General features: G+C 69.0%; 55 protein-coding genes and 1 tRNA gene (1 of these 56 running past the window's edge). 8 read left to right on the top strand and 48 right to left on the bottom strand.

Features of this window, described 5'->3' with window-relative positions; translation table 11 throughout:
* From rplO to DA075_RS13830, 39 genes are all read right to left on the bottom strand, one after another.
* Positions 1–438 carry the 5' portion of a 50S ribosomal protein L15 gene (gene rplO, locus DA075_RS14020; protein WP_048450469.1) on the bottom strand. The gene continues 51 nt to the left of window position 1, outside the view, so the window shows 438 of its 489 coding nt (coding positions 1–438); the start codon lies at positions 436–438; its stop codon lies beyond the left edge, outside the window.
* 10 nt (positions 439–448) lie between these two features.
* Complete coding sequence (rpmD, locus tag DA075_RS14015) at positions 449–640, bottom strand: 50S ribosomal protein L30 (RefSeq protein WP_093569144.1); 192 nt, start codon at positions 638–640, stop codon at positions 449–451.
* A gap of 12 nt (positions 641–652) precedes the next feature.
* On the bottom strand, positions 653–1234 hold the full coding sequence (gene rpsE / locus DA075_RS14010) for a 30S ribosomal protein S5 (RefSeq protein ID WP_048425830.1): 582 nt from the start codon (positions 1232–1234) through the stop codon (positions 653–655).
* A 167-nt stretch (positions 1235–1401) separates the two neighbouring features.
* Entirely contained in the window at positions 1402–1764 is a 363-nt protein-coding gene (gene rplR, locus DA075_RS14005) for a 50S ribosomal protein L18 (protein ID WP_048444838.1), read from the bottom strand.
* Between the two features lie 12 nt (positions 1765–1776).
* On the bottom strand, positions 1777–2310 hold the full coding sequence (rplF, locus tag DA075_RS14000; RefSeq protein ID WP_099953754.1) for a 50S ribosomal protein L6: 534 nt from the start codon (positions 2308–2310) through the stop codon (positions 1777–1779).
* A gap of 36 nt (positions 2311–2346) precedes the next feature.
* Positions 2347–2742: a 30S ribosomal protein S8 gene (gene rpsH, locus DA075_RS13995; RefSeq protein WP_048431921.1), complete on the bottom strand. Its 396-nt coding sequence runs from the start codon at positions 2740–2742 to the stop codon at positions 2347–2349.
* Between the two features lie 16 nt (positions 2743–2758).
* Entirely contained in the window at positions 2759–3064 is a 306-nt protein-coding gene (gene rpsN / locus DA075_RS13990; protein ID WP_048431920.1) for a 30S ribosomal protein S14, read from the bottom strand.
* A gap of 41 nt (positions 3065–3105) precedes the next feature.
* A complete protein-coding gene (gene rplE, locus DA075_RS13985; RefSeq protein WP_099953753.1) occupies positions 3106–3672 on the bottom strand; it encodes a 50S ribosomal protein L5 in 567 nt (188 codons plus the stop codon).
* Positions 3665–3982 (bottom strand): 50S ribosomal protein L24, encoded by a 318-nt coding sequence (rplX, locus tag DA075_RS13980; RefSeq protein ID WP_048425824.1) that lies wholly within the window; start codon positions 3980–3982, stop codon positions 3665–3667. The genes rplE and rplX overlap by 8 nt, the downstream gene beginning before the upstream one ends.
* Positions 3982–4350 carry a 50S ribosomal protein L14 gene (gene rplN, locus DA075_RS13975; RefSeq protein WP_048425823.1) on the bottom strand — a complete coding sequence of 123 codons (369 nt, stop codon included), beginning with the start codon at positions 4348–4350 and terminating at the stop codon, positions 3982–3984. Before rplN ends, rplX begins: the two co-directional genes overlap by 1 nt.
* 323 nt (positions 4351–4673) lie before the next feature.
* Positions 4674–4928, bottom strand: a complete 255-nt coding sequence (gene rpsQ, locus DA075_RS13970) for a 30S ribosomal protein S17 (protein ID WP_048431918.1) — start codon at positions 4926–4928, stop codon at positions 4674–4676.
* 14 nt (positions 4929–4942) lie between these two features.
* Positions 4943–5158, bottom strand: coding sequence for a 50S ribosomal protein L29 (gene rpmC / locus DA075_RS13965; RefSeq protein WP_048425821.1), 216 nt, complete (start codon positions 5156–5158; stop codon positions 4943–4945).
* Between the two features lie 14 nt (positions 5159–5172).
* On the bottom strand, positions 5173–5586 hold the full coding sequence (rplP, locus tag DA075_RS13960; protein WP_048425820.1) for a 50S ribosomal protein L16: 414 nt from the start codon (positions 5584–5586) through the stop codon (positions 5173–5175).
* 40 nt (positions 5587–5626) lie between these two features.
* Positions 5627–6361, bottom strand: coding sequence for a 30S ribosomal protein S3 (rpsC, locus tag DA075_RS13955; RefSeq protein ID WP_048450464.1), 735 nt, complete (start codon positions 6359–6361; stop codon positions 5627–5629).
* Positions 6362–6371: 10 nt separating this feature from the next.
* Complete coding sequence (gene rplV / locus DA075_RS13950) at positions 6372–6755, bottom strand: 50S ribosomal protein L22 (RefSeq protein ID WP_099953752.1); 384 nt, start codon at positions 6753–6755, stop codon at positions 6372–6374.
* A gap of 1 nt (position 6756) precedes the next feature.
* A complete protein-coding gene (gene rpsS, locus DA075_RS13945) occupies positions 6757–7035 on the bottom strand; it encodes a 30S ribosomal protein S19 (RefSeq protein ID WP_048444829.1) in 279 nt (92 codons plus the stop codon).
* A gap of 12 nt (positions 7036–7047) precedes the next feature.
* Positions 7048–7884, bottom strand: coding sequence for a 50S ribosomal protein L2 (gene rplB / locus DA075_RS13940; protein WP_099953751.1), 837 nt, complete (start codon positions 7882–7884; stop codon positions 7048–7050).
* Between the two features lie 26 nt (positions 7885–7910).
* Positions 7911–8207 (bottom strand): 50S ribosomal protein L23, encoded by a 297-nt coding sequence (locus DA075_RS13935; protein WP_099953750.1) that lies wholly within the window; start codon positions 8205–8207, stop codon positions 7911–7913.
* Positions 8204–8824 (bottom strand): 50S ribosomal protein L4, encoded by a 621-nt coding sequence (gene rplD, locus DA075_RS13930; RefSeq protein ID WP_048465593.1) that lies wholly within the window; start codon positions 8822–8824, stop codon positions 8204–8206. The genes DA075_RS13935 and rplD overlap by 4 nt, the downstream gene beginning before the upstream one ends.
* On the bottom strand, positions 8824–9576 hold the full coding sequence (gene rplC, locus DA075_RS13925) for a 50S ribosomal protein L3 (RefSeq protein WP_099953749.1): 753 nt from the start codon (positions 9574–9576) through the stop codon (positions 8824–8826). The genes rplD and rplC overlap by 1 nt, the downstream gene beginning before the upstream one ends.
* A gap of 47 nt (positions 9577–9623) precedes the next feature.
* Entirely contained in the window at positions 9624–9932 is a 309-nt protein-coding gene (rpsJ, locus tag DA075_RS13920; protein WP_012330343.1) for a 30S ribosomal protein S10, read from the bottom strand.
* An 80-nt stretch (positions 9933–10012) separates the two neighbouring features.
* Positions 10013–11203: an elongation factor Tu gene (gene tuf, locus DA075_RS13915; RefSeq protein ID WP_099953741.1), complete on the bottom strand. Its 1191-nt coding sequence runs from the start codon at positions 11201–11203 to the stop codon at positions 10013–10015.
* 99 nt (positions 11204–11302) lie between these two features.
* Positions 11303–13378 (bottom strand): elongation factor G, encoded by a 2076-nt coding sequence (gene fusA / locus DA075_RS13910; protein WP_099953748.1) that lies wholly within the window; start codon positions 13376–13378, stop codon positions 11303–11305.
* Positions 13379–13435: 57 nt separating this feature from the next.
* On the bottom strand, positions 13436–13906 hold the full coding sequence (gene rpsG, locus DA075_RS13905) for a 30S ribosomal protein S7 (protein WP_093571353.1): 471 nt from the start codon (positions 13904–13906) through the stop codon (positions 13436–13438).
* 117 nt (positions 13907–14023) lie between these two features.
* The gene (gene rpsL / locus DA075_RS13900; RefSeq protein WP_048429408.1) at positions 14024–14395 is read right to left on the bottom strand and encodes a 30S ribosomal protein S12; all 372 of its coding nucleotides are present in this window, start codon (positions 14393–14395) and stop codon (positions 14024–14026) included.
* 438 nt (positions 14396–14833) lie between these two features.
* A complete protein-coding gene (rpoC, locus tag DA075_RS13895; protein ID WP_099953747.1) occupies positions 14834–19039 on the bottom strand; it encodes a DNA-directed RNA polymerase subunit beta' in 4206 nt (1401 codons plus the stop codon).
* Positions 19040–19171: 132 nt separating this feature from the next.
* A complete protein-coding gene (gene rpoB / locus DA075_RS13890; RefSeq protein WP_099953746.1) occupies positions 19172–23296 on the bottom strand; it encodes a DNA-directed RNA polymerase subunit beta in 4125 nt (1374 codons plus the stop codon).
* 275 nt (positions 23297–23571) lie between these two features.
* The gene (gene rplL, locus DA075_RS13885) at positions 23572–23949 is read right to left on the bottom strand and encodes a 50S ribosomal protein L7/L12 (protein ID WP_060849032.1); all 378 of its coding nucleotides are present in this window, start codon (positions 23947–23949) and stop codon (positions 23572–23574) included.
* A 51-nt stretch (positions 23950–24000) separates the two neighbouring features.
* The gene (gene rplJ / locus DA075_RS13880; RefSeq protein WP_099953745.1) at positions 24001–24534 is read right to left on the bottom strand and encodes a 50S ribosomal protein L10; all 534 of its coding nucleotides are present in this window, start codon (positions 24532–24534) and stop codon (positions 24001–24003) included.
* A gap of 506 nt (positions 24535–25040) precedes the next feature.
* Complete coding sequence (locus DA075_RS13875; RefSeq protein ID WP_099953744.1) at positions 25041–26654, bottom strand: B12-binding domain-containing radical SAM protein; 1614 nt, start codon at positions 26652–26654, stop codon at positions 25041–25043.
* A 210-nt stretch (positions 26655–26864) separates the two neighbouring features.
* On the bottom strand, positions 26865–27572 hold the full coding sequence (gene rplA, locus DA075_RS13870; RefSeq protein ID WP_099953743.1) for a 50S ribosomal protein L1: 708 nt from the start codon (positions 27570–27572) through the stop codon (positions 26865–26867).
* Positions 27573–27584: 12 nt separating this feature from the next.
* Positions 27585–28034, bottom strand: coding sequence for a 50S ribosomal protein L11 (gene rplK / locus DA075_RS13865; protein ID WP_048430287.1), 450 nt, complete (start codon positions 28032–28034; stop codon positions 27585–27587).
* A gap of 181 nt (positions 28035–28215) precedes the next feature.
* Entirely contained in the window at positions 28216–28749 is a 534-nt protein-coding gene (gene nusG, locus DA075_RS13860) for a transcription termination/antitermination protein NusG (protein WP_099903970.1), read from the bottom strand.
* A 67-nt stretch (positions 28750–28816) separates the two neighbouring features.
* On the bottom strand, positions 28817–29122 hold the full coding sequence (secE, locus tag DA075_RS13855; RefSeq protein ID WP_099953742.1) for a preprotein translocase subunit SecE: 306 nt from the start codon (positions 29120–29122) through the stop codon (positions 28817–28819).
* A 196-nt stretch (positions 29123–29318) separates the two neighbouring features.
* Positions 29319–29395 (bottom strand) — tRNA-Trp (locus DA075_RS13850).
* 277 nt (positions 29396–29672) lie between these two features.
* Positions 29673–30863 carry an elongation factor Tu gene (tuf, locus tag DA075_RS13845; RefSeq protein WP_099953741.1) on the bottom strand — a complete coding sequence of 397 codons (1191 nt, stop codon included), beginning with the start codon at positions 30861–30863 and terminating at the stop codon, positions 29673–29675.
* 143 nt (positions 30864–31006) lie between these two features.
* Positions 31007–31387, bottom strand: coding sequence for a hypothetical protein (locus tag DA075_RS13840; RefSeq protein ID WP_099953740.1), 381 nt, complete (start codon positions 31385–31387; stop codon positions 31007–31009).
* Positions 31388–31520: 133 nt separating this feature from the next.
* The gene (locus tag DA075_RS13835) at positions 31521–33221 is read right to left on the bottom strand and encodes a lysine--tRNA ligase (protein ID WP_099953739.1); all 1701 of its coding nucleotides are present in this window, start codon (positions 33219–33221) and stop codon (positions 31521–31523) included.
* A gap of 114 nt (positions 33222–33335) precedes the next feature.
* Positions 33336–34364 (bottom strand): LLM class flavin-dependent oxidoreductase, encoded by a 1029-nt coding sequence (locus DA075_RS13830; RefSeq protein ID WP_099953738.1) that lies wholly within the window; start codon positions 34362–34364, stop codon positions 33336–33338.
* 276 nt (positions 34365–34640) lie between these two features.
* Between DA075_RS13830 and DA075_RS13825 the strand changes: the two genes are divergently transcribed.
* Together DA075_RS13825 and DA075_RS13820 are read left to right on the top strand one after the other, a co-directional pair.
* Positions 34641–35423 carry an SDR family NAD(P)-dependent oxidoreductase gene (locus tag DA075_RS13825; protein ID WP_099953737.1) on the top strand — a complete coding sequence of 261 codons (783 nt, stop codon included), beginning with the start codon at positions 34641–34643 and terminating at the stop codon, positions 35421–35423.
* A gap of 27 nt (positions 35424–35450) precedes the next feature.
* A complete protein-coding gene (locus tag DA075_RS13820; protein WP_099953736.1) occupies positions 35451–36239 on the top strand; it encodes an SDR family NAD(P)-dependent oxidoreductase in 789 nt (262 codons plus the stop codon).
* A gap of 10 nt (positions 36240–36249) precedes the next feature.
* On the opposite strand, the gene DA075_RS13815 is transcribed toward DA075_RS13820, so the two are convergent.
* Complete coding sequence (locus DA075_RS13815) at positions 36250–37053, bottom strand: transporter substrate-binding domain-containing protein (protein WP_414468166.1); 804 nt, start codon at positions 37051–37053, stop codon at positions 36250–36252.
* Positions 37054–37214: 161 nt separating this feature from the next.
* On the opposite strand from DA075_RS13815, the gene DA075_RS13810 reads away from it, so the two are divergent.
* Positions 37215–39050 carry a glycosyltransferase family 2 protein gene (locus DA075_RS13810; protein ID WP_099953734.1) on the top strand — a complete coding sequence of 612 codons (1836 nt, stop codon included), beginning with the start codon at positions 37215–37217 and terminating at the stop codon, positions 39048–39050.
* 4 nt (positions 39051–39054) lie between these two features.
* Here the strand turns inward: DA075_RS13810 and DA075_RS13805 are convergent, their stop codons facing one another.
* Positions 39055–39648 carry an SCO family protein gene (locus tag DA075_RS13805; RefSeq protein ID WP_099953733.1) on the bottom strand — a complete coding sequence of 198 codons (594 nt, stop codon included), beginning with the start codon at positions 39646–39648 and terminating at the stop codon, positions 39055–39057.
* Positions 39649–40073: 425 nt separating this feature from the next.
* Between DA075_RS13805 and serA the strand changes: the two genes are divergently transcribed.
* Both serA and DA075_RS13795 read left to right on the top strand, forming a co-directional pair.
* Positions 40074–41321 (top strand): phosphoglycerate dehydrogenase, encoded by a 1248-nt coding sequence (serA, locus tag DA075_RS13800; protein WP_099953732.1) that lies wholly within the window; start codon positions 40074–40076, stop codon positions 41319–41321.
* Positions 41322–41456: 135 nt separating this feature from the next.
* Positions 41457–43547, top strand: coding sequence for a putative bifunctional diguanylate cyclase/phosphodiesterase (locus DA075_RS13795; RefSeq protein ID WP_210207038.1), 2091 nt, complete (start codon positions 41457–41459; stop codon positions 43545–43547).
* Positions 43548–43589: 42 nt separating this feature from the next.
* Here the strand turns inward: DA075_RS13795 and DA075_RS13790 are convergent, their stop codons facing one another.
* From DA075_RS13790 to DA075_RS13775, 4 genes are all read right to left on the bottom strand, one after another.
* Positions 43590–43877: a hypothetical protein gene (locus tag DA075_RS13790; protein WP_099953730.1), complete on the bottom strand. Its 288-nt coding sequence runs from the start codon at positions 43875–43877 to the stop codon at positions 43590–43592.
* An 8-nt stretch (positions 43878–43885) separates the two neighbouring features.
* Positions 43886–45736 carry an OmpA family protein gene (locus tag DA075_RS13785; RefSeq protein WP_232388595.1) on the bottom strand — a complete coding sequence of 617 codons (1851 nt, stop codon included), beginning with the start codon at positions 45734–45736 and terminating at the stop codon, positions 43886–43888.
* Between the two features lie 188 nt (positions 45737–45924).
* Positions 45925–47559 carry a porin gene (locus DA075_RS13780; protein ID WP_099953728.1) on the bottom strand — a complete coding sequence of 545 codons (1635 nt, stop codon included), beginning with the start codon at positions 47557–47559 and terminating at the stop codon, positions 45925–45927.
* A 376-nt stretch (positions 47560–47935) separates the two neighbouring features.
* On the bottom strand, positions 47936–49759 hold the full coding sequence (locus tag DA075_RS13775; RefSeq protein WP_099953727.1) for an ABC-F family ATP-binding cassette domain-containing protein: 1824 nt from the start codon (positions 49757–49759) through the stop codon (positions 47936–47938).
* A 170-nt stretch (positions 49760–49929) separates the two neighbouring features.
* Between DA075_RS13775 and DA075_RS13770 the strand changes: the two genes are divergently transcribed.
* The gene (locus tag DA075_RS13770) at positions 49930–51762 is read left to right on the top strand and encodes a gamma-glutamyltransferase family protein (RefSeq protein WP_099953726.1); all 1833 of its coding nucleotides are present in this window, start codon (positions 49930–49932) and stop codon (positions 51760–51762) included.
* Positions 51763–51768: 6 nt separating this feature from the next.
* On the opposite strand, the gene DA075_RS13765 is transcribed toward DA075_RS13770, so the two are convergent.
* Both DA075_RS13765 and DA075_RS13760 read right to left on the bottom strand, forming a co-directional pair.
* Entirely contained in the window at positions 51769–51975 is a 207-nt protein-coding gene (locus DA075_RS13765; protein ID WP_099953725.1) for a hypothetical protein, read from the bottom strand.
* A gap of 76 nt (positions 51976–52051) precedes the next feature.
* Positions 52052–52366 carry a polyhydroxyalkanoic acid system family protein gene (locus DA075_RS13760; protein WP_099956587.1) on the bottom strand — a complete coding sequence of 105 codons (315 nt, stop codon included), beginning with the start codon at positions 52364–52366 and terminating at the stop codon, positions 52052–52054.
* Positions 52367–52597: 231 nt separating this feature from the next.
* Between DA075_RS13760 and DA075_RS13755 the strand changes: the two genes are divergently transcribed.
* Both DA075_RS13755 and DA075_RS13750 read left to right on the top strand, forming a co-directional pair.
* On the top strand, positions 52598–54352 hold the full coding sequence (locus tag DA075_RS13755) for a M10 family metallopeptidase C-terminal domain-containing protein (protein ID WP_099953724.1): 1755 nt from the start codon (positions 52598–52600) through the stop codon (positions 54350–54352).
* An 11-nt stretch (positions 54353–54363) separates the two neighbouring features.
* Positions 54364–54597, top strand: a complete 234-nt coding sequence (locus tag DA075_RS13750) for a hypothetical protein (RefSeq protein WP_099953723.1) — start codon at positions 54364–54366, stop codon at positions 54595–54597.
* 77 nt (positions 54598–54674) lie between these two features.
* Here DA075_RS13750 and DA075_RS13745 read toward each other — a convergent pair whose 3' ends face one another.
* The gene (locus tag DA075_RS13745) at positions 54675–55058 is read right to left on the bottom strand and encodes a septal ring lytic transglycosylase RlpA family protein (protein WP_099953722.1); all 384 of its coding nucleotides are present in this window, start codon (positions 55056–55058) and stop codon (positions 54675–54677) included.
* Positions 55059–55717: the final 659 nt, after the last annotated feature.

Genomic DNA, 55717 nt, shown 5'->3' with positions numbered 1-55717 from the left:
GCCGCCGGCCTTCTCGATCGCCTCGACCGCCGACTTCGACGCCCGGGAGACCTGGAAAGTCAGCTTGGCGGTGAGTTCGCCGACGCCGAGGATCTTCACGCCATCGCGGGCCTTGGAGACCACGCCGGCGGCGATCAGCGCCTCGAGGGTCACCGGAGCCGAGGCGTCCAGCTTGCCGGCATCCACCGCCTGCTGGATGCGGCCGATATTGACCTCGTTGAGGTCGGTCGCCCCCGGGTTGTTGAAGCCGCGCTTGGGCAGGCGACGGTGGAGCGGCATCTGGCCGCCCTCGAAGCCCTTGATGGCGACGCCGGAGCGCGCCTTCTGGCCCTTCACGCCGCGGCCGGCGGTCTTGCCCTTGCCGGAGCCGATACCCCGGCCGACGCGCATCCGCTTCTTGGTTGCGCCTTCGTTGTCACGGATTTCGTTGAGCTTCATGGTGCCCTCCTCACGCCGCGTCGTCGAGAACGCGCACGAGGTGATGCACCTTCGCGATCATGCCGCGCACCGACGGGTTGTCGGGCAGGACGGCGATACGGTGCATCTTGTTCAGCTTCAGGCCGATCAGCGTCTGGCGCTGGCTGGCCTCGCGGCGGATCGGCGAGCCGATCTGCTGCACGCGGACGGTCTTCTCAGTCATCCCGAGCCTCCCTTACGCAGCGTCGGCGGAGTCGGCCGAGGCGGCCGAGTCAGCATCACGACGGCGGGCCTGGAGGGCCGAGACCTTCAGACCGCGGCGCGCCGCGACCGAACGGGGCGAATCCTCGTTCTTCAGCGCGTCGAAGGTGGCGCGCACGAGGTTGTAGGGGTTCGACGAGCCGAGCGACTTCGCCACCACGTCCTGCATGCCGAGCGTCTCGAAGACGGCGCGCATCGGGCCGCCCGCGATGATGCCGGTACCGGCCGGAGCCGCGCGCAGGATCACCTTGCCGGCGCCGTGACGGCCCTGCACGTCGTGGTGCAGGGTGCGGCCCTCGCGGAGCGCGACGCGGACGAGGCCGCGCTTGGCCGCCTCGGTGGCCTTGCGGATGGCCTCGGGAACCTCACGGGCCTTGCCGTGACCGAAACCGACGCGACCCTTCTGGTCGCCGACGACGACGAGGGCCGCGAAGCCGAAGCGACGGCCGCCCTTCACCACCTTGGCGACACGGTTGATGTGGACGAGCTTGTCCACGAACTCGCTGTCGCGCTCCTCGCGGTCGTCGCGGCGACGACCCTCACGCTCACGTGCCATGTGTGTTGTCCATCGACTGACGCGGGCGGCGGTCCCGCTCGCTGCTGTGTCATCCGCCGTAAAGAGAGAGGGAGCCGCATGGGCCCCCTCGCCTCCGGGACATCGTGCCGACCCGACCGGGGCGGCGCCAGGACGCGCCCTCCCCTCTCGGGATCAGAAGTCCAAGGTTAGAAGTCGAGGCCGCCCTCGCGGGCCGCATCGGCCAGGGCCTTGACCCGGCCGTGATAAAGGTAGCCCGAGCGGTCGAAGATGACCTGGGTCACCCCGGCGGCCTTGGCGCGCTCCGCCACCAGCTTGCCGACCTCGGTCGCGGCGGCCTTGTCGGCACCGGTCTTGAGGCGGGCGCGCAGGTCCTTGTCGAGGCTCGAGGCGGCGGCCAGCGTATGGCCGGTCGCGTCGTCGATGACCTGGACGTAGATCTGCTTGGAGGAGCGGAACACCGAGAGCCGCGGACGGCCGTTCGCCGCCTTGCGGATCGCCCGCCGGACGCGCGCGCGGCGCCGATCGAGCAGTTCGATTTTGCGAGACATCGTCGGCGGTCCTTACTTCTTCTTGCCTTCCTTGCGGAAGATGAACTCGCCGGCGTACTTCACGCCCTTGCCCTTGTAGGGCTCGGGGCCGCGATACTCGCGGATCTCCGCCGCGACCTGGCCGACGCGCTGCTTGTCGATGCCGGTGACGATGATCTCGACCGGCCGCGGAGTGGCGATCGTGATCCCGTCCGGAATCGGGTACTCGACGTCGTGGCTGTAGCCGAGCGACAGCTTCAGCACCTTGCCGGCGACCGCGGCGCGGTAACCGACGCCGTTGATCTCCAGCTTCTTCTCGTAGCCCTTGGTCACGCCCTCGACCAGGTTCGAGACCTGGGCGCGGGAGAGGCCCCACATCGCGCGGGCCTCCTTGGTCTGCGACCGGGGCTGGACCGAGATCGCGCCGTTCTCGTGGCTGACCGACACCTGGTCGGGGACACGGAACTGCAGCTCCCCCTTCTGGCCCTTGATCTTGACGTTCTGGCCGTCGACGGTGGCGGTCACGCCGGCCGGCACGGTCACGGGCTTCTTGCCTACGCGGGACATGCTCGTCTCTCCTTTTCGGCTGTCAGGGTCCGAAGGTCAGAAGACCTTGCAGAGCACCTCGCCGCCGACGTTGCGCTCGCGCGCCTCGTGGTCGGCCATGACGCCCTGAGGGGTGGAGACGATGGTGATGCCCAGGCCGTCGGCGACGCGCGGCAGGGTATCGACCGACGAGTAGACCCGGCGGCCCGGCTTGGAGACGCGCTCGATCGAGCGGATCACCGGCTGGCCGTCGAAGTACTTGAGTTCGATCGCGAACTCGGTGCGCCCGTTACCGTAATCGGTCGTGGCGTAGTCGCGGATGTAGCCCTCGGACTTCAGGACGTCGAGGACGCGGGCCCGCAGCTTGGAGCCGGGGGTCTGCACGACGTTGCGACGACGCTGCTGGCCGTTGCGGATGCGGGTGAGCATATCGCCCACGGGATCGTTGATCATCTGTGGCGCCCTCCCCTTACCAGCTGGACTTGACCAGGCCCGGGATCAGACCCCGAGATCCCAGATCGCGGAGCGCGACGCGGGAGATGCCGAGCTTGCGGTAGTAAGCCCGGGGACGGCCGGTCATCTCGCAGCGGTTGCGGATGCGGGTCGCGCTGGAGTTGCGGGGCAGCTCCGCCAGCTTGAGGCGCGCCTCGAAGCGCTCCTCCATCGACAGCGACTCGTCGTTGGCGGTGGCCAGCAGCGCTTCGCGCTTCGGCGCGAAACGCTTCACCAGCTCCCGCCGCTGCTTGTTCTTCTCGATCTTGCTCGTCTTAGCCATGTTCTAGCTCTCCGGTGTCCGCGTATGGGGGCGTAGAGCCCTCACTGCCGGAACGGGAAGTTGAAGTGCTTCAGGAGCGCCCGGGCCTCGGCATCGGTCTTGGCGGTGGTCGCCACGACGATGTCCATGCCCCAGGTGTTCTGGGCCTTGTCGTAGTTGATCTCGGGGAACACCAGGTGCTCCTTGATCCCGAGGGCGTAGTTGCCGCGGCCGTCGAACGACTTCGGGTTCAGGCCGCGGAAGTCACGCACGCGCGGCAGCGCGATGGTGATCAGGCGATCCATGAACTCGTACATCCGCTGCTTGCGCAGCGTGACCTTGCAGCCGATCGGCATGTTCTCGCGGACCTTGAAGGTCGCGATCGCCTTGCGGGCCCGGGTGACCACCGGCTTCTGGCCGACGATCAGGCCGAGATCCTCGGCCGCCACGGTGGCCTTCTTGGAGTCCTGGGTCGACTCGCCGACGCCCATGTTGACGACGATCTTCTCGATCGCCGGCACCTGCATCGGGTTGGTGTAGCCGAACTCCTCGATCAGCTTCGGACGCACCACTTCCTCGTAGTGCTTCTTCAGCCGCGGCGTGTAGCCGTCCTTCAGCGCCTCAGCCATCGATCAGATCTCCCGAGCGCTTCGCGAAGCGAACCTTGCGCCCGTCTTCCAGAATGCGAAAACCGACCCGGGTGGGCTTGCCGTCCTTGGGGTCGGCGACCGCCAGGTTCGACAGGTGGATCGCCGCCTCCTTGGAGATGATCCCGCCCTCGGAGGTCTGGGTCTGGCGCGTGTGGCGCTTCACCAGGTTGATCCCCCGCACCAGGGCCCGATCTTCCTTCGGCATCACCTGGATGACCTCGCCGGTGCGACCCTTGTCGCGGCCGGTCAGGACGACGACCTTGTCGCCCTTCTTCACCTTCGCAGCCATTACAGCACCTCCGGCGCCAGCGAGATGATCTTCATGTGGTTGCGAGCGCGCAGCTCGCGCGGCACGGGCCCGAAGATACGGGTGCCGATCGGCTCCTTCTGGTTGTTGATCAGCACGGCCGCGTTGCGGTCGAAGCGGATCACCGAACCGTCGGCCCGACGGACGTCCTTGGCAGTGCGCACGACGACCGCCTTCATGACGTCGCCCTTCTTCACGCGGCCCCGCGGAATCGCCTCCTTCACCGACACCACGATGATGTCGCCGACGCCGGCATACTTGCGCTTGGAACCACCGAGTACCTTGATGCACATCACGCGACGTGCGCCGGAATTGTCGGCGACGTCCAGATTCGTCTGCATCTGGATCACGGCCTAACGCCCTTTCCTTGTTTCAGGCAGGTCTCCACAGGGCAGGATTGCCCGGCGGACGGCAGCCTGATGGGGATCTCGCGTCCCCGTCCATTAAAAGACCGCGCAGCAGCGCGATGTCACGCTGGCGCGGTCAACGAACGCGATGAGGAGCGCGTCACACGCCCTTCATGTTTCGGTGGAGGCCGGCCATCTACACCGGATCGGCCTCGTTGACAAGGAGCCGGAGCGCCAAAAGGCACTCCGTTCCGATAAGGCGAAAGGGGCGCCGCGGGGCGCCCCGTTCCCGCGAGGCAAATGGGGCGCCGAAGCGGCGCCCCGTCTTACGCCTCGGCGGTCGCGACCGCCTCGCCCTCGACCAGCTTCCAGGTCTTGAGCTTGGAATAGGGCCGCGACTCCTCGATGAACACCGTCTGGCCGACCTTGGCCACGTTGTTCTCGTCGTGGGCGTGGTAGTTCTTCGACCGGCGAATGGTCTTCTTCATCACCGGGTGGGTGAAGCGACGCTCCACCTTCACGACGACGGTCTTGTCCTGCTTGTCGCTGACGACAACGCCCTGCAGCACGCGCTTCGGCATGGTCTTGAACTCCCTTAGCCCTGCGCCGCCTGCAGCGTCTTCTGGCGCTGCAAGGTGCGGACGCGGGCGATGTCGCGGCGCACTTCGCGCACCCGGGCGACGTTCTCGAGCTGACCCGTGGCCCGCTGGAAGCGCAGGTTGAACTGCTCCTTCTTCAGGTTCAGGAGCTCTTCGCCGAGCTGATCCGGCGACAGCGCGCTCAGGTCAGACAGCCTCTGGCTCGACTTCATCTCGAATATTCTCCTCAGTCGGCGATGCGCTGGATGAAGCGCGTGCGGACCGGCAGCTTGGCGGCACCCAGGCGCAGCGCCTCACGGGCGATGTCCTCGGCCACTCCGTCGATCTCGAACATGATGCGGCCCGGATGCACGCGGGCCGCCCAATATTCGGGCGCGCCCTTGCCGGAGCCCATGCGGACTTCGGTCGGCTTCGCGGTCACGGGAACGTCGGGGAAGATCCGGATCCAGACCCGGCCCTGACGCTTCATCTCGCGGGTGATCGCGCGGCGGGCCGCCTCGATCTGACGCGCGGTGATCCGCTCCGGCTCCATGGCCTTGAGGCCGTAGGAGCCGAAGTTCAGATCGGTTCCGCCCTTCGCGGCGCCGTGGATGCGGCCCTTGAACTGCTTGCGGAACTTCGTCTTCTTGGGTTGCAGCATGGCAGCCTCTCAAAACTGAAGGGCGGGGAACGGGCGGCCCTTAGGCCGCCGCGTCCCGTCCGCCGCGCTCGCCGCGCTCGCGGTCACGACGCCCGCCGGAACGGCCGCCCTCCTCGTGCGCGCGCTTGTCCTGCGCCATCGGGTCGTGCTCGAGGATCTCGCCCTTGAACACCCACACCTTGATGCCGCAGGTGCCGTAGGTGGTGAACGCCGTGGCCGTGCCGTAATCCACGTCGGCGCGCAGGGTATGCAGGGGCACGCGGCCCTCGCGGTACCACTCGAGCCGGGCGATTTCGGCGCCGCCGAGGCGGCCGGAGCAGTTGATGCGGATGCCCTCGGCGCCGAGGCGCATCGCCGACTGCACGGCGCGCTTCATGGCGCGACGAAAGGCAACGCGACGCTCGAGCTGCTGGGCGATCGAGTCGGCCACCAGGGTGGCGTCGATCTCCGGCTTGCGCACCTCGACGATGTTGATCGTCACGTCGGCCTTGGTCATCGAGTTGACCAGCTTGCGCAGCTTCTCGATGTCCGCGCCCTTCTTGCCGATCACCACGCCCGGACGGCCCGAGTGGATGGTGACGCGGCACTTCTTGTGCGGGCGCTCGATGACGATCTTGGAGACGGCGGCCTGCTTGAGCTGCTTGAGCAGCGCTTTGCGGATCGCGACGTCCTCGTGCATCAGGCGAGCGTACTCGCCCTTGTTGGCGTACCAGCGCGAGTCCCAGGTCCGGTTGATGCCGAGCCGGAGACCGATCGGGTTGACTTTCTGGCCCATCGATTCCTCCTCAGGCGGCTTCGGCCGGGACTTCCCGCACCACGATGGTGAGGTTCGCGAACGGCTTCAGAATGCGGGCGCCACGGCCGCGGGCGCGGGCGTGGAAGCGCTTGAGAACCAGCGCCTTGCCGACATAGGCCTCCTTCACGACGAGATCGTCCACGTCGAGGTCGTGGTTGTTCTCGGCGTTCGCGATGGCGCTCTCGAGGCACTTCTTGACGTCGACCGCGATCCGCTTGCGCGAGAACTGCAGGTCGGCCAGAGCGGTCGAGACCTTCTTGCCGCGGATCAGCTGCGCCACCAGGTTCAGCTTCTGCGGGCTGACGCGCAGCATGCGCGCGACGGCCTTCGCCTCGTTCCGGGGGAGCGCGCGGGGTGCTGCTGCCTTGCCCATATCAGCGCCTCTTCGCCTTCTTGTCGGCCGCGTGACCGTGGAAGGTACGGGTCGGCGAGAACTCGCCGAACTTGTGCCCGACCATCTCCTCGGAGACGTAGACCGGAATGTGCTTCTGCCCGTTGTAGACCCCGAAGGTCAGACCAACGAAATGCGGAAGGATCGTGGAGCGACGGCTCCAGATCTTGATCACCTCGTTGCGGCTCGCGCCGCGCGCGGCGTCCGCCTTCTTGAGGAGGTAGCCGTCGACGAACGGCCCCTTCCAGATTGAACGTGCCATGGGACGAAGCCCTTACTTCTTGCGGTTGTGGCGGCTCGACACGATGAACGTGTCGGTGCGCTTGTTCGAGCGGGTCTTCTTGCCCTTGGTGGGGATACCCCACGGCGTGACCGGATGACGACCGCCCGAGGTGCGACCCTCGCCGCCGCCGTGCGGGTGGTCGATCGGGTTCATGGCGACGCCGCGGTTGTGCGGACGCTTGCCGAGCCAGCGGTTACGCCCCGCCTTGCCGAGCGAGATGTTCATGTGGTCGGGGTTCGAGACCGCGCCCACCGTGGCGTAGCACTGGCCGTGCACCAGGCGCTGCTCGCCCGAGTTCAGGCGCAGCGTGACGTAGCCCTGGTCGCGGCCGACGATCTGGGCGTAGTTGCCCGCGGACCGGGCGATCGCCCCGCCCTTGCCGATCTTCAGCTCGACGTTGTGCACGATCGTGCCGACCGGCATGTTGCCGAGCGGCATGGCGTTGCCGGGCTTGATGTCGACCGACTCGCCCGACACCACCTTGTCGCCGGCCTTAACGCGCTGCGGCGCCAGGATGTAGCTCTGCGCCCCACCCTCGTAGGTCACCAGCGCGATGAACGCCGTGCGGTTCGGATCGTACTCGATCCGCTCGACGGTGCCGACCTTGCCGGCGTGCTCACGCCGCTTGAAGTCGACGTTGCGCAGCGTCCGCTTGTGGCCGCCGCCGCGGAAGCGGACGGTGACGCGGCCGAGGTTGTTGCGGCCGCCCGTGGACGACTTGCCCACGGTCAGCGACTTGACCGGCTTGCCCTTGTAGAGTTCCGAACGGTCCACGATCACGAGCTGGCGAAGGCTCGGCGTGACCGGCTTGAATGTCTTCAAAGCCATTGTCTTGTTCCCTTACGCCGTTCCCGTCAGAGCCCGGTCGTGACGTCGATGCTCTGACCCTCTTCGAGGGTCACGATCGCCTTCTTCACGTCCGAGCGCTGGCCGCGCTGACCGCGGAACATCTTGGCCTTGCCCTTGGTGGTGAGCGTGTTGACGCTCTTCACCTTGACCTCGAACAGCTTCTCGACCGCTTCCTTGATCTGCGGCTTGGTCGCCTTCGGGGCCACCCGGAACACAACCTTGTTGAGCTCCGAGAGGTTCGTCGCCTTCTCGGTGATGACCGGGGAGACGATCACGTCGTAGTGGCGCGGATCAGCGCTCATTTGAATCGCGCCTCCAGCGCATCGACGGCGGCGCGCGTCAGCACGAGCTTCTCGCGACGCAGGATGTCGTAGACGTTGATGCCCTGCACCGGCAGGACGTCGATCTGCGGCAGGTTGCGGGCCGCACGGGCGAAGTTCTGGTCGAGCTCGGCGCCGCCGATGATCAGGGCGTTCGAGAGCGACAGCTTGCCGAACCGCTCCTTGAGCGCCTTGGTCTTGCCCTCTTCGAGGCGGGCATCGTCCATGACGATCAACTCGGCGCTTTTGACCTTGGCCGAGAGCGCGTGGCGGAGCGCGAGCGCCCGGACCTTCTTGGGAAGGTCGTGGGCGTGCGAGCGGGTGACCGGGCCGTGGGCGCGGGCGCCGCCGCGGAACTGCGGAGCCGAAGCCGCACCGTGACGGGCGTTACCGGTGCCCTTCTGCTTGTACAGCTTCTTGGTCGTGCGGGCGATCTCGCCGCGCTGCTTGGTCTGGTGAGTCCCAGCCTGGCGCTTGGCGAGCTGCCAGCGGACGCAGCGCTGCAGCAGGTCGGCGCGGGGCTCGAGACCGAAAATGGCCTCGTCGAGCTCGACCGAGCCCGCTTCGGCGCCGTCGAGCGTGGTGATCTCGAACTTCATCACGCGTTCTCCTCGGTGGCCGGAGCCGCGGGAGCCTCGACCTGGCTGTCAGCAGGGGCTTCCTGCGGAGCAGCAGCCTGCTCACGGAACTTGCCCGGCATCGGCACGTCGGCCGGCAGCTTGCGCTTCACGGCGTCGCGGACGAAGATCCAGCCGCCATCGACGCCCGGGACCGAGCCCTCGACAAGGATCAGGCCGCGCTCGACATCGGTGCGCACGACGCGCAGGTTCTGGGTCGTCACCCGCTCGACACCGAGATGGCCCGGCATCTTCTTGTTCTTGAAGGTCTTGCCCGGGTCCTGACGGCCGCCGGTCGAACCGATCGAACGATGCGAGATCGACACGCCGTGGGTGGCACGCAGACCGCCGAAGTTCCAGCGCTTCATGCCGCCGGCGAAGCCCTTACCGGTGGTCGTGCCCGTCACGTCGACGAACTGACCCGCCAGGAAGTGGTCCGCGGTGATCTCGGCGCCGACCGGGATGATCGCGTCCTCGCTCACGCGGAACTCGGCCAGCTTGCGCTTCGGCTCGACCTTCGCGACAGCGAAATGACCGCGCTGCGCCTTGGTGACGTTCTTGACCTTGGCCTTGCCGACGCCCACCTGGAGCGCGACGTAACCGTTCTTCTCGATCGTGCGGTGGGCCACCACCTGGCACTGATCGACCTTAAGCACCGTGACCGGAACATGCTCGCCAGCGTCCGTGAAGACGCGGGTCATGCCGACCTTCTGTGCGATGACTCCTGAGCGCATGGTTCTCCCCCGCGCGGCCTAGTGAAGCTCTAAGAACCCGCGGGTCCTCAGAGCTTGATCTCCACGTCGACGCCGGCGGCGAGGTCGAGCTTCATCAGCGCGTCCACGGTCTGGGGCGTCGGATCGACGATGTCGAGCACGCGCTTGTGGGTGCGCATCTCGAACTGCTCGCGCGACTTCTTGTCGATGTGGGGCGAGCGGTTGACGGTGAAGCGCTCGATCCGGGTCGGCAGCGGGATCGGCCCGCGGACCTGCGCCCCGGTCCGCTTCGCCGTCGAGACGATCTCGCGGGTCGACGAGTCCAGGATGCGATGATCGAACGCCTTGAGGCGAATACGGATGTTCTGGCCGTTCATGTGATGTCTACCTCGCGACGGGATGGGGCGGGCACGAGGCCCGCCCCGTCACCTGTCCGCTCGTGGAAGCGCCTGAGCGCTTACTCGGTGATGGAGGCGACGACGCCGGCGCCGACGGTGCGGCCGCCCTCGCGGATGGCGAAGCGCAGCTTCTCCTCCATCGCGATCGGCACGATCAGCGTCACGTCCATCGTCACGTTGTCGCCCGGCATCACCATCTCGGTGCCCTCGGGCAGCTGGCACACACCCGTCACGTCCGTCGTCCGGAAGTAGAACTGCGGACGGTAGTTGGTGAAGAACGGCGTGTGGCGCCCGCCCTCCTCCTTCGTCAGGATGTACGCCTCGGCCTTGAACTTCGTGTGCGGCTTCACCGAACCCGGCTTGCACACGACCTGGCCGCGCTCCACGTCCTCGCGCTTCGTGCCGCGCAGAAGCACGCCGACGTTGTCGCCCGCCTGGCCCTGGTCCAGAAGCTTGCGGAACATCTCGACGCCGGTCACCGTCGTCGTCGTCGTGGCGCGGATGCCCACGATCTCCACCGACTCGCCGACCTTGACGATCCCGCGCTCGACGCGCCCCGTCACCACCGTGCCGCGGCCCGAGATCGAGAACACGTCCTCGATCGGCATCAGGAACGGCAGGTCGATCGGACGCTCCGGCTGCGGGATGTACGCGTCCACCGTCTTCATCAGCTCGAGGATCGCCTCGTGGCCGATCTTCGGCTCGCGGTTCTCCAGCGCGCACAGCGCCGAGCCCTTGGTGATCGGGATGTCGTCGCCCGGGAAGTCGTACTTCGACAGAAGCTCGCGTACCTCGAGCTCGACCAGCTCCAGAAGCTCCGGATCGTCGACCATGTCGACCTTGTTCATGAACACAACCAGCGCCGGAACGCCGACCTGGCGGGCCAGCAGGATGTGCTCGCGGGTCTGCGGCATCGGGCCGTCCGCCGCCGACACGACCAGGATCGCGCCGTCCATCTGCGCCGCACCCGTGATCATGTTCTTCACGTAGTCGGCGTGGCCGGGGCAGTCCACGTGCGCGTAGTGCCGGTTCTGCGTCTCGTACTCGACGTGGGCGGTCGAGATCGTGATCCCGCGCGCCTTCTCCTCCGGCGCCTTGTCGATCTGGTCGTACGCCGTGAAGGTGGCACCGCCCGACTCAGCCAGGACCTTCGTGATCGCCGCGGTCAGAGAGGTCTTGCCATGGTCAACGTGACCGATGGTGCCGATGTTGCAGTGCGGCTTCGTCCGCGAAAACTTTTCCTTGGCCATCGCCAAAACTCCGTCGATCGAATGCGTGCGGTTTAGTCTTGAATTGGCGCCCGCCGTGGCGGGCGCCGAAGCTGCGAGCAGGCCGTTAGGCCTTGCTCATCAGGCGTACTTGGCAACCACCTTCTCGGCCTCGCCGCGCGGGACCTCTTCGTAGTGGTCGAACTGCATCGTGAAGTTCGCGCGGCCCTGGGTGAAGGAGCGCAACTGGTTCACGTAGCCGAACATGTTGGCGAGCGGCACCATCGCGTTGATGACGTTGGCGTTGCCGCGCATGTCCTGGCCCTGGATCTGGCCGCGCCGGGAGTTCAGGTCGCCGATGACCGAACCGGTATAGTCCTCCGGGGTCACGACCTCGACCTTCATCACCGGCTCGAGCAGGACCGAGCCGCCCTTCTGCAGGGCCTCGCGGAGCGCCGCCCGCGAGGCGATCTCGAAGGCCAGCGCCGAGGAGTCGACTTCGTGGTAGGCGCCGTCGATCAGCTCCACCTTGATGTCGACCACCGGGAAGCCCGCCAGGATACCGGCGGTCAGCACGCTGTTGAGGCCCTTCTCGACGCCCGGGATGTACTCCTTGGGCACCGAGCCGCCGACGATCTTCGACTCGAACTGGTAGCCGGCGCCCGGCTCGTTCGGCTCGACCACGAACTTCACCCGCGCGAACTGGCCGGTACCACCGGTCTGCTTCTTGTGGGTGTAGTCGATCTCGGTGCGCTTGGTCAGCTTCTCCCGGTACGCAACCTGAGGCTGGCCGATATTGGCCTCGACCTTGTAGGTGCGCTTCAGGATGTCGACCTTGATGTCGAGGTGAAGCTCGCCCATCCCCTTCAGGATGGTCTGGCCCGACTCCTGGTCCGTGGAGACCCGGAAGGACGGATCCTCGGCAGCGAGCTTCGAGAGCGCGATGCCGAGCTTCTCCTGGTCCGCCTTGGACTTGGGCTCGACGGCGATCTCGATGACCGGCTCCGGGAACTCCATCTTCTCGAGGATCACGGCCTTGACCGGATCGCACAGCGTGTCGCCCGTGCGGGTGTCCTTGAGACCCGCGAGCGCGACGATGTCACCGGCGAACGCCTCCTTGATGTCCTCGCGGTTGTTCGCGTGCATCAGGAGCATGCGGCCGACCCGCTCCTTCTTGTCGCGGGTCGAGTTGATGACGTTCGCGCCCGACTCGACCTTGCCCGAATACACGCGGCAGAAGGTGATCGTGCCGACGTGGGGATCGTCCATGATCTTGAAGGCGAGCATGGAGAACGGATCGGAATCGACCGGACGGCGGACGACCTCTTCCTCGGTCTTGAAGTCGATGCCCTTGATCTCGCCGCGGTCGGCGGGAGACGGCAGGTAGTCGACGACGGCGTCGAGCAGGGGCTGCACGCCCTTGTTCTTGAACGCCGAACCGCACAGCACCGGGTGGAAGGCGCGACGCTGCACCGCCGTGCGCACCAGCTTGCGCATGGTGTCCTCGTCGGGCTCGTTGCCCTCGAGATAGGCGGTCATCGCGTCGTCGTCCATCTCGACGCAGGCCTCGACCAGCTTGGTGCGGTACTCCGCAGCCTGATCGGCGAGGTCGGCCGGGATCTCCTCCTCGGAGTAGTTGGCGCCGAGCGCCTCACCCGACCATACGATCGCCTTCATCTTGATCAGGTCGATCACGCCCTTGAAGGAGCTCTCGGCGCCGATCGGCAGCTGCAGGCAGACCGGCTTGCCGGCCACGCGGTCGATGATGTCGGCGACGCACTTGAAGAAGTCGGCGCCGATCTTGTCCATCTTGTTGACGAACACGACGCGCGGCACGTCGTACTTGTCAGCCTGGCGCCACACCGTCTCGGTCTGCGGCTCGACGCCCTGGTTGCCGTCGAGCACGCAGACGGCGCCGTCGAGCACGCGGAGCGAGCGCTCCACCTCGATGGTGAAGTCGACGTGGCCGGGAGTGTCGATGATGTTCAGACGCTTGTCGCGCCAGAAGCAGGTGGTCGCAGCCGAGGTGATCGTGATGCCACGCTCCTGCTCCTGCTCCATCCAGTCCATGGTGGCGGCGCCCTCATGGACCTCGCCGATCTTATGGGACTTGCCGGTGTAGTAGAGGATCCGCTCGGTCGTCGTGGTCTTGCCGGCATCGATGTGGGCCATGATGCCGAAGTTGCGGTAGTCCTCGATCGCGTGCGTGCGGGGCATCGGGGGGCTCCTGAAGAAGGGGGCCGCCGCACCAGGAGGGCGGCGGCGAAGCAGCGTTTACCAGCGATAGTGCGAGAACGCGCGGTTGGCCTCGGCCATCCGGTGGGTGTCCTCGCGCTTCTTCACGGCATTGCCGCGGTTGTTGGCGGCGTCGAGCAGCTCGGCGGAGAGACGCTCGACCATGGTGCGGTCGTTGCGCGAGCGGGCGGCCTGGATCAGCCAGCGGATCGCCAGCGCCTGGCGGCGCTCGGTGCGGACCTCGACCGGGACCTGATAGGTCGCGCCGCCGACGCGGCGTGAGCGGACCTCGATCGCCGGGGCGACGTTGTCGAGGGCGGCGCGGAACACCTCGATCGGGTTCGCCTTGGCCCGGGCCTCGATGATGTCGAACGCGCCGTAGACGATGCTCTCGGCGACCGACTTCTTGCCCTCGTACATCACCGAATTCATGAACTTGGTGAGGACGATATCGCCGTACTTGGCGTCGGGGATGATCTCGCGCTTCTCGGCACTGTGGCGGCGGGACATCGCTCGCTCCGTTCTTAAGCTCTAAAAATCAACTGTTGTGTCCCACGCAGGCCGCCTGGAGCCTTGAAGGCCGGCGACATCCTTGCGGGACAGGCGATAGAGGGACCGATCCGCGTCTTACTTCGGACGCTTGGCGCCGTACTTCGAGCGCCGCTGCTTGCGGTTCTTGACGCCCTGGGTGTCGAGCACGCCGCGCAGGATGTGGTAGCGCACGCCCGGAAGATCCTTCACGCGGCCGCCGCGGATCATCACCACGGAGTGTTCCTGAAGGTTGTGGCCCTCGCCCGGGATGTAGCCGATGACCTCGAAGCCGTTGGTCAGGCGGACCTTGGCGACCTTACGAAGCGCCGAGTTCGGCTTCTTCGGGGTCGTGGTGTAGACGCGGGTGCAGACGCCGCGCTTCTGCGGGCAGGCATCGAGGGCCGGCACCTTGTTGCGGGCCTTCTGCGCCTTCCGCGGATTGGCGATCAGCTGGTTGATCGTCGGCATGCCATTCCTCTCGCAACGCGGCGCCGTCCAGGCGACCGTCGTTTTCTAAAATCTCGTCTGAACGACCGTCGCCTCGGGTAAGAAGCGCAACGCAAATCGCGCCCCAGGCTGAAACCAGCCTTTGGCGCGCCATGCGAGCAGAGGACCACCGGGAGCAAAGCCCCGGCGATCATGCCGGTCTGACACGTGTCAGTCGGTTGAAGTTCGGTCGCGTTTAGGAGACTTGGATCGAGGCACGAGGGGCACGTCGATCAGCTGTCGCCTACGGCCAGCCGTTCAGTAGGAGGGCCTATTACGGGCTCATCCCGCCTCCGTCAAGCGGAAACTTCCCGTTAAGGCTTGGCTGCTTACGCGAAAAGGCCGGCGCCCCCTTGAGGGAGCGCCGGCCTTCGTTCTCGGGTCCGGCGGAGGTGGGCGACAGCCGGTAAGCCCCCTGCCCTACTCGGCCGCCGGGAGCCGCTCGGCCACGGCCGCGCCGCTCTCGGCGGACTTCTGGGCCATGATCAGGGCGTCGCGCCGACGCGCGATCGACTTGATGTCGGAGATCATCGCGCCGGTGCCCGCCGGGATCAGCGAGCCGACGATCACGTTCTCCTTCAGGCCCTCGAGGTTGTCGACCTTGCCGTTGACCGCCGCCTCGGTGAGGACGCGGGTGGTCTCCTGGAACGACGCTGCCGAGATGAACGAGCGCGTCTGCAGCGAAGCCTTGGTGATGCCGAGCAGGACGGGGACGCCCTGGACCGGCTTCTTGCCCTCGGCGAGCAGCTGCTCGTTGATCTCCGCCAGCTCCATCCGGTCGATCTGGTCGCCCGTCAGGATCTCGGAATCGCCGCCGTCGGTGATCTCCACCTTCTGCAGCATCTGCCGGACGATGACCTCGATGTGCTTGTCGTTGATCGACACGCCCTGCAGCCGGTAGACCTCCTGGATCTCGTTGACGAGATAGGCGGCGAGCTCCTCCACGCCCTTGATCGCCAGGATGTCGTGCGGGGCCGGGTTGCCGTCGACGATGAAGTCGCCGAGCTCGACCACGTCGCCGTCCTGCAGGTGGATGTGCTTGCCCTTCGGGATCAGGTACTCCACCGGCTCGGAGCCGTCATGCGGGGTCAGGCTCAGGCGGCGCTTGTTCTTGTAGTCGCGCCCGAACGAGATCGTGCCGGACTTCTCGGCGATGATCGCTGCGTCCTTCGGCCGGCGCGCCTCGAACAGCTCCGCCACCCGCGGCAGGCCGCCGGTGATGTCGCGGGTCTTGGCGCTCTCGGTCGAGACGCGGGCGAGGATGTCGCCGGCCTTGACCCGGGTGCCCGGATCGACGCCGATGATGGCCTCGACCGGCAGGAGCGAGCGCGCGTCCGAGCCGCGCGGCAGCTTCTGCACCCGTCCGTTCTGGTCGTGGACCGCGATCGCCGGACGCAGGTCCGCCGTCCGCGCCGAGCCGCGCCAGTCGATGACCACGCGCTTGGCGATGCCCGTCGACTCGTCGGTCGTCTCGGTGATCGACTGGCCGTCGATCAGGTCCTCGTAGGCGACGATGCCGTCGATCTCGGTCAGGATCGGCCGGGTATAGGGATCCCACTCGGCGATGCGCTGGCCGCGCTTGATCGCGTCGCCCTCGTCGACCCGGACGCGGGCGCCGTATTGCAGGCGGTGGACCGCCCGCTCGGTACCGTCCGGCCCGACGATCACCACCGCCACGTTGCGGCCGGTGGCGATCAGGTCACCGTCCGAGTTGCGGGCGAGACCGCGGTTGCGGATCTTCACCGTGCCCTCGAAGCTCGACTCGATGAAGGACGAGTCGGCGATCTGGGCCGCGCCGCCGATGTGGAAGGTGCGCATCGTGAGCTGGGTGCCCGGCTCGCCGATCGACTGCGCCGCGATGACGCCGACGGCCTCGCCCATGTTGACGGGCGTGCCGCGGGCGAGGTCGCGCCCGTAGCAGGTGGCGCAGACGCCGTTCCGGGTCGCGCAGACCAGGACCGAGCGGATCTTCACCTCCTGGATGCCGGCCTTGGTGATCGCATCGAGGTGCTTCTCCTCGATGGTCTCGCCCTTGGCGACGATGATCGAGCCGTCATTGGCGACCAGGTCCTCGGCCGTGGCACGGCCGAGGATGCGGGTCGCCAGCGAGGCCACGACCTGGCCGGCATCGATGATCGCCCGCATCCGGATGCCGCTCTCGGTGCCGCAATCCACCTCGCGGATCACCGCGTCCTGCGCCACGTCGACAAGGCGGCGGGTCAGGTAGCCCGAGTTCGCGGTCTTGAGCGCGGTGTCGGCGAGGCCCTTGCGGGCGCCGTGCGTCGAGTTGAAGTACTCGAGCACGTCCAGGCCTTCCTTGAAGTTCGAGATGATCGGGGTCTCGATGATCTCGCCCGAGGGCTTGGCCATCAGACCGCGCATCGCCGCGAGCTGCTTCATCTGCGCCGGCGAGCCACGGGCGCCCGAGTGGCTCATCATGTAGATCGAGTTGACCTGCTTGTCGGCGCCGTGCTCGTCCTTCTGCACGGACGAGATGCGGTTCATCATCTCGCCGGCGAGACGGTCGGAGCACTTGGCCCAGGCGTCCACGACCTTGTTGTACTTCTCGCCCTGGGTGATCAGGCCGTCCTGGTACTGCTGCTCGTAGTCCTTGACGAGCGAGCGCGTCTCTTCGACGATCGACCACTTGTTGTCCGGCACCACCATGTCGTCCTTGCCGAACGAGATGCCGGCGCGGAAGGCGTGGATGAAGCCGAGACCCATGATCCGGTCGCAGAAGATCACCGACTCCTTCTGACCGCAATGGCGGTAGACGGTGTCGATCATCGCCGAGATCTCCTTCTTCGTCATCAGCTTGTTGACGACGTCGAAGGGCACGCGCTTGTGGCGCGGCAGCACGCTCGACAGGATCACGCGGCCCGGCGTGGTGTCGTAGATCCGGGTGACCTCGTTGCCCTCGGAATCGAGGCCCTTCCAGCGCCACTTGATCTTGGTGTGCAGCGTGACGGTGCGGGCCGCGAGCGCGTGCTCGAGCTCGCCGAAATCGCCGAACACGCCCTTCATCGGGTTCTTGGGGTCGTTCGGCTTGTGCTCACCCGGCGAGCCGTCGGCGACGATCGACAGGTAGTACAGGCCGAGCACGATGTCCTGCGACGGCACGATGATCGGCGCGCCGTTCGCGGGGTGCAGGATGTTGTTCGTCGACATCATCAGGACGCGCGCTTCCAGCTGCGCCTCGAGCGACAGCGGGACGTGCACGGCCATCTGGTCGCCGTCGAAATCGGCGTTGAACGCGGCGCAGACCAGCGGGTGCAGCTGGATCGCCTTGCCCTCGATCAGCTTCGGCTCGAAGGCCTGGATGCCCAGCCGGTGCAGCGTCGGCGCCCGGTTCAGCATCACCGGGTGCTCGCGAATCACCTCGTCCAGGATGTCCCAGACCTCCGGCTTCTCCTTCTCGACGAGCTTCTTGGCCTGCTTCACCGTGGCCGAGAAGCCCTTGGCGTCGAGGCGCGCATAGATGAACGGCTTGAACAGCTCGAGCGCCATCTTCTTCGGCAGCCCGCACTGGTGCAGCTTCAGCTCCGGGCCGACCACGATGACCGAGCGGCCGGAATAGTCGACGCGCTTGCCGAGCAGGTTCTGGCGGAAGCGGCCCTGCTTGCCCTTCAGCATGTCGGCGAGCGACTTCAGCGGGCGCTTGTTGGCGCCCGTGATGACGCGGCCGCGGCGGCCGTTGTCGAACAGCGCGTCGACGGCCTCCTGCAGCATCCGCTTCTCGTTGCGGATGATGATGTCCGGCGCGCGCAGCTCGATCAGCCGCTTCAGGCGGTTGTTGCGGTTGATGACGCGGCGGTAGAGGTCGTTGAGGTCGGAGGTCGCGAAGCGGCCGCCGTCGAGCGGCACCAGCGGGCGCAGGTCCGGCGGGATGACCGGCACGACGGTCAGGATCATCCACTCGGGCCGGTTGCCCGACATCTGGAACGCCTCGATGATCTTGAGACGCTTCAGGAGCTTCTTGGGCTTCAGCTCGGAGGTGGTGGTGGCGATCTCCTCGCGCAGGTCGGCCGCGATCTTGTCGAGATCGAGCTCCTGCAGGATGCGCCGGATCGCCTCCGCGCCGATCATGGCGGTGAAGCTGTCCTCGCCGTACTCCTCCTGCGCGCGCAGGTACTCCTCCTCCGAGAGGAGCTGACGCTCCTTCAGGGGGGTGAGGCCCGGCTCGATGACGACGTAGGACTCGAAGTACAGGATGCGCTCGAGATCCTTGAGCGCCATGTCGAGCAGCAGGCCGATGCGGCTCGGCAGCGACTTCAGGAACCAGATATGGGCGACGGGCGCGGCCAGCTCGATATGGCCCATGCGGTCGCGCCGCACGCGCGCGAGGGTCACCTCGACGCCGCACTTCTCGCAGATCACGCCCTTGTACTTCATGCGCTTGTACTTGCCGCACAAGCACTCGTAATCCTTGATCGGCCCGAAGATCCGGGCGCAGAACAAGCCGTCACGCTCGGGCTTGAACGTGCGATAGTTGATGGTCTCGGGCTTCTTGATCTCGCCGTAGGACCAGGACAGGATCTTCTCAGGCGACGAGATCGAGATCTTGATCTGGTCGAAGCTCTGAGGCTGAGCCTGCTGGTTGAAAAGATTCATGACCTCTTGGTTCATGATCTGCTCCTTGGCTGACGGGGCGCCGCGAAGGGCCGGGCCGGGGCCGCCGTCCGATGAAACGGGTTTGAGCGGCCGGGGCCCTCAGGCGAGGGCCCCGCCGCTGTCGCGATGGGCAGTGTCGGGAAGGGCCTACTCGGCCGCCTCCGGGGGCGCCTCGAGCTGGTCGTTGGCCGCGCGCTTGGAGGACAACAGCTCGACGTTGAGGCCGAGCGACCGCATCTCCTTCACCAGCACGTTGAAGCTCTCCGGGATGCCCGCCTCGAAGGTGTCGTCGCCGCGCACGATGGCCTCGTAGACCTTGGTGCGGCCGGCGACGTCGTCGGACTTCACCGTCAGCATCTCCTGCAGCGTGTAGGCGGCGCCGTAGGCCTCGAGGGCCCACACCTCCATCTCGCCGAAGCGCTGGCCGCCGAACTGCGCCTTGCCGCCCAGGGGCTGCTGGGTGACGAGCGAGTACGGACCGATCGAGCGCGCGTGGATCTTGTCGTCCACTAGGTGGTGCAGCTTCAGCATGTAGATGTAGCCGACCGTGACCTTGCGGTCGAAGGGCTCGCCGGTGCGCCCGTCATAGAGCGTCGACTGGCCCGAACGGTCGAGACCCGCCATCTCCAGCATCGTCTCGATGTCGGCTTCCTTGGCGCCGTTGAACACCGGGGTGGCCATCGGGACGCCGCGGCGCAGGTTGTTGCCGACCTCGGCGAGCTCCTGGTCGGACAGGCCGGCCAGCTCGGACTCGCTGTAGATCGCCTTCATGCGCTCGCGCAGGGGTTCGACGTCGTGGGTGCGGAGATACGCGTCCACGGCCTGCGAGACCTGCCGGCCGAGGCCGGCGGCGGCCCAGCCCAGATGCGTCTCGAGGATCTGCCCGACATTCATCCGGCTCGGCACGCCGAGCGGGTTGAGCACGATGTCGGCATGCGTGCCGTCCTCCAGGAACGGCATGTCCTCGATCGGCACGATGCGCGAGACCACGCCCTTGTTGCCGTGCCGACCCGCCATCTTGTCGCCGGGCTGGATCTTGCGCTTCACCGCCACGAAGACCTTGACCATCTTCATGACGCCCGGGGGCAGCTCGTCGCCGCGCTGCAGCTTCTCGACCTTGTCGAGGAAGCGCTGCTCGAGGCGCTTCTTCGACTCGTCGTACTGCTTCTGCATCGCCTCCATCTCGGTCATGAGACGGTCTTCGACGACGGCGAACTGCCACCATTGCGAGCGGGGGTAATCGGCCAGGAGCTCACGGGTGAGCGTGGTCTCCTTCTTGAAGCCCTTCGGGCCGGCGACCGGCGACTGTCCGACCAGCAGGTCCCCCAAGCGCGCATAGGTGTTGCGGTCGAGGATCGCCTGCTCGTCGTCGCGGTCCTTGGCGAGACGCTCGATCTCCTCGCGCTCGATGGCCTGCGCGCGCTCGTCCTTGTCGACGCCGTGGCGGTTGAACACCCGGACCTCGACGATCGTGCCGGTGACGCCCGGCGGCACCCGCAGCGAGGTGTCGCGCACGTCCGAGGCCTTCTCGCCGAAGATGGCGCGCAGGAGCTTCTCCTCTGGCGTCATCGGGCTCTCGCCCTTCGGGGTGATCTTGCCGACCAGGATGTCGCCCGCGTGGACCTCGGCGCCGATATAGACGATGCCGGCCTCGTCGAGGTTCTTGAGCGCCTCCTCCGAGACGTTCGGGATGTCGCGGGTGATCTCCTCCGGCCCGAGCTTGGTGTCGCGGGCCATCACCTCGAACTCCTCGATGTGGATCGAGGTGAACACGTCATCCTTCACGATCCGCTCGGAGAGTAGGATCGAGTCCTCGAAGTTGTAGCCGTTCCACGGCATGAACGCGACGAGCACGTTCCGGCCGAGCGCCAGCTCGCCGAACTCCGTCGAGGGACCGTCGGCGATGATGTCGCCCTTCTTCACCACGTCGCCGACGCGCACGAGCGGCTTCTGGGTGATGCAGGTCGACTGGTTCGAGCGCTGGAACTTCTGCAGCCGGTAGATGTCGACGCCGGGCTTCGAGGCGTCGGCCTCGTCGGTGGCGCGGATGACGATACGGGTCGCGTCGACCTGGTCGACGATGCCCGCCCGCCGGGCGCCGATCGCCGCGCCCGAGTCGCGTGCGACCACCGCCTCCATGCCGGTGCCGACGAAGGGCGCGTCGGCACGGACGAGCGGCACCGCCTGGCGCTGCATGTTCGAACCCATCAGCGCCCGGTTGGCGTCGTCGTTCTCGAGGAACGGGATCAACGCCGCGGCCACCGACACGAGCTGCTTGGGCGACACGTCCATCAGGTCGACCCGCTCGGGGCCGACGACGATCACCTCGCCCGCCCGCCGGCAGACCACCAGGTCCTCCGTGAGCTTGCGGTTCTCGTCCATCTGCGCGTTGGCCTGGGCGACGTAGTACTTCGCCTCCTCCATGGCCGAGAGATAGGCGACCTCGTCCGTGACCACGCCGTCGCGCACGCGCCGGAACGGGGTTTCGATGAAGCCGTACTTGTTCACCCGGGCGAAGGTCGCCAGGGAGTTGATCAGGCCGATGTTGGGGCCTTCCGGCGTCTCGATCGGGCAGATGCGGCCGTAATGGGTCGGGTGCACGTCGCGCACCTCGAAACCGGCGCGCTCGCGGGTCAGGCCACCAGGGCCGAGGGCCGAGAGGCGGCGCTTGTGCGTCACCTCGGAGAGCGGGTTGGTCTGGTCCATGAACTGCGACAGCTGCGACGAGCCGAAGAACTCGCGCACCGCGGCCGCCGCGGGCTTCGCGTTGATCAGGTCCTGCGGCATCACGGTGTCGATGTCGACCGACGACATCCGCTCCTTGATGGCGCGCTCCATGCGAAGCAAGCCCAGCCGGTACTGGTTCTCCATCAGCTCGCCGACCGAGCGCACCCGGCGGTTGCCGAGGTGGTCGATGTCGTCGATCTCGCCCTTGCCGTCGCGCAGGTCCACCAGCGCCTTGACGACCGCCAGCATGTCCTCCTTGCGGAGCGTCCGCACGGTGTCGGCAGCGTCGAGGTCGAGACGCATGTTCATCTTCACGCGGCCGACGGCCGAGAGGTCGTAGCGCTCCGCGTCGAAGAACAGCGAGTGGAACATCGCCTCGGCGGTCTCGAGCGTCGGCGGCTCGCCCGGGCGCATCACCCGGTAGATGTCGAACAGCGCGCCTTCGCGGGCCGAGTTCTTGTCGACCGCCAGCGTGTTGCGGATGTAGGGACCGACATTGACGTGGTCGATGTCGAGGACCGGAATCTCCTCGATGCCGACATCGGTCAGGCCCTTGAGGACCTTCTCGCTGATCTCGTCGCCGGCCTCGGCGTAGATCTCGCCGGTCTTGTAGTTGACCATGTCCTCGGCGATGTACTGGCCGATCAGGTCGTCGTCGGTGGCGCGCAGGGCCTTCACGCCCTTCTCGGCGATCTGGCGGGCGTTGCGCGCGGTCAGCTTCTTGCCGGCCTCGAGCACCACCTCGCCCGAATCGGCGTCGATCAGGTCGGTCGAGGCCTTGAAGCCCTTCAGCCGCTCGGCATCGTAGGGCACGCGCCAGTCGCGCCCGTCACGGCTATACGTGACGCGGTTGTAGAAGGTCGACAGGATCTCCTCGCCGTCGAGGCCGAGCGCGAAGAGCAGCGAGGTGACGGGGATCTTGCGCTTGCGGTCGATGCGCGCGTGCACGATGTCCTTGGCGTCGAACTCGACATCGAGCCAGGAGCCGCGATACGGGATGATGCGCGCCGCGAACAGGAGCTTGCCCGAGGAGTGGGTCTTGCCCTTGTCGTGGTCGAAGAACACGCCCGGCGAGCGGTGCATCTGCGAGACGATGACGCGCTCGGTGCCGTTGACGATGAAGGTGCCGTTCTCCGTCATCAGGGGCATGTCGCCCATGTAGACGTCCTGCTCCTTGATGTCCTTGACCGACTTGGCGCCGGTATCGGGATCGACATCGAACACGATCAGCCGCAACGTCACCTTGAGCGGCGCGGCAAAGGTGATGCCGCGCTGGCGGCACTCGTCGACGTCGTATTTCGGCTGCTCGAAGGTGTACTTGACGAACTCGAGGAGCGCGGTCGAGGAGAAGTCGGAGATCGGGAAGACGGACTTGAAGACGGATTGCAGGCCCTCGTCGGCGCGGCCGCCCTCGGGCTCGTCCACCATCAGGAACTGGTCGTAGGACGCCTTCTGGACCTCGATGAGGTTCGGCATCTCGGCGACTTCCCGAATCTTGCCGAAGAACTTGCGAATGCGCTTGCGACCGACCAGCGTGTTGGCCATGGGTTGACCTCGCTCCTCATCCACCGCTTATACGGCCCCGGTGGGACGCCAGCCGAATCGCGCCGGCATCAGACCTGCCTTGGGACCGCGCGGACCGCCCGTGCACCGGCTGCCCGCAACCTTTGAAAACTGATATGGTGATCCGTACCCCGGATCCCGAGGGGGTGCGCCGAAAGCGACCATAGCCCGCGAGCGCGAGGCCCGCGGGCTGGTGGCCCCGGATCGGCCGAGACCGGATCCGGAGCACGAGGCGGGCCGGAAGGCCCGCCATCGCCTTACTTGAGCTCGACCTTGGCGCCGGCCTTCTCGAGCTGGGCCTTGAGCTTGGCGGCGTCGTCCTTGGACACGCCTTCCTTGACCGGCTTCGGAGCGCCCTCGACCAGGTCCTTGGCCTCCTTGAGGCCGAGGCCGGTGATCGCGCGGACCTCCTTGATGACCTCGATCTTCTTGTCGCCGGCGGAGGCGAGCACGACCGTGAACTCGGTCTGCTCCTCGACCGGGGCGGCAGCGGCGCCACCGGCCGGGCCGGCGGCGACGGCAACGGCGGCAGCCGCCGAGACGCCCCACTTCTCCTCGAGCATCTTCGCGAGCTCGGCAGCCTCGAGAACGGTCAGCGAGGAGAGGTCGTCGACGAGCTTGGCAAGATCAGCCATTTTTCACTTCCTGATGTTGTCGGTTTGAACGGTTTGGTCTCGAACAGCCCGTTAGGCCGCTTCGTCGGTCTGGGCGTCGCCGGTCTTGGCGTAGGCCCCGAACACGCGCGCGAGCTTGGCGGCCGGCGCGTTGACGACCTGAGCGATCTTGGTCGCGGGAGCCTGGACCAGGCCCACGATCTTGGCGCGCAGTTCGTCCAGGGACGGCAGCGAGGCCAGGGCCTTCACGCCGTCGGCGTTCAGGGCGGTCTTCCCCATGGCTCCGCCGAGGATGACCAGCTTCTCGTTGGCCTTGGCGAAGTCCACCGCCACCTTCGCGGCCGCGACCGGATCGCTCGAATAGGCGAGCAGGGTCGGGCCCTTCAGGAGGGGCTGAATGGAGGCGACGTCCGTGCCTTCGAGAGCGATGTTGGCGAGGCGGTTCTTCGCGACCTTCACGGTGGCGCCGGCCTGCTTCATCTGCGAGCGCAGCTTCTGCATGTCGGCGACCGTGAGGCCCTTGTAGTGGGCCACGACGACGACGGAGGTGTTCGCGAACACCCCGTTGAGCGTCGAGACGAGATCAGCTTTAGCTGCTCTGTCCACCTTGGCTCTCTCCGGTTGGCGGAACCCGGATGGGCCCCGCCGGTTGCACTTGCCGCCCAGGATGAGCCGGGGCCTTCACGCGAAGACCGCGACGTCCTGAACGACGCTTCACGGCCCTGCCCCCGATGCCAAGGACCGGTGCGGTCCCTCGCCTCGGGCGAGATGGTTCAAACCGACGCCTCGCCGGCCTATACGGCCATCGAGGCGGTGAAACTCGGTCTTCCCCGTCTGTGCAGGCTTTGCGGTTTAAGCCGGCGGATGCCAGCGCCTGCAGTCTCGGACAGGACATGGCCGGACGGGGCGCGAGGGGTTGCCCCCTGAGCCCTTCCGGCCACTTTGGTCACCCGGTTGCCCGGGGACCTCTCTCAAGGACCGGCCGGAAGGCCGAATCCTTTCGATCTCGGAAACGTGGAGCCGGGTCTATAGCGGCGTGCAAACGGCCTGCCAAGTACCCGGACCAGGGAAATTCGGTCGCAGGGGCGAATTTCCGTCAGTGCCTCGACCTGTCACGCCGCCTGCCGGGCCCCTGCCCTCGCCGCGGCCTCCGCCTTCGCCTTGTCCTGCGCGGCGTAGAACGAGGCGTTGTGCTCGCCGCGCAGGGCCTCGCGGGTGAAGCGGATCAGGTGGTGGGCGACGAAGCCCATGTTGAACACCGCCTCGATCTGCCCGCGCTTGAGGGCGTGAGCGGCCGCGCGCCAGAACGGCTTGCGGTAGTCGGAGAACAAGCCGACCCGGGTGATGATGTTGAAGCCAAGGATCAGCCCGCGACGCAGGTTGGTCAGGGTCAGCTTGCCCGCCGTCGGCGTGGTGATCCGGTGCGGATAGGTGACGTCGCACTGCCGCTTGAAGCGCTCGAACAGCTGCTCGGGCGAGTAGGCATGGGCGATGGCCCGGCGCCAGGACCCCACCACGTCGTCGTGCGGGCGCTTGAACAGCACGTTCGACTCGAGGCTCGCATCGTGAACGAGCCGCCCTTCCCGCTCGAGCCGGTCCCAGAGCGGGGTCTTGGGCAGGGCCTGGAGCAGGTTGATGGTCAGCACGGGGATCGCCGACTTGTCGATGAAGTCGATCAGGTTCTGCTCGGACTTGTCGGTGTCGGTGTCGAGGCCGAGGATGATGCCGGAGGTGACCTCGAGCCCGTAGGAGTTCAGGGTCTCGATCGCCTCGTACATCGGCACGGCGGCGTTGTGGGTCTTGTCGATGCCCTTGAGCGCGTCGGCCTCCGGGGTCTCGATGCCGACGAACACCGTCATGAAGTTGGCCTGGCGCATCAGCTCGAGGATCTCGGGCTGCTTGGCCATGTTCAGCGTCGCCTCGCAGGCGAACTGGAGCGGGTAGTTGTTCCGCTTCTGCCACTCCACCAGGTGGGGCAGCATCTCGCGAGTCGCCTTGCGGTTGCCGATGAAGTTGTCGTCGACGAAGTAGACCACCGCCGGATGGGCGGCCTGCGCCACGATGGCGTCGAGCTCGGCGCAGAGCTGCTCGGGGGTCTTGAGCCGCGGCTGGCGGCCGTAGAGCTGCGGGATGTCGCAGAACTCGCAGCGATAGGGGCAGCCGGAGGAGAATTGCAGCGAGCCGATCAGGTAGCGCTTGAGCGGCACGCGCTCATAGGCCGGGGCCGGGAAGTCGGACAGGGCGAGGCGGTCCTTGGTCTCGAACCGCTCCGGCTCGGCCGGCACCGCCACGGTCTCGTCGAGGCGCCGGATCAGCGCGTCGGTGGCGTCGCCGATCTCGCCGAGATGGAGGTAGTCGAAGTCCGGGTACTTTTCCGGCGCGCCGGACACGGACGGGCCTCCCAGCACCGCGACCTTACCGGCGGCGTGCGCCCGCCGGCCGATCTCGTGGATCTGGCCCTCCTGGATGTGCATGCCCGACACGAACACCGCGTCGGCCCAGGCGAAGTCCTCGGGCTTCGCCCGAGCGATGTTCTCGTCGATGAATCGCACCTCCCATGCCTCCGGCATGTAGGCGGCGATCACGAGCAGCCCTTGCGGCGGCATGAAGGCCTTCACGCCGCCCATCAGCGGATAGGCGTGCGAGAAGGTGCCGAACGAGGGCGTGTAGGCGGGGAAGACGCAGAGGATGCGTCGCGAGGAGGAGACCGGGACGGTGCTGCGCATGGCGTCCTATCTAGCACAGCGCCGCCGGAAGGCTGCCCCGCCGCGTCGGGATTTCGCGGCGCCGCGGCACGGTGCGGATGGCTGCCATGCCGCTGCGTCAGACGGCAAGTCCGGCCCTTACGACGCGAAGCCCGGCCCGCACAACGCGAAGCGCCCGGTCCGTTGCCGGACCGGGCGCCTCATTTCGTCATCGCGACAGTCGCGTCGGCGTCAGGCGCCGGCGGCGACCAGCACGCTCGAAGGATCGACCTTCACGCCCGGGCCCATCGTCGAGGAGACGGCGATGCGCTGGATGTAGGTGCCCTTGGCGCCGGCGGGCTTGGCCTTGGCGACCGCGTCCGCGAAGGCGCGGATGTTCTCGACGATCTTCTGCTCGTCGAACGAGACCTTGCCGATGCCGGCGTGGACGATGCCCGCCTTCTCGACGCGGAACTCGACCGAACCGCCCTTGGCACCGGCGACGGCGCCCTTCACGTCCATGGTGACGGTGCCGACCTTCGGGTTCGGCATCAGGCCGCGCGGGCCCAGCACCTTACCGAGGCGGCCGACCAGCGGCATCATGTCCGGGGTGGCGATGCAGCGATCGAAGTCGATCGTGCCGCCCTGGATCGTCTCGAGCAGGTCCTCGGCCCCGACGATGTCGGCGCCGGCGGCCTTCGCCTCGTCGGCCTTCGGGCCGCGGGCGAACACCGCCACCCGCACGGTCCGGCCGGAGCCGTTCGGCAGGTTGCAGACGCCGCGGACCATCTGGTCGGCGTGGCGGGGGTCGACGCCGAGATTCATCGAGACCTCGAAGGTCTCGTCGAACTTGGCGCTGGCCCGCTCCTTGATCAGCTTCACCGCCTCGGCGAGCGGATAGAGCTTGGTGACCGCGATGCCCTCGCGGGCGGAGCGGATGCGCTTGCCTGTCTGTGCCATGTCGCCCTCCCCTTACGCGGTGATCTCGAGGCCCATGGCGCGGGCGGAGCCGCGGATCATGGCGACGGCGGAATCGACCGAATCGCAGTTCAGGTCGGGCATCTTCTTCTCGGCGATCTCGCGGATCTGCGCCTCGGAGACCTTGCCGGCGGGCGCGCCCTTGCCGGGGGTCTTCGAGCCGGAGGCCGGCTTCTTGCCGATCTTCAGGCCGGCCGCCTTCTTCAGGAAGAACGAGACCGGGGGCTGCTTCATCTCGAAGGTGAAGGAGCGGTCCTGATACGCGGTGATGATCACCGGGATCGGGGTGCCCTTCTCGATCTGCGCGGTCTTCGCGTTGAAGGCCTTGCAGAATTCCATGATGTTGAGGCCGCGCTGACCGAGCGCGGGACCGATCGGCGGCGACGGGTTGGCGGCGCCGGCCGGGACCTGAAGCTTCACGTAGCCCGTGATCTTCTTCGCCATGGGACTGCTCCCAGAATAGCCCTATCGTCGAAGGGCGGTTGCAGGTCGCGGTGCGGCCCGGGCTCCCGGAGGCGTTGCCGGGCGGGCCTTCCGCGGGTGAGAGGCGGCGTGTCGGGAACGGCTGAGCACGAGGCCCGCAGCCGCGCCTCGTGCGTGTCCCGAAACAATCCGCCGGTTACGATCAGAGCTTCTCGACCTGACCGTATTCGAGCTCGACCGGGGTGGCCCGGCCGAAGATGGAGACCGCCACCTTGAGGCGGGAGCGGCTCTCGTCGACTTCCTCGACGATGCCGTTGAACGAGGCGAAGGGGCCGTCCGCGACGCGGACCTGCTCGCCGACCTCGTAGGCGATCGAGGCCTTCGGGCGCTCGGTGCCTTCCTGGACCTGACCCTTGATGCGCTCGGCCTCGGCGTCCGGGATCGGCACCGGCTTCGACTTGTCGGCGCCCAGGAAGCCCGTGACCTTCGGCGTGTTCTTGATGAGGTGGTAGACCTCGTCGGTGAGGTCGCACTTCACCAGCACGTAGCCGGGGAAGAACTTGCGCTCGGCATCGACCTTGCGGCCGCGGCGCACCTCCACGACCTTCTCGGTCGGAACCATGACCTCGTCGAACTTTTCCGTCAGGCCGCGCTGCGCCGCCTGATCCTTGATCGACTGCGCGACCTTGTTCTCGAAGTTCGAATAGGCGTGGACGATGTACCAGCGCTTCGACACGGCGTTCACTCCAATCCGGCGGCGGCCCCGATCCCCGGGCCGGCTCTGCCGGGATCTTGCGGCTCGATCAGGCCCCGATGCCCAGCACCAGCGTCACGGCGTAACGCAGCACCTGGTCGACGACGGTGAAGAACACGCTCGCCACCACCACCATGACGAACACCATCAGGGTGGTGACCAGGGTCTCCTTGCGGGTCGGCCAGGTGACCTTCCGGCCCTCGTCGCGCACCTGCTGCAGGAACTCGAACGGGCCGACCCGCTTCTGCGCCGGACGCACGGGCGGCGTCGGCGAGGCACCGCCGCGGGTCGGCGGGGTGCTACGGGAGGCGTTGCGCCCGAGGTCCATCTTCTTCGTCGCTTCGTTCGATGCCATGGCTCGGACAACCGATGCGCTCGAAACCAACGGCGGCAGGCAGGCTCAAGGATCACCCCCGGCCCGCATAGCCGCCTGTTCGATCTGGGATGGGCGCAGCCTCTAGCGCAGTTGCGTGCGCTTGTCGACTGGCCCGGACGGATTGTTACGGAGGTCTGCCGGCTTTCGCTGGAAGCTCCGGTCGGCTCGCGGTTCCTGGCAGGAGTGGAGGGACTCGAACCCCCAACCCCCGGTTTTGGAGACCGGTGCTCTGACCAGTTGAGCTACACTCCTGCAGCGCCGCGGCGCGAGTGCTCTCTAGCCGGATCCCCGGCCCGGATGCAAGCGGAATGTCGCAACCCGCCCTGCGAATGCGCGCCGTCGCGCGCTCCGGCCAAGGCGGCCGGCGGCGCCGGGCCATTCCCAGCCCCATCCAAGGGCGATCGACGGATCCAGGAACTGTCCCGATGCTCGGTCGGCACCCGATCAACGCGAAAGGGGCGGGTGCCGTGCGGCACCCGCCCCTTGCCCCGTCCGGAGCCGCGACGGCCCCGGACCGATCTCGTCCGATTTACTCGGTGATGGAGGCGACGACGCCGGCGCCGACGGTGCGGCCGCCCTCGCGGATGGCGAAGCGCAGCTTCTCCTCCATCGCGATCGGCACGATCAGCGTCACGTCCATCGTCACGTTGTCGCCCGGCATCACCATCTCGGTGCCCTCGGGCAGCTGGCACACACCCGTCACGTCCGTCGTCCGGAAGTAGAACTGCGGACGGTAGTTGGTGAAGAACGGCGTGTGGCGCCCGCCCTCCTCCTTCGTCAGGATGTACGCCTCGGCCTTGAACTTCGTGTGCGGCTTCACCGAACCCGGCTTGCACACGACCTGGCCGCGCTCCACGTCCTCGCGCTTCGTGCCGCGCAGAAGCACGCCGACGTTGTCGCCCGCCTGGCCCTGGTCCAGAAGCTTGCGGAACATCTCGACGCCGGTCACCGTCGTCGTCGTCGTGGCGCGGATGCCCACGATCTCCACCGACTCGCCGACCTTGACGATCCCGCGCTCGACGCGCCCCGTCACCACCGTGCCGCGGCCCGAGATCGAGAACACGTCCTCGATCGGCATCAGGAACGGCAGGTCGATCGGACGCTCCGGCTGCGGGATGTACGCGTCCACCGTCTTCATCAGCTCGAGGATCGCCTCGTGGCCGATCTTCGGCTCGCGGTTCTCCAGCGCGCACAGCGCCGAGCCCTTGGTGATCGGGATGTCGTCGCCCGGGAAGTCGTACTTCGACAGAAGCTCGCGTACCTCGAGCTCGACCAGCTCCAGAAGCTCCGGATCGTCGACCATGTCGACCTTGTTCATGAACACAACCAGCGCCGGAACGCCGACCTGGCGGGCCAGCAGGATGTGCTCGCGGGTCTGCGGCATCGGGCCGTCCGCCGCCGACACGACCAGGATCGCGCCGTCCATCTGCGCCGCACCCGTGATCATGTTCTTCACGTAGTCGGCGTGGCCGGGGCAGTCCACGTGCGCGTAGTGCCGGTTCTGCGTCTCGTACTCGACGTGGGCGGTCGAGATCGTGATCCCGCGCGCCTTCTCCTCCGGCGCCTTGTCGATCTGGTCGTACGCCGTGAAGGTGGCACCGCCCGACTCAGCCAGGACCTTCGTGATCGCCGCGGTCAGAGAGGTCTTGCCATGGTCAACGTGACCGATGGTGCCGATGTTGCAGTGCGGCTTCGTCCGCGAAAACTTTTCCTTGGCCATATCCATCACCTGCGGCAAGCCCGCCCACGACGTCCAGCCGGGCGGAAGGCGCGGCCCGCTTAGAGGGTTAGCGCCGGTTGATCAAGTCCGGCGTCGTCTCAGGCGGTGCCCGGTCCCAGGAAGCGCCTCACCCGGAGAGTCCCTCACGGGGTTCCGGCCACGCGCCGACGGTCGAGGCTGCGGGCATAGGCCTCCGCCGTCTCGCGCTCGTGGTCGGAGAGCAGCTGCTCGACGGCGCCGACGAGGTCCGGCGCCTCGGTGAAGCCGGCGGCGACGAGGGCCACGGCCTTCGCCCGGGCGGCGTCGCGCTTGGCCGCCAGGCAGATATGCTGGGCCCGCACGGCGAAATGCTCCGGCGTCTCGTGCCGAATCCGCGCGGCGGCGGATTCCCGCGCCAGGCAGCCCTTCAGCCGCGCGATCGCCGCCGCCTCTCGGGCAGGCCGCGCCACCTCGATGGCATGGGTCTCGGTCACCTGGCCTGGTCCCGACAGGGCGATCAGCAGGAGCGGCATCACGGCGCGCATCACGGGTGCCTCGGGGCGTTTGTTCCTGATATGTTCCATACCACCACTGATTCCCTGCTGCCAAGGTAAACGGGTGGATGGGTGGGGACAACGTGGGGACGATCCCCGCCGTGGCGGCGGGGACCGGAGGTGATCAGGCCGCTTCAGGCCTGTTGCGGCTCTCCAGGAAGGCCGCGTGCTCCTCGGCGAGCGCTCCCGACAGGGCGCGGTCGATCAGCGCGCGGGTCTCCTTGACGCCGTAGAGGGCGACGAAGGAGCCGAAGCGGGGCCCGCGAGCCTCGCCGAGGAGGATGCCGTAGAGCGTGGTGAACCAAGCCTGGGAGACGCCGGGCCGCCCGTCCGGGCTCTTCGACTTGCCCGACAGGTCGGGGAAGTGGCGCCGCCCGACCTCGTAGACCGCCGCCTGCAGCGCCTCCGGATCGGTCGAGCCGGCCTGCGCGGCCAGCGTTTCCGACAGGTCGGTGAGCGCCGCCGCCTCGGCCTCGCTCGGCGTGCGGTAGGTCTTCTGTGGGCGCACGAAATCGCGGAAGTAACGCACGGCGTGGTGGACCAGCCGGTCGAGGCGCGGATGCGTCTCGGGCGAGGCCTCCGGCGCGTAGCGGCGGATGAAACCCCACAGCACCGCCGGATCCTCGGTGTTGGCCACCGCCACGAGGTTGAGGAGCATCGCGAACGGGATCGCCCCGCCCTCCCCCACCCGCTCAGGAAGCGGCGGCTCGCCGGCATGCAGGTGCCAGACCGGGTTGCCAAGCTTCAGCTTCGGCTCCTGCCCCGGAAGCTTCTCCAGGAAGGACAGGTAATCGTCGACGTGGCGCGGGATGACGTCGAAGTGCAGGCGCTTGGCCTCGCGCGGCTTGTTGTACATGAACAAGGCCAGGCTCTCGGGCGTGCCGTAGGCCAGCCACTCGTCGATGGTCAGGCCGTTGCCCTTCGACTTCGAGATCTTCTGGCCCTTCTCGTCGAGGAAGAGCTCGTAGTTGAAGCCTTCCGGCGGCTCGGCGCCGAGCGCCCGGGCGATCTGCCCGGAGAGCTTGACCGAGTCGATCAGGTCCTTGCCGGCCATCTCGTAGTCGACGCCGAGCGCGACCCAGCGCATCGCCCAGTCGGGCTTCCATTGCAGCTTGGCGTGGCCGCCGGTGACCGGGGTCTCGTAGGCCTCGCCCGTCTGCGGATCGCGCCACACGATGGTGCCCGCGGACACCTTCACCTCGTCGATCGGCACCTGCATCACATGCCCGGTGACCGGGTGGAGCGGCAGGAACGGCGAGTACGAGGCGGAGCGCTCGGCCCTGAGCGAGGGCAGCATCACCGCCATCACGGCGTCGTAGCGCTCGAGCACGCGCAGCAGCGTCGCGTCGAACCGGCCCGAGCGGTAGCATTCGGTGGCGGACAGGAACTCGTAGTCGAAGCCGAACGAATCGAGGAAGCGGCGCAGCTCGGCGTTGTTGTGGGCGCCGAAGCTGTCATGGGTGCCGAACGGGTCCGGCACGGCGGTCAGCGGCTTGTTGAGGTTGTGGGCCAGCAGCGCCTTGTTCGGCACGTTGTCCGGCACCTTGCGCAGCCCGTCCATGTCGTCCGAGAAGGCGACGAGGCGGGTCGGCACGGCATCGTTCGTGAGCATCCGGAAGGCGTGGCGCACCATCGAGGTGCGGGCGACCTCGCCGAAGGTGCCGATATGCGGCAGGCCCGAGGGGCCGTAGCCGGTCTCGAACAGCACCTCGCCTTTGCCAGTCCGTTCCAGCCGGGCGACGAGCTTGCGCGCCTCCTCGAAGGGCCAGGCGGACGCGGAGGCGGCAGCCTCCGCCAGGGCGGGATCGATGCTGAATGCGGACATGGCGAGGCGATTTTGGCCTGTCGAGGCCGCGCCGGGCGCGGCCTTCCGGTGAGCGGTGAAGGAAGCCCGGCACCCTATGGGCCGCGCTCCCGGGGGTCAACGCGAGACGATTCGTTAAGCGTGGGCGGGCGCGCGGATCGCGGTCTCGGCCCGCTGCGAAACGCCCGGCAGCAAGTCCGCCAGGATCTCGTAGGAGCGCAAGCGAGCCCGATGGTCGTAGATCGCGGCAGCCACCATCAGCTCGTCGGCCCCCGTGCGCGCCGCGATGGCCGCGAGGCCCTGCCGCACCGTCTCGGGCGAGCCGACCACCGAGCAGGCCAGCATGCCCGAGGCCTGGAGCTTCTCGTGGCCCGACCAGTAGGTCTCGATGTCGTCGATCGGCGGCGGCAGCTGGCCGCGCGTGCCGCGGAAGATATTGGTGAAGGATTGCTGCGCCGAGGTGAACAGGCGGCGCGCCTCGCCGTCGGTCTCCGCCGCGATCACGTTGACGCCGACCATGGCGTGCGGCTTGGCCGCTTGCGCCGAGGGCTCGAAGCGGGCGCGGTAGACCTCCATCGCCTGCATCAGCGCATCGGGCGCGAAATGCGACGCGAAGGCGTAGGGCAGCCCCAGCATCGCGGCGAGCTGGGCCCCGAACAGGCTGGAGCCGAGGATCCATAGCGGCACGTTGGTGTTGGTGCCGGGCACCGCCTGGATCACCCGCCCGGCATCGAGCGGCCCCAGCAGCGTCTGGAGTTCCAGCACGTCCTGCGGGAAATGGTCGGAGGCGGCGGGATCGCGGCGCAGCGCCCGCAGGGTGCGCTGGTCGGTGCCGGGCGCCCGGCCGAGCCCGAGGTCGATGCGGCCCGGATAGAGCTCGGCGAGCGTGCCGAACTGCTCGGCGATCACCATCGGCGAGTGGTTCGGCAGCATGATGCCGCCGGCCCCGACCCGGATCCGGTGCGTGCCCCCGGCGATGTAGCCCACCACCACCGCGGTCGCGGCGCTCGCGATGCCGGTCATGTTGTGGTGCTCGGCCACCCAGTAGCGGGTGAAGCCCCACCGGTCGGCATGCTGCGCAAGGTCGAGGGTGTTGCGCAGCGCGTCGCCGGGCGTGGATCCCTGCGGGATCGGCGCGAGGTCGAGAATGGAGAGTGGCGGCATCGGCGGATCCCGGGTGTGAGTGCGTGTCCCCTGCTGGCGTTCAAGATTTGGCCTGAGGCCGACGGATGCAAGCGCACCGGGCCGATGCGTGACATGCGTGGACGGCGCGGCGGCCGATGGGGCCCGCAACCATACCGCCTCTTCCGTCCTCAGCGGCGAGTGGCCGACATCGACCATTCCACATGTTCGAACGAAGCCTTGCCCGGCCTCGGCGTTTCTCCGATGCTGGGTCCCGCGCCCGCGGTTGCGACGAGACGGGCGACCCTGGGAGGATCCATGGCGGCCCTGTTCGATCTCACCGGCCGGGTGGCGGTGGTCACCGGCGGCAATGGCGGCATCGGGCTCGGGATGGCCGAGGCCCTGGCCGGAGCCGGATGTGCGGTCTCGATCTGGGGCCGCGACGCGGAGAAGAACCGGCGCGCCCTCGCTCGCCTCGAAGCCACGGGCGCCCCGGTCGCCGCCGAGACCTGCGACGTCGCCGACCGCCAGACGGTGCAGCGCGCCTTCGACGCGACGCTCGCGCGCTTCGGCCGGGTCGACGGGATGTTCGCCAATGCGGGGGTGGCCGGGGGCGGGCGGCGCTCGTTCCTGGAGCGGGACGCGGAGGAGTGGCGGCGGACCTTCGCGGTCAATCTCGACGGGGTGGTGTCGAGCTTCCAGGTCGCGGCGCGGCACATGGCCGAGCGCGCCGGCAACGGCGACGCCTTCGGGCGGCTCGTCGCCACGTCGAGCGTCGCCTCGCTGCTCGGTGCGGCCCGCAACGAGCATTACGGCGCCACCAAGGGGGCGCTGAACGCGATGGTGCGGGCGCTGGCGGTCGAGCTCGCCCGCCATGGCGTGACGGCGAACGCGATCCTGCCGGGCTGGATCGAGAGCGACATGACGGCGGGCCTGATGGCGAACGAGAAGTTCGTGACCTTCAACCTGCCGCGCATCCCCGCCCGCCGCTTCGGCCGGCCGGAGGATTTCGGGGGCATCGCCGTCTACCTGATGAGCGGGGCGTCGGCCTACCATACCGGCCAGGTGCTGGTGATCGACGGCGGCTACACGGTCGCGTGAGAAGATCTGGGCGTGAGGGAGAACGCGATGGCACGCTTCACGGCCAAGGCCGTCCTCGTCACCGGTGCCGGCAGCGGCATCGGCCGCGCCTCGTCCCTGCTCTTCGCCCGCGAGGGCGCTGCCGTCGCGGTGGTCGACCGCGACGCGGCCGGTGCCGAGGAGACCGCGGCGATGATCGCCGCGGAGGGCGGCCGGGCCCTGGCGCTCGCGGCGGATGCCGGCCGCGAGCCCGACGTGACCGGATTTCTCACGGCCGCCGAGCGGGCCTTCGGCCGGCTCGACGTGATCCACGCCAATGCGGGGATCGGCGGCGGCACCGTGCCGTTCACCGAGCAGAGCGTCGAACTCTGGGAGGAGGTGTTGCGCGTCAACCTGATCGGCGCCTTCCTGGCGATCAAGCATGGCGGGCCGCTGCTGCTGCGCCACGGCGGCGGCGCGATCGTCTGCACCGCCTCCGTTGCGGGCCTCAGGGCCAATGCGGCGGGTGCGGCCTACAGCGCCAGCAAGGCCGGGGTGATCAGCCTGGTCCAGACCGCGGCGGACGCCTTCGCGGGCACAGGTGTCCGGATCAACGCCGTCTGCCCCGGCCTGATCGAGACCGGCATGACGGCCGGCCTGTTCGCCGCGGCGCGGGCGAAAGGCAAGGCGGACCGCATCGGCCAGCTCAATCCCTCGCGCCGGGCGGGCCTCCCTGAGGAGATCGCCGCCGCGGCCGTCTTCCTGGCGAGCGACGAGGCCTCCTACATCAACGGCCAGGCGCTCGCGGTCGATGGCGGACTGTCAAGCACGCATCCGTTCGTGCCGCGAAAGGCCTGACAGCCTCGGCTCAGAACGGGCTGACCGGGAAGAACCGCAGGTACAGCTCCGCATATTTCCCCTCGTCCCACAGGCGCTGGAGCGCGTCGTCGAGGGCGCGGGCCAGGACCTCGTCCTCCTTGCGGGTGACGAAGCCGGTACCCTCGCCGAAATAGCGATTCTCCAGGTAGTCGCCGCCCGAGAAGGCGCAGCACCCCGCCGCTTCGGTGCCGCCGATCCACAGCGCCAGGGCGAGCCCGTCGCCGAACAGATACGCGATCTCGCCGCGGCGCAGGGCCGCTTCGGCGGTGCCGAGATCCGGGTAGGTCTTCGGGGTCACGTGGAAGAATGTGCGCAGATACGCCTCGTGCGCGGTGCCCGAGACCACGCCGGCGGGGTGCTCGGACAAGACCTTCACGTCGGGCGCCGGCAGGCTCTTGTCAGCCCGCACCGCGAAGCGGGCCGGCCAGCGGAAATACGGCCGGGTCGCCCGATGGTTGGCCCGCAGGGAGGGGGTGAGCGGGATCGCCGCCGCCACCACGTCGCCCTGGTTGGCCTGGAGCGCGTCGAGCAGCGTGTCGAAGCGGCGTACCTGCACGGTGCAGGTCAGGCCGAGCTTCTCGCAGGCCGCCCGGGCGAGCTCGACCGAGAAGCCCGTCGGGTTGCCGTCCGGCCCGGCGAAGTGCAGCGGCGGGTACTCGTCATCGGTGAGGAAGCGCACCGGCCGCGTCGCCTGCGGCGGCACGGGCCGCTCCAGCCGGGCGCGGGGGTTCCAGAAGTTCGGGATCGTCACCGCCTCGGCGGCGAGGGCCGGCACCGCCGCGAGCATCAGCATGCTCGCCAGCAGGCCGCGCATCTGACGCAGGGGCATCCGCGCCACGGCCGTGGGAAAACCGCCGGCGGATGTCCGCGAGGCTGTTGCGGGATCGGAGAGAGCCATAAGCTCTCCTACCACGAACCTTCGCCGGCGGGAGCCGGCATCGTCGAGGGCCCGGGATGTTCGTCGAGGTCCGGTCTCCGCAGGGCGCCGCGATCGTCCTACCCGGCGAGCTCGCCTTCCTGCTCGGCCAGGGCGTCGATCTGGCGGTCGTGCGGGACGCCGCCTTCATCGCGCAGCGTGAGGGCACGGAGCCGGCGGCGGCGCTGCTGCGGACTGGCCTGATGAGCGAGGCCGCGTATTACGCCGCCCTCGCCCGGGCTCTGGGCCGGCCGTTCCGCAGTGCCGGCCTCGTCCTGCATCCCGAGGCCCGCTTTCCCGACGACGTCCACCGCGGCGCCGCCACCGGCGCCGGAGGGGAGGTTGTCCTCGCCCCGGCGCCCGGGGCGGTGGCGGCGCTCCTGTCCGCCGGCGCGCCGCCCGGGGCTGTCGTCACCACGCCGGCGGCGCTCGCCGCGGCGGTGCTCCAGACCGCCGGCCCCCGGGCCGCGGCCCGGGTCGCGGAGGCGCTGGAGGTGGGCGCGCCCGACTGGGCCTACCGCCCGGGGCTGCACCCGGCGCAGATCCTCGTCCTGCTGCTCGCCGTCGCGGGGGCACCGCTCCTCCTCGACGCCTCGCCCTGGCTGCGGCTCACCGCCTTGGTGGTGCTCAACCTGACGATCCTGGCGGCGATCGTCTTTCGCCTCGCCGCCCCGCTGCTGCATCCCGATCCCCTGCCCGTTCTCCTGCCAGCACCCGTGCCGGAGCCTGAGCTGCCGGTCTACACCGTGCTGGTGGCGCTCTACCGCGAGGCCGAGGTGGTGCCGCGCTTGATCGGCGCGCTCAGCCGCCTCGACTACCCGGCCTCGAAGCTCGACATCAAATTCATGATCGAGGCCGACGACGACGCCACCGCCGCGGCCCTGGCCGCGCTGACGCTGCCGGCGCGGTTCGAGGTGGTGACGGCGCCCGCCGGCCTGCCCCGCACCAAGCCGCGGGCCCTCAACGTCGCCCTGCCGCTCGCCCGCGGCGAGCACCTCGTGGTCTACGACGCCGAGGACGTGCCGGATCCGGGCCAGTTGCGGGCAGCCGCCGCCCTGTTCCGCGCCGGCTCCGACCGGCTCGCCTGCCTGCAGGGCCGGCTGGTGATCGACAACACGAACGATTCGTGGCTCACCCGCTGCTTCACCCTCGAATACGCGGCGCTCTTCGACGTGCTCCTGCCGCTGCTGACGGCGGCGCACCTGCCGGTGCCGCTCGGCGGCACGACCACGCATTTCCGCACGCGAGTGCTGCGCGACCTGCACGGCTGGGACGCCTGGAACGTCACCGAGGATGCCGATCTCGGCCTGCGCCTGAGCCTTGCCGGCTACCGGGTCGGCGACCTGCCGCTCTCGACCCTGGAGGAGGCCCCCGCCCACGGGCGGCCCTGGCTGCGCCAGCGCACCCGCTGGATGAAGGGGTACGTCCAGACCACGATCACCCACAGCCGGCACCCCGTCCGGGCCTTGCGGCGCCTCGGCCCCCTCGGCCTGTTCTGTGCGGTCGCGATGGTGCCCGGCACGGTCGTCTCGGCGCTGGCCTACCCGTTCGGGATCGCGCTGACGGCCTGGCACTTCGCCGCGGATCCGCTGCCGGCCGGTCCGGACGTCCTCAGCAACCTGGCGACGGCGACAGGCGCGACCGTCTTCGCCGCGGGGCTCGGCGCGATGGGGGTGCCGGCGCTCGTCGGGTGCCTGCGGCGGGGCTGGTGGAGCCTCGCCCCGTGGGTGCTCGCGCTGCCGTTCTATTATGGCCTCGTCAGCGCGGCGGCCTGGCTCGGCCTCATCGAGCTGCTGATGGCGCCCTATCGCTGGAACAAGACCGAGCACGGGCTCTCCGCCACCTCCCGCAGCGGGGCGCTGCGGCGGCGCTGACCTGTCAGAGCTGGCGCGCGATCTCGGCGGCGGCGTCCTTGGCCGGACGCATCAGGTTGAGCGAGCCGACGAAGTTGCCGCGCCCGTCCATGATGTAGACGAGCGCCGTATGCTCCATCGTGTAGTCGCCCTCCTTCAGCGGCACCTTGCGGCTATAGGCCCGGTAGGCCTTCACGGTGGCGGCCACCGCCTCGGGCGAGCCGGTGAGACCGACGATACGGGGATCGAAGCTCGACAGGTATTCCTTGAGCGCCGCCGGATTGTCGCGCTCGGGGTCGACGGTGACGAACAGCGCCTTCACGTCGCCTCCCCGCGGCCCGAGGGCCGCCAGCACGTCGGAGATCTGCTGCAGGGTGGTCGGGCAGATGTCCGGGCAGTGGGTGAAACCGAAGAAGACCAGGTGCGGCTTGCCGGCGAAGTCCCGGTCGGTGACGGTGCGGCCGTCCTGGTTCACCAGGGTGAACGGCCCGCCGACCGCGCTGGTGCCGGTGGCCGGGCGGCCGAGCATCAGGCTGGCCGTGATGCCCAGGACGGCCAGACCGAGGACGAAGACGAGGAGCGGGATCGCGGCGCGGCGCATCCGGGGCGTGAGGTACATCGGGCGGACTCTTCCTGGCTTGCCGAGGGCGGACGCGGCCGGTGGATCACCGCCGGCCCGAGGCTGCAAGGGGGCACGGGGTCGCCCCGACAAGAACTCGGCACGGGGTCGCCCCGACAAGAGCTCGGCACGGGGTCGCCCCGACAAGAGCTCGGCACGGGGCCGCCCCGACAAGAGCTCGGCACGGGGCCGCCCCGACAAGAACTCGGCACGGGGCCGCCCCGAGAGAACCTGCTTCGATGGAAAGGGGGAAGGGATTGCCCGCGCTTTGGGCGCAGCGCTGCCCTGCGCCCGGGCAGGCCCAGGTCGCGGGCCTCCATGTTGCGTTGCGTCGCGCGCTCTCCTATCGGTCGAGCCGACCGGTTCCGCGCCTCTCCGCGGTCTCCGCCTCCCGTTTCCCAAAATACCTGCCAAGAAGACCCGCCATGGCCGACAAGCTCTCACTGCCCAAGGACAAGATTCGCGTCCTGCTGCTCGAAGGCATCAACGACAGTGCGGTGGCGCTGCTCGAGGCGGCTGGCTACGTCACCGTCACGCGGCTGGCCAAGGCGCTCGATCCGGCCGACCTGCACAAGGCGCTCAAGGGCGTGCACATCCTCGGCATCCGCTCGCGCACCCAGCTCGACGAGGCCGCCTTCGAGGCCGCCGACCGGCTGATGGCCGTCGGCTGCTTCTCGGTCGGGACCAACCAGGTCGATCTCGATGCGGCGCGCCGGCGCGGCATCCCGGTCTTCAACGCACCGTTCTCCAACACCCGCTCGGTGGCCGAGCTGGTCATCGGCGAGATCGTGATGCTGCTGCGCCGGATCGTGCCGCGCTCGGTCTCGGCCCATGGCGGCGGCTGGGACAAGTCGGCGAACGGCTCGTTCGAGGTCCGCGGCAAGACGCTCGGCATCGTCGGCTACGGCAATATCGGCTCGCAGCTCTCGAACCTGGCCGAGGCGATGGGCATGCGGGTGATCTTCCACGACCTCACCGACCGCCTGCGCCACGGCAACACCGAGCCGGTGGAGAGCCTCGACGCGCTGCTCGCCCAGAGCGACGTGGTCTCGCTGCACGTGCCCGAGACGCCCTCGACCCACAACATGATCGGCGAGACGCAGATCCGGGCGATGAAGCCCGGCGCGTACCTCATCAACAATTCCCGAGGCACGGTGGTCGACCTCGACGCCCTGGCCTCGGCCCTGCGGGACGGCCACCTGCGGGGCGCGGCCGTCGACGTCTTCCCGGTCGAGCCGAAATCGAACCAGGAGCGTTTCGTCTCGCCGCTCCAGGGCCTCGAGAACGTCATCCTCACCCCGCATGTCGGCGGCTCGACCGAGGAGGCGCAGGAGCGCATCGGCGCCGAGGTGGCGCGCAAGCTCGTCGATTACTCGGATATCGGCTCGACGGTCGGCGCGGTGAACTTCCCGCAGGTGCAGCTGCCGGCCCGGCCGACCGGCCTGCGCTTCATCCACGTGCAGCGCAACCTGCCGGGCATGCTCGGGCGCCTCAACGAGACCTTCGCCCGCAAGCAGATCAACATCGCGGCGCAGTTCTACCAGACCGACGGCGAGGTCGGTTACGTCGTAGTCGAGACCGACGCGACCGACGTCGATCCGGAGGCCCTGCTCGAGGAGCTGCGCTCCATCGACGGCACGATCCGGGCGCGGCTGCTCTACGAGCGCCGCTAAAGTCCAAGCCGGGGCCGGTCACGGCCCCGCGCAACATTCAGGATCCGGCAACCCGCGGCTCCTATTGTTTCCTGCTTCGCGTAACCTCAAGCCATGCCGGCCCGAGGTGCGGCAGGTGACGGGACGCGTGCGGGCATGACGGGGTGTCCACTTTCCGGCGGGGCATCCGCGCGGCGGGCGGCCGGGTCGACCGAGCCGCTCTCGTTCGCGCAGATCTGCGACGTGATGCCGGTCGCGGCGATGACCTGCGATCTGACCACCTTCACGATCGACTACGCCAATCCCTCCTCGATCGCACTGCTGCACGCGATCCGCGACAGGCTGGGGATCGCCCCGGACGCGATCATCGGCACGTCGATCGACGTGTTCCACAAAGATCTCGTCTCCCAGCGCAGCCCGCTCAGCGAGCCCGGCAGGCTGCCGCACAAGACGCGCCTCCGCTTCGGCGACGAGTGGCTCGACCTGCAGATCCACGCCCTGCCGGAGCCCGGGGGGCGCGTCGGCCGGGCGCTCCTCGTCTGGTCGACCGCGACCGCGGAGGTGCTCAAGGAGCAGGAGGAATACCGTCTCCTGCGCATGATCGACGACATGCCGGTGGCGGTGATGACGGTCGATCCCGCGACCTACCGCATCACCTACGTCAACGAGACCTCGAAGCGCACGCTGGGCCAGATCGAGGCGCATCTGCCGATCAAGTCCGAGACCCTGCTGGGGGCCTCCATCGACGTGTTCCACCGCGACCCGACGCACCAGCGCCAGCTCCTCGCCGATCCGGCCAACTTGCCCCATCACGCCCGGATCAAGATCGGCCCCGAGGTGCTCGACCTGCAGGCCTCGGCAGTCCACGGAACCGACGGGGCCTATCTCGGCCCGATGCTGACCTTGTCGATCGTCACCCAGCAGGTCGCGGCCGAGGCGCGCATCCAGCAGCTCGCCCATTACGATACGCTGACCGGGCTCGCCAACCGATCGACCTTCCGCGGCCATCTCGGGTCGGTCCTCGCCCGGGAGGGGAGCGACCTGGGGCTGCTCTTCATCGATCTCGACGGCTTCAAGATCGTCAACGATTCGTACGGCCACCTCGTCGGCGACGCGCTCCTGCGCCAGGTTGCCGACCGGTTGCGCGCCCTGTGCGACCTGCCCGGCGTGATGGTCTCGCGGCTCGGCGGCGACGAGTTCGCCGTCATGACGCCGGAGACGGAGCTCGGCGCGCTGGCGGCCTTCGCCGGGCGGCTGATCGACGCTCTGGGGGCGCCCTACCACGCCGAGACGACCCGCCGCCTCGAGGTCGGGGCAAGCATCGGCATCGCGGTGGCACCGGAGCACGGGCGCGAGCCGGAGGCGCTCCTCGCCCGCGCCGACATGGCGCTCTACTCGGCGAAGGCCGCGGGCAAGCGCACCTGCCGGCTGTTCGGCGCCGAGATGGAGACCCGGCTCCACGAGCGACTCCACCTCGAGGCGAAGCTGCGCGCGGCACTTTGCACCAAGGACGGGCTCTTCCTGTTCTACCAGCCGATCACCGACGTCCGCACCCGCCGGGTCACGGCGCGGGAGGGGCTGATCCGCTGGCACCATCCGGCCCGCGGCTGGATCTCGCCGGCGGAGTTCATTCCCATCGCCGAGGAGAGCGGCCTGATCCGCGACCTCGGCGCCTGGGTGCTGCGCCGCGCCTGCGAGGATGCGGCGACCTGGACGGACGGCGCCCGCGTCGCCGTCAACGTCTCGCCGCGCCAGCTCGGCACCGGCACCCTGGCGCCGGCGGTGCTCGAGGCGCTGCTGGCGAGCGGGCTGCCGCCGGACCGGCTCGAGATCGAGGTCACGGAGAGTGCGCTCCTCGGCGACGAGAAGGCCGGCCTCGCCGACCTGCGCCGCATCCGGGACATGGGCGTGCGGGTGGCGCTCGACGATTTCGGAACCGGCTTCTCCTCGCTGGCCCATCTCCGGGCCTTCCCGTTCGACAAGATCAAGATCGACGGCTCCTTCGTACGGGACGCCGTGACGCGGCCGGACTGCGCCGCGATCGTCGGGGTGGTGGCGGATCTCGGCCGGCGCCTGGGCGTGACGACCGTCGCCGAGGGCGTCGAGACGACGGCCCATCTCGACCTCGTCATCGCCGAGGGCTGCACCGAGGTGCAGGGCTATCTGCTCGGCCGCCCGGAGCCGCGGGACGCCGATGTCGCGACGATCGCAGGCCTCGTCACGCCGGCGACCCGAACGGCGCTCTGAGGCGGCGATGCGCCGGCGCCTCGAGGCCGCCGGCGTGACGTTTCAGGCCCGGCGCGTCAGGGCGGCCCCGAGGACGCAACCGGCGAGGTAGAAGGCCAGCATCAGGGCGGCGGTCTCGAGCCAGAATCCCTCCCGACCCGGCACGGTAAACGGCCCGGGCGCGAGGCCGGCGAGGGCCGCCGCCCCGGCGGCCAGGGCGAGGAGCACGACGAATCCGGCGGCAAGGCGCGGGCCCCGGCCGGCGGGCAGGCCGGCCCAGCGGCCGGTACTGGCCCCGATCAGGAGGGCCGCGAGAAGGCCCGGCCAGGCGATGGCGACGAGAATCGGCACGACACCTCTCACGAGCGCAGCGCGAAGGCGACCGCCCGGCGGTCGGTGGCGGCCTCCGCCGGCGCGGCGGCGATGCGGTCCGCCGGGATGCCGGCCTTGAGCAGGTAGTCGACGATCGCCGCGGCGCGCCGCTGCGGCAGGCCGGGATCGGGCATCGACGACGTCTCGGCGGGCTTCCCGACGGGTTTCTCGGCCTGCCGGCCGGGCTTCGCCCCCGGCTTGGCCTTGGCGGTGGAGGGCGCGGGCGCCTCCTTCGGGGCGGGCGGCACGACGGTGCCGGGCGGGTCGTCATGGCCGGCGACCTCGATCCGGGCCTGCGGACAGGCGCGGGCGAGGCCCGCGACCTCGTCGAGGACGGGGTAGAAGGCGGCCTTGAGGTCGGCGCTGCCGGGATCGAAGCGCAGGGTCGGTTCCGCGGCGAGCGCCGCGAAGGTCTCGCGGCAGGCGGCCGGATCGCGGACCGGGGCGGCGCCGCGGCCCTCGACCGCGACGTCGATCCGCCAGCCGGCCGGCGCGATCCGGGCGGCTTCCATGGCGATGCGGCGCGCGCTCTCGGGATAGAGACCCTCGCCGGCGACGCGCAGGCTCTGGTCGCGCACCGTGACCTCGCCCTCGGCGAGCTGGCCGATGATTCCGATCCCGGCGGTCAGGCCGTCGAGAAGGGAAGGCGGCCCGCCATCCGCGAGGCGGGTGCGGTCGATGATCCGCTCGCCGTAGAGATAGGGCCGCAACGCCGCCCTGATCGCCGCGCGCGCCTCGGCATCCGGCAGGTGACCGGTGAGGGTGAAGGCGTCCGGCCCGCGCCGGATTGTGACAAGGTAGGGCGAGACCGGGCTCGCCGTCAGGGCCACTGTTCCGCGAGAGACGCCCGCGGGCAGGCTGCCGGCAAGGGTCTCGGCCTCGCGCACGGCCTGGATGTCGATGGCGGCGCCCCGGATCGACAGGGCCGAATCATCGAGGGAGACGCGGCCCTCCCGCACCAGCGCCAGGGCCGCGAAGGCGCGGTCGATCAGCGCCCGGGCGTCGATGCCGGCGGGGAGCCCGCGGGCGGTGCGCATCGAATCGGTCACCGGGGCGCCGTCGGCGAGGAGCCGCGCGGCGGCCAGGATCGCCGCGCGGTCGGCCTCCGAGACGGTGTAGCCGTCGAGGCGGATGCCGTCGGGACCGCGGCCCGCCGACCAGGTGAAGGGCGAGACCAGGGCCGGCTCGACCGCAACCTCGCCGACCGTGAAGCCGGCGGGCGGCTGGGCGAGATCGGCCATGAGGCCGGCATAGGCCTCGACGCTCGCCGCCTCGCCGTGGATGGAAAGGATGCGGTCGCTCATCGCCGCGGTGGCACCGGGCTTCAGGCGCTGCACCTGCGCGAGGAGGAAGCGGGCGGCCTCGGAAAACGGCTCGGGCGCGCCGCGGGCGGCCCGCGCGGCGTCACGCAGGCTGAGCCCGGCGGGCAGGCCGGCGCTCAGGGTCTCGGCCAAAGCCGTGCGGCCGATCTCCGCCGGGCGGTGGCCGATGAGGTCGAGGCGGTCCGGCGCGCGATGGACCGCCGCCCAGGTGAAGGGCGAGACCTCGGCGACGAGGCCGAGGCGGTCGAGGATCCGGCGGTGACCCGGCACGGCGGCGAGCGCCGCGCGGGCCTCGTCGAGGGCGCCCTGCATCGGCGCCTCGCCGCTCGCCACGAGGTCGCGGCCCCGCGCCTCGACCCGCAGCCAGGGCTCCGCCCCATCGCGGCCGGTCCCCGCCGCGACGGTGCGGGCGGAGGCGTCCAGGGCGGCTTCGAGCCGCGGCTCGGCGAAGGCCGTGGCGGCAATCCAGGCGCCGGCGAGGAGGGGAAGGCCGGCGAGCCAGCCGATCGAGCGCATCGCCACACGGGACCTCGTCGCGAAAACGGCGCGCGGCGGGAACCTCGCGCGCAACCACCACCCTGGGGCCGGTTTTCGGCATCAGCAAGGCGCGACAGGCCGTCGAGGAAGAGAATCGAAAAAGGGCCCCGGCTTGCGCCGGGACCCCGATTGGTCCGGATCCGGTCCCCGAAGGGAGCCGGGACGGATTAGAAGTCGCGCTGGACGCGCATGCGGACCTGGAACGTGTCCGCGTAGTTGGTGGTCGGCAGGATCGCGCCGTTGGCGGCCACCGGCAGGCCGGCAGCGTTCACGCCGGCCGCGACGCCGCCCGGAGCCTTGTTGACGTCGATGACCCGGCCGTTCTTGATGTCGACGCGGTTGTAGAGACCCTCGACGCCGATATCGAGGTCCTTCACCGGCGACCAGATCAGGCTCGCGCCGGCGACGATCTGGCTGGTGTCGCGCAGGGCGGCACTGAACAGGAAGTTGCCGGGGCTGTTGACCGGGTTGCCGAGGCCGTTGAAGTTCAGGCCGCCGAGCAGGTTACGGCTGTTCTTGCCGTACGACATCTCGCCGTAGCTGCCGATGATCGCCGACCGCCACTCGGGCGTCCAGTAGTGCAGGTACGAACCGACCACCGTGAAGCTGGTCGACAGCTCCATCTTGCCGGTCAGCGGGTTGACGACGGCATCGGTGAAGTAGGTCGCGAACGGCGCACCCTGGGTGTTGCCGGCGCTGGCGGTGTAGGTGCCGATGTACTGGGAGTAGCCGGTATAGATCTGCGCGCCTTCACCGTACGAACCCTGCAGGTACAGGGCGTCGCCCGGGGCGATGAACGGCAGGTTGAACTTCAGGCCGCCCTGGATAGCCCAGCCGTACTCGGTGCTGACGCGCGGGGTCACGACCGTGCCGGCCGGGATCGCCGCGCCGCCGAAGGTCAGGACCGTCGCGGCGTTGCCGGCATTCAGCTCGTGCACGGCGGCCGAGAGCTGGGCCGAGCCCCAGGCGGCGTCGTAGCGCAGGGCACCGACGAAGTCGGGCATGCGCGAGGTCTGGCGCAGGTCGTAGAACGCCTCGCCGATCGGCACGCCGGCCGCGTTGGTGGCGACGACCGGGCTCAGGTTGGCAGCGGCCGTGGTGAAGACCGCGAACTGGCTCGCGGCGTTGCCGGCGGTGGCGGTGCCGAACAGCGGGTTCTTGCGGAAGATCGGATCTTCGATCGAGATCGTCGCCGAGAAGCCCTGGCCGAAGGTCGCCGTGTAGGCGAGCAGGTTGGTGGAGGCGACGTCCGAGCCCAGCGAGGTGCCGATGATCTCGAAGTCGTGGGCGTAGAAGTCGTAGAACGAGGCCGCGCGACCGGCGGTGAGGCCGGCGAACTGGATGAAGGCCTTGTCGACGTTCACGTATTGCTGGGCGCGGGCGAAGGTGTCGACGCCGAGCGCCGGGAAGGCGTTGGCGATGCGCTCCTGGGTGCCCGACTTGAGGTAGGCGCCGGTGCGGGAGGCGAGCTCGAAGCGCACGAAGGCGCGCAGGGTGCCGTAGGCGGTCTGCGTGCGGGCGTCGAGGTTCAGACGGCCGAGGCCGCGGTAGCCCATCAGGTCGCCGTTGTTGCTCGACCGCGAGTAGCCCTGCGAGTAGCCGGCCTCGAAGCGGGCGCGGCCGGAGACGCGCAAGCAGGTATCGGTACCAGGAATGAAGAAGAAGCCGGCGCCGTAGGCCGAGCAGACACGAACGTATTCGACAGGCGCCGCCTTCTTGATCGGCAGATCGGCAGCCTGCGCCCCCGCGACAACGGTCAGACCGGTGGCCGAACCCAGCAAAAGGCTCTTCACGAGCTTCATCGAGACCTCCAAAGTTTCGAGACCCTGGGGGTGAACGACTGTGTCTCGACGATCCAACGGGAGCCGAACCACGCCACTCTTATCCCCTTGTGCCCGGCGCTCCCTGAAGGGATGTCATCCGGGCCGCACCGGGTTGTGTCCGGTGCAGGGGCACCATGTGCGAGGCGCTAACGGCGATCAACCGGCATCAGCGCCCGGGACGGCCAAGTCACCGGCTTTCCGCCGTAATGTTGCACAGACGCCACGAAACCTTACGCGGGTCAGCTAAATCCGGGGCGTGGCGAGCGAGAACTGAAGATCTCGCGCGTCGCCCTGTCTTCTCCTAGGCCGGAAGCCCACTCCGCGGCCACGACCTGAATCGGGTTGCGGCGCGGCGTCAGCCCTCCAGCTCCTCGCGCATCATCTCGAGCTCGAGCCAGCGCTCCTCGGCGCGGGTGAGGTCGGATTCGGTCGCCGCCAGGGTGCGGGAGATCGCCTCGAAGCGGGCGGGGTCGCGGGCGTAGAGGGTCGGGTCGTCGAGGGCGGCCCTGAGCTTGCCGCGGTTGCCCTCCAGCGCGGCGATCCGGGCCGGCAGGGTCTTGAGCTCGTGCTGCTCGTTGAAGCCGAGGCGCCGCTTGGCCGAAGGACGGCTCGCCGCGGGCTTCGAGGCGTCCCTGGGGGCCTCCCTGGCGGCTCCCTTCGGGGCCACGACCCCACGCGCCTGCACCCCGACGCCGCGCTGGGCGACCATGTCGGAATAGCCGCCCGCATAGGCGACCCAGCGCCCCTCCCCTTCCGAGACCAGAACCGTATCGACCACCCGGTCGAGGAAGTCGCGGTCGTGGCTGACGAGGATCAGGGTGCCGGCATAGTCGCCGAGCATCTCCTGGAGGAGGTCCAGGGTCTCGAGGTCGAGGTCGTTGGTCGGCTCGTCGAGCACCAGCAGGTTGCCGGCCTCGGCGAGCGCGCGGGCGAGCAGCAGCCGGTTGCGCTCGCCGCCGGAGAGCACGCCGACGGGGGTGCGCGCCTGCTCGGGCGAGAACAGGAAGTCCTTCATGTAGCCGACGACGTGGCGGCTCTGGCCGCCGACCTGGACGCTGTCGCTGCCCCCGCCGGTCAGCACGTCCGCGACGGTGCGCTCCGGATCGAGGGCGCTGCGGCGCTGGTCGAGGAGGTTGAGGGTGACGTTGGCGCCGATCTTCACGACGCCCGAATCGGGTTCGAGGCGGCCGGTGAGCAGGTTGACCAGCGTCGTCTTGCCGGTGCCGTTGGCGCCGACGATGCCGAGGCGGTCGCGGCGGGCGATGCGTAAGCTCAGATCGCGGACGATCGGGCGGTCGCCGTAGGATTTCGCGACGTCGCGCGCCTCGACCACCAGGGCGCCGGAGGCCTCGGTCTCGGTCACGGTCATCGTCGCGGCGCCGACCGGGCCGCGATGCTCGCGGGCCTTGCGGCGCAGCTCGTGCAGGCCGGCCAGCCGCTTGACGTTGCGCTTGCGCCGGGCCGTCACGCCGTAGCGCAGCCAGTCCTCCTCCGCCGCGATCTTGCGGTCGAGCTTGTGGCGGTCGCGCTCCTCCTCCTCGAACACCTGGTCGCGCCAGGCCTCGAAGGCGGAGAATCCCTGGTCGAGGCGCCGCGTCGTGCCGCGGTCGAGCCACACGGTCGCCCGCGACAGGGCTTCGAGGAAGCGCCGGTCGTGGCTGATGAGGACTAGGGCCGAACGGCTGCCCTTCAGCTCGGATTCCAGCCACTCGATCGCCGGCAGGTCGAGATGGTTGGTCGGCTCGTCGAGGAGCAGGATGTCGGGCTCAGGCGCCAGCGCCTGGGCCAGCGCCGCGCGGCGCGACTCGCCCCCCGACAGCCGGCCCGGATCCTCCTCGCCGGTCATCCCCAGGCTCTCGAGCAGGTAGCGTGCGCGGTAGAGCTCGTCGCCCGGCCCCATTCCCGCCTCGACGAAGGACAGGGTGGTGGCATGCCCGGAGAAATCCGGCTCCTGGGCGAGGTAGCGGATGGTGGTGCCGGGCTGGATGAAGCGCACGCCCTTGTCGGGCTCGACCAGTCCGGCGGCGACCTTGAGCAGGGTCGACTTGCCCGAGCCGTTGCGGCCGACGAGGCAGGTGCGGTCGCCGGGGCTCAGGGAGAGGTCGGCTCCGGCGAGCAGCGGCGTGCCGCCGAAGGTGAGCGCGATGCCCTGGAGGGTGAGGAGCGGAGGAGCGGCCATGGAGTGGGGGATTACGGCAGGCTCCGGGGAAAGGCGAGCCCTGCGCCAGCGCGCACGGGGGGTGCCGCCGGCAGGGCTGCCCCGAGCCGGCCCGGGCTCCTAAAGTGCGGGCGACAGGGCGTGCCCGCGACGGCGACCGCCCCGGAGAGGACCGCCCGGAAGGACCGCCGATGAGCTTCGTCAACCCCGACCCCTTCACCACCCGCCCCGAGATCGACGGCACCTTCGGGGTCGTGGCCTCGACGCACTGGATCGCCACCGCGGTCGGCATGGGCGTGCTGGAGCGGGGCGGCAACGCCTTCGATGCGGGGGTCGCCACCGCCTTCGTGCTGCAGGTGGTCGAGCCGCACCTCAACGGGCCGGGCGGCGACGTGCCGGTGATCCTGCACGACGTCCGGGTCGGCCGGCCGCAGGTGGTGTGCGGGCAGGGCCCGGCGCCGCAGGCCGCCACCATCGCGCATGTGCGCGACCATCTCGGCCTCGACCTCGTGCCGGGCACCGGGCTGCTCGCGCCTTGCGTGCCGGGCACCTTCGACGCCTACATGCTGATCCTGCGCGATCACGGCACCTGGCGCCTCGCCGACGTGCTGGAGGCGGCGATTGCCTACGCGCGGGACGGCTTCCCGCTTGTCGAGCGGGTCTCGGCCACCATCGCCACCGTCGAGGGGCTGTTTCGCGAGCACTGGCCGAGCTCGGCTCACGTCTACCTCAAGGAGGGCGGCGTGCCCGCCCCCGGCACGCTGTTCACCAACCCCGTCCTCGCGGAGACCTATGCCCGGATCCTGCGCGAGGCGGCCGGCGGGTCGCGCGAGCAGGAGATCGAGCGCGCCCGCCGGATCTGGTCGCAGGGCTTCGTCGCCGAGGCGATCGACGGGTTCTGCCGCGGTGAACCGGTCATGGACGTGACCGGAACGCCGCATCGCGGCCTTCTCACCGGGGCCGACATGGCGGCCTGGCAGGCGAGCGTCGAGGAGCCGATCGGGTACGAGTACGGCCGCTACACCGTGCTGAAGGCCGGGCCCTGGACGCAAGGGCTCGCCACCCTGCAGCAGCTCGCCCTGCTCAAGGGCTTCTCCCTCGACGGCCTCGATCCGGCAGGGCCCGACTTCATCCATCTCCAGGTCGAGTGCGCCAAGCTCGCCTTCGCGGACCGGGACACGTTCTACGGCGATCCCGCCTTCGTGGACGTGCCGGTGGAGACCCTGCTCTCCGATTCCTACAACGACGGGCGCCGCAAGCTCGTCACCGGGACTGCCTCGCTGGAGCAGCGGCCCGGCACGATCCCCGGCTTCGGCAAGGCCCTCGACGCCCGGGTGAGCGACGGCGCCCGCACGGCGGTCGGCAGCTCCGGCGCGGGAGAGCCGACCGTCGGCAGGATCGAGGCGACGGTGCCCCCGGACGACGCCCGCGCGGGGGTGGTGCGGGGCGACACGGTCCATTTCGACATCATCGACCGCCACGGCAACATGATCGCCGCCACGCCGTCCGGCGGCTGGCTGCAATCCTCTCCGGTGATCCCGGCCCTCGGCTTCTGCCTCGGCACAAGGGCGCAGATGTTCGTGCTCGACGAGGGCCATCCGGCGGCCCTGGCCCCGGGCAAGCGGCCGCGCTCCACCCTCTCGCCCACGATGGCGCTCCGGGACGGCGCACCCTACCTCGCCTGGGGCTCGCCGGGGGGCGACCAGCAGGACCAGTGGATCCCGCAATTCTTCCTGCGCCACGTCCATGCGGGCATGAACCTGCAGGCCGCGATCGACGCGCCGGCCTGGCACACCGAGCACTTCCCGTCCTCGTTCTGGCCGCGCACGGCCCGGCCGGGCGTCGTGGTGGTGGAGAACCGGGTCAGCCTGGAGACGATCGCGGAGCTGCGCCGGCGCGGCCACGTCGTCGAGGTCGGGTCCGACTGGTCGGAGGGGCGCCTGACGGCCGCGAGCCGCGACGGCCGCCGCCTGCGGGCGGCGGCCAACCCGCGCGGCATGCAGGGCTACGCCGCGGGGCGGTGATCGGCCTTACATGGTCGGGTTGGCGGGCCCGGTCGGCGAGGGGTCGGGGGTGATCGCCGGCGAGTTGCCGGGATCGTTCACCGGGATCTCGACCGGCCGGTCGCCCGGGGCCTCGCTCGGCAGATCGGGCCCGCCGGGATTCGGCGTATCGGGACCGGGTGTGGGGGGCACGGGATCGTAGGGCTGGTCCGGGATCGGGCCGGGATTCGACATCGAGCGCTCCTCGCTTGGTCACGTCTCTTGGTCGAGTCCAAACCGGGGCGCCGGGCCCCGGTTCCGCTGCGTCCCGCTACTGCTTGGTCAGGAGCTTGGCGCCGTTCTGGCTGACGATCTGCTGCACCTTGTGGGCGAAGAGCGACAGGAGGAGCGGCATGCGCACCTCGACCCGCACCGCGTCGTCCTCCACGTCGATGTCGCCGTCGACCCGCTGGTTCATGGCGGCCACCAGGAACGAGAGCCGGTCGCCGCTCCAGGACGCGTCGGCCATGCTGAGCCCCGCCTTCTGCAGCATGTCCTTGGCCTGGCCGATCCCGTTCTCGAGCCGGCGGCGGGCCTCGGCCCGACCGAGCTGATGGGGAATCACGACAACCAGGGGCTTTGCCATCATCACGCTCCGCTCGCACGACGAGCCTGATGTGGGGATGCGCGCCGCCACGGCAACGTCGCCCTCTCACATCGATCCGATCCGGCTGCCGCGAACCCCCCGCATCAGGCGATGCTTCCCGCCCGGGCCGGATGACTGTGGATCGTCAAATTTTCCGGATCGGCCATACCGCAGGGTAGGCTCCTGCTGCCAAGGTGAGGCACCGCCCGACCTCCGATCGAAGGCAAGACCGTGCCCGCCGTTGCCAATGTCTCCGCCACCAGCAATCCCTATCTCAACGGCGTCCTCGAGGGCGTGAAGTGGGCGCAGACCGCCCTCACCTTCAGCTTCCCGACGAGCACCGCGATGTACGGGACGGGATATGCCCTGGGCGGCTACACCAAGAATTTCGCGCCGGTCACCGCCGCCCAGCAGACCGCGATCCGCAGCGTGCTCAAGGCATACGGCGCGATCTCCAATCTCACATTCACCGAGATCACCGAGACCGCGACCACCCACGCCGACCTGCGCTACGCCAGGACGGACGCCGTCGGCACGGCGATGGCCTATTTCCCCACCATCAACCCCGCGGGCGGCGACGCGTGGTTTCGCACCTCCGGCGGCCAGTACGACACCCCGGTCGTCGGGTCCTACGCCTACGCGACGGTGCTGCACGAGATCGGGCACTCGCTCGGCCTCAAGCACGGCCACGAGGTCGAAGGCGCGTTCAACGCCATGCCGCTCGACCACGACAACCTGGCCTACTCGGTGATGAGCTACCGCTCATACTATAACGCCTCGACGACGACCGGCTACACGAACGAGCAGTTCGGCTACCCGCAATCGCTGATGATGGAGGACATCCGCGGCATCCAGATGCTCTACGGGGCGAATTTTTCGACCAATGCGGGCAACACCGTCTACACGTGGGACCCGCTCACCGGCGAAAAGAGCATCAACGGCGTCAAGCAGGGCAAGCCCGGCGCGAACCGGATCTTCGAGACGATCTGGGACGGCGGCGGCACCGACACCTACGACTTCTCGAATTACGGCACCAACCTGAAGGTCGACCTGCGGCCGGGCGAGTGGACCACCACCGCGCAGGCCCAGCTGGCCCGGACGAACGTCTTCGGCGCCACCCCGGTCCTCGCCCCGGGCAACATCGCCAATGCCTACCAGTCCAACGGCGACGTCCGCTCGCTGATCGAGAACGCGGTCGGCGGCACCGGCAGCGACGTCATCAACGGCAACCAGGCCGCCAACACCCTCGATGGCGGCGCCGGGAACGACTCGCTCTTCGGTTTCCAGGGCAACGACACCCTGATCGGCGGAGCCGGGGACGATGCCCTCGACGGCGGCGACGGCGACGACTGGCTCATCGGCGGGACGGGAGCCGACCGGCTCATCGGCGGCACCGGGATCGACACCGCCTCCTACGCCACGGCCGCCGCGGGCCTGACGGCGGACCTCCTGACGCCGGGCCGGAACACCGGCGACGCGAAGGGGGACACCTATAGCAGCGTCGAGAACCTGTTCGGTTCGGGCTTCGCCGACCTGCTCTTCGGCGATGCCGGCGGCAACAGGATCGAGGGCGGGGCCGGCAACGACCTGATCAACGGCCGCGACGGCGCCGACATGCTGCTGGGCGGGGACGGGAACGACACCCTGATCGGTGGGATCGGTGCCGACACGCTGACCGGGGGCGCCGGCGCCGACATCTTCGAGTTCGACGCCCTGCTGGACTCGATCCTCTCGGTCCGGGACACGATCGTCGATTTCGACCCGCGCTCCGACCGCATCGACCTGCGCGGGATCGACGCCAACAGCTTGGTGGCGGGCGACCAGGCCTTCGCCTTCCTGGCCAATCGGGCCTTCGACGGCAAGGCGGGCGAGCTGCGCTACGATGGCGGCATGCTGATGGGCGACGTGAACGGGGACAAGGTCACGGATTTCGCCGTCACCCTCCTCAACCGCCCGACGCTCGCGGCGAGCAGCATCTGGCTCTAAGGGAGAAGCGCATGACGGACTGGATCGATTTCTCGCGCTGGCCCGACTGCCCCTCGCTGACGCGGCCGGGCCACGTCTTCGAGGTCGAGAATGCGCAGGGGCAGGTCCTGATCACGCCCTGCGAGGCGACCTTGCCGGTGCCGTGGGACTGGCAATCGGGGCCGGTCCGGTTCCGGCTGGTGCCGGTTCCGCCCGCGAAGCCGTCCAACCCGATTCCTGCGCCCGCGGTGCCGGGACGACGCTGAAGGAGAGGGACTGAGGCCGGCCGTGCGGGCATTCCCTGCCCGGACGCGCCGGCCCATCCGGATCACGCCGGGGTGGGTCAGTCCACCACCGCGACCGCGACCCGGGCGACGCCGTTCATGCCGATCGCCCGGCCCGCGCCCCGGGCGAGATCGATGATGCGGCCATGCGCGAACGGCCCGCGGTCGTTGATCCGCACCACCACCGAGCGGCCGTTGGCCTGGTTGGTCACCCGCACCCGCGTGCCGAAGGGCAGGCTGCGATGCGCCGCCGTCAGGCCGTTGGGGTTGAAGCGCTCGCCGCTCGCCGTGCGATGGCCGGACGCGTACCAGGAGGCCTTGCCGCTCTGGGCCTGGGCCGTCGACGAAGCGGCGAGGCTCCCCCACCCGGCGAGGGCGATGCCCCCCGCGAGAGCCACGAAACGGGCCGCGTTCGACCGACGCACAGGCTGGGCGCTGTTCATTCCACTGTCCTTGGTGGTTGCTGACGGCAGAGCCAATCGAGACCAAACAGGACGAAAATATGACGACCCGATTTTAGGCGGATAATGCCGCATTCTCGGCCGATATCTTGCGGATCGTTAAGAATTGACTTCTCAAGTTATCGACTGTCCGGAAACCTTACTGGCGACTTGCCGTTCCGGGCAGCTGCACTCGGGTTTTCAGCATTCGGAAGAAGCACGGGCGAGCCCTGCCACCGTCGGCTCTGGGGCGAATGGCAGGGCTGTTAGGCGCTGGCCTCCCCGCGCCCTGCGGGCGGGAGAGGAGGTCTGGCACGCGACGATCCCGTGCTCTGGGCGGGGGTGAAGCAAGCGGAGGCGCAGCCCGAGCGAGGGAGAGGAGGCTCGACGACGAATCTCCCCCGGACCCACCTCATTTTCGCGGCGAACCTGCGGTTGCCTGCTCGCTGCCCCCTCAGGACGAGGGCGTATCCCTCTCAGCGCGCGGAGAGAGGAGAGAACCCGTCATTCGTCCCGTCCCCGGACAGCTCTGCACGAACCGGACATCGAAGGCCGGTCACGACGAGGGCGCATCGCCCTCGTCGGCCATAGCATTTCATTAACGGATGAGCCCGGCCGCGCGACGACTAGGCAAGAAGTGCAGCCCCATTTCGAGACGCAAT

This window comes from Methylobacterium currus (genome assembly GCF_003058325.1).
In the GTDB taxonomy this organism is placed as follows: domain Bacteria; phylum Pseudomonadota; class Alphaproteobacteria; order Rhizobiales; family Beijerinckiaceae; genus Methylobacterium; species Methylobacterium currus.
The sequence above is the reverse complement of the archived record's forward strand: the minus strand, read 5'-3'. Positions and strand labels throughout refer to the sequence as shown.

What these genes read in the sequence shown, in the direction of transcription:
- rpmD (WP_093569144.1), bottom strand. Translation starts at nt 640, where the DNA reads ATGACTGAGAAGACCGTCCGCGTGCAGCAGATCGGCTCGCCGATCCGC.
- rpsE (WP_048425830.1), bottom strand. Translation starts at nt 1,234, where the DNA reads ATGGCACGTGAGCGTGAGGGTCGTCGCCGCGACGACCGCGAGGAGCGC.
- rplR (WP_048444838.1), bottom strand. Translation starts at nt 1,764, where the DNA reads ATGTCTCGCAAAATCGAACTGCTCGATCGGCGCCGCGCGCGCGTCCGG.
- rplF (WP_099953754.1), bottom strand. Translation starts at nt 2,310, where the DNA reads ATGTCCCGCGTAGGCAAGAAGCCCGTGACCGTGCCGGCCGGCGTGACC.
- rpsH (WP_048431921.1), bottom strand. Translation starts at nt 2,742, where the DNA reads ATGATCAACGATCCCGTGGGCGATATGCTCACCCGCATCCGCAACGGC.
- rpsN (WP_048431920.1), bottom strand. Translation starts at nt 3,064, where the DNA reads ATGGCTAAGACGAGCAAGATCGAGAAGAACAAGCAGCGGCGGGAGCTG.
- rplE (WP_099953753.1), bottom strand. Translation starts at nt 3,672, where the DNA reads ATGGCTGAGGCGCTGAAGGACGGCTACACGCCGCGGCTGAAGAAGCAC.
- rplX (WP_048425824.1), bottom strand. Translation starts at nt 3,982, where the DNA reads ATGGCTGCGAAGGTGAAGAAGGGCGACAAGGTCGTCGTCCTGACCGGC.
- rpsQ (WP_048431918.1), bottom strand. Translation starts at nt 4,928, where the DNA reads ATGCCGAAGCGCGTGCTGCAGGGCGTTGTCGTCAGCGACAAGCAGGAC.
- rpmC (WP_048425821.1), bottom strand. Translation starts at nt 5,158, where the DNA reads ATGAAGTCGAGCCAGAGGCTGTCTGACCTGAGCGCGCTGTCGCCGGAT.
- rplP (WP_048425820.1), bottom strand. Translation starts at nt 5,586, where the DNA reads ATGCTGCAACCCAAGAAGACGAAGTTCCGCAAGCAGTTCAAGGGCCGC.
- rpsC (WP_048450464.1), bottom strand. Translation starts at nt 6,361, where the DNA reads ATGGGCCAGAAAGTCAACCCGATCGGTCTCCGGCTCGGCATCAACCGG.
- rplV (WP_099953752.1), bottom strand. Translation starts at nt 6,755, where the DNA reads ATGGGCAAGGCAGCAGCACCCCGCGCGCTCCCCCGGAACGAGGCGAAG.
- rpsS (WP_048444829.1), bottom strand. Translation starts at nt 7,035, where the DNA reads ATGGCACGTTCAATCTGGAAGGGGCCGTTCGTCGACGGCTACCTCCTC.
- rplB (WP_099953751.1), bottom strand. Translation starts at nt 7,884, where the DNA reads ATGGCTTTGAAGACATTCAAGCCGGTCACGCCGAGCCTTCGCCAGCTC.
- DA075_RS13935 (WP_099953750.1), bottom strand. Translation starts at nt 8,207, where the DNA reads ATGAGCGCTGATCCGCGCCACTACGACGTGATCGTCTCCCCGGTCATC.
- rplD (WP_048465593.1), bottom strand. Translation starts at nt 8,824, where the DNA reads ATGAAGTTCGAGATCACCACGCTCGACGGCGCCGAAGCGGGCTCGGTC.
- rplC (WP_099953749.1), bottom strand. Translation starts at nt 9,576, where the DNA reads ATGCGCTCAGGAGTCATCGCACAGAAGGTCGGCATGACCCGCGTCTTC.
- rpsJ (WP_012330343.1), bottom strand. Translation starts at nt 9,932, where the DNA reads ATGAACGGCCAGAACATCCGTATTCGCCTCAAGGCGTTCGATCATCGC.
- tuf (WP_099953741.1), bottom strand. Translation starts at nt 11,203, where the DNA reads ATGGCCAAGGAAAAGTTTTCGCGGACGAAGCCGCACTGCAACATCGGC.
- fusA (WP_099953748.1), bottom strand. Translation starts at nt 13,378, where the DNA reads ATGCCCCGCACGCACGCGATCGAGGACTACCGCAACTTCGGCATCATG.
- rpsG (WP_093571353.1), bottom strand. Translation starts at nt 13,906, where the DNA reads ATGTCCCGCCGCCACAGTGCCGAGAAGCGCGAGATCATCCCCGACGCC.
- rpsL (WP_048429408.1), bottom strand. Translation starts at nt 14,395, where the DNA reads ATGCCGACGATCAACCAGCTGATCGCCAATCCGCGGAAGGCGCAGAAG.
- rpoC (WP_099953747.1), bottom strand. Translation starts at nt 19,039, where the DNA reads ATGAACCAAGAGGTCATGAATCTTTTCAACCAGCAGGCTCAGCCTCAG.
- rpoB (WP_099953746.1), bottom strand. Translation starts at nt 23,296, where the DNA reads ATGGCCAACACGCTGGTCGGTCGCAAGCGCATTCGCAAGTTCTTCGGC.
- rplL (WP_060849032.1), bottom strand. Translation starts at nt 23,949, where the DNA reads ATGGCTGATCTTGCCAAGCTCGTCGACGACCTCTCCTCGCTGACCGTT.
- DA075_RS13875 (WP_099953744.1), bottom strand. Translation starts at nt 26,654, where the DNA reads ATGCGCAGCACCGTCCCGGTCTCCTCCTCGCGACGCATCCTCTGCGTC.
- rplA (WP_099953743.1), bottom strand. Translation starts at nt 27,572, where the DNA reads ATGGCACAGACAGGCAAGCGCATCCGCTCCGCCCGCGAGGGCATCGCG.
- rplK (WP_048430287.1), bottom strand. Translation starts at nt 28,034, where the DNA reads ATGGCGAAGAAGATCACGGGCTACGTGAAGCTTCAGGTCCCGGCCGGC.
- secE (WP_099953742.1), bottom strand. Translation starts at nt 29,122, where the DNA reads ATGGCATCGAACGAAGCGACGAAGAAGATGGACCTCGGGCGCAACGCC.
- tuf (WP_099953741.1), bottom strand. Translation starts at nt 30,863, where the DNA reads ATGGCCAAGGAAAAGTTTTCGCGGACGAAGCCGCACTGCAACATCGGC.
- DA075_RS13840 (WP_099953740.1), bottom strand. Translation starts at nt 31,387, where the DNA reads ATGCGCGCCGTGATGCCGCTCCTGCTGATCGCCCTGTCGGGACCAGGC.
- DA075_RS13835 (WP_099953739.1), bottom strand. Translation starts at nt 33,221, where the DNA reads ATGTCCGCATTCAGCATCGATCCCGCCCTGGCGGAGGCTGCCGCCTCC.
- DA075_RS13830 (WP_099953738.1), bottom strand. Translation starts at nt 34,364, where the DNA reads ATGCCGCCACTCTCCATTCTCGACCTCGCGCCGATCCCGCAGGGATCC.
- DA075_RS13825 (WP_099953737.1), top strand. Translation starts at nt 34,641, where the DNA reads ATGGCGGCCCTGTTCGATCTCACCGGCCGGGTGGCGGTGGTCACCGGC.
- DA075_RS13820 (WP_099953736.1), top strand. Translation starts at nt 35,451, where the DNA reads ATGGCACGCTTCACGGCCAAGGCCGTCCTCGTCACCGGTGCCGGCAGC.
- DA075_RS13815 (WP_414468166.1), bottom strand. Translation starts at nt 37,053, where the DNA reads ATGCTGATGCTCGCGGCGGTGCCGGCCCTCGCCGCCGAGGCGGTGACG.
- DA075_RS13810 (WP_099953734.1), top strand. Translation starts at nt 37,215, where the DNA reads ATGTTCGTCGAGGTCCGGTCTCCGCAGGGCGCCGCGATCGTCCTACCC.
- DA075_RS13805 (WP_099953733.1), bottom strand. Translation starts at nt 39,648, where the DNA reads ATGTACCTCACGCCCCGGATGCGCCGCGCCGCGATCCCGCTCCTCGTC.
- serA (WP_099953732.1), top strand. Translation starts at nt 40,074, where the DNA reads ATGGCCGACAAGCTCTCACTGCCCAAGGACAAGATTCGCGTCCTGCTG.
- DA075_RS13795 (WP_210207038.1), top strand. Translation starts at nt 41,457, where the DNA reads ATGACGGGGTGTCCACTTTCCGGCGGGGCATCCGCGCGGCGGGCGGCC.
- DA075_RS13785 (WP_232388595.1), bottom strand. Translation starts at nt 45,736, where the DNA reads ATGCGCTCGATCGGCTGGCTCGCCGGCCTTCCCCTCCTCGCCGGCGCC.
- DA075_RS13780 (WP_099953728.1), bottom strand. Translation starts at nt 47,559, where the DNA reads ATGAAGCTCGTGAAGAGCCTTTTGCTGGGTTCGGCCACCGGTCTGACC.
- DA075_RS13775 (WP_099953727.1), bottom strand. Translation starts at nt 49,759, where the DNA reads ATGGCCGCTCCTCCGCTCCTCACCCTCCAGGGCATCGCGCTCACCTTC.
- DA075_RS13770 (WP_099953726.1), top strand. Translation starts at nt 49,930, where the DNA reads ATGAGCTTCGTCAACCCCGACCCCTTCACCACCCGCCCCGAGATCGAC.
- DA075_RS13765 (WP_099953725.1), bottom strand. Translation starts at nt 51,975, where the DNA reads ATGTCGAATCCCGGCCCGATCCCGGACCAGCCCTACGATCCCGTGCCC.
- DA075_RS13760 (WP_099956587.1), bottom strand. Translation starts at nt 52,366, where the DNA reads ATGGCAAAGCCCCTGGTTGTCGTGATTCCCCATCAGCTCGGTCGGGCC.
- DA075_RS13750 (WP_099953723.1), top strand. Translation starts at nt 54,364, where the DNA reads ATGACGGACTGGATCGATTTCTCGCGCTGGCCCGACTGCCCCTCGCTG.
- DA075_RS13745 (WP_099953722.1), bottom strand. Translation starts at nt 55,058, where the DNA reads ATGAACAGCGCCCAGCCTGTGCGTCGGTCGAACGCGGCCCGTTTCGTG.